The sequence below is a fragment of the Paenibacillus sp. J22R3 genome, assembly GCF_056269305.1.
In genome coordinates this window covers 346,029-403,699 of record NZ_JBWDNS010000001.1, presented here as the reverse complement: position 1 = coordinate 403,699, position 57,671 = coordinate 346,029, and the positions used below count along the sequence as shown (strand labels likewise).

53 protein-coding genes (2 of these 53 cut by a window edge) are annotated in these 57,671 nt (G+C 46.6%); 10 read left to right on the top strand and 43 right to left on the bottom strand.

Annotated elements, in window-relative coordinates:
• The 4 genes from AC0YN4_RS01850 to AC0YN4_RS01835 all read right to left on the bottom strand — a co-directional run.
• Positions 1–1,640, bottom strand: the 5' portion of a protein-coding gene (locus AC0YN4_RS01850; protein WP_475835561.1) for a Na+/H+ antiporter. It extends 394 nt beyond the left edge of the window; only the first 1,640 of its 2,034 coding nucleotides appear in the window; the start codon lies at positions 1,638–1,640; its stop codon lies off the left edge, out of view.
• Positions 1,641–1,789: 149 nt separating this feature from the next.
• Positions 1,790–2,113 carry an antibiotic biosynthesis monooxygenase family protein gene (locus tag AC0YN4_RS01845; protein WP_475780756.1) on the bottom strand — a complete coding sequence of 108 codons (324 nt, stop codon included), beginning with the start codon at positions 2,111–2,113 and terminating at the stop codon, positions 1,790–1,792.
• A gap of 38 nt (positions 2,114–2,151) precedes the next feature.
• Entirely contained in the window at positions 2,152–3,030 is an 879-nt protein-coding gene (locus AC0YN4_RS01840; RefSeq protein WP_475834967.1) for an oxidoreductase, read from the bottom strand.
• A gap of 192 nt (positions 3,031–3,222) precedes the next feature.
• Positions 3,223–3,786 carry a TetR/AcrR family transcriptional regulator gene (locus AC0YN4_RS01835; protein ID WP_475780755.1) on the bottom strand — a complete coding sequence of 188 codons (564 nt, stop codon included), beginning with the start codon at positions 3,784–3,786 and terminating at the stop codon, positions 3,223–3,225.
• 213 nt (positions 3,787–3,999) lie between these two features.
• Here AC0YN4_RS01835 and AC0YN4_RS01830 point away from each other — a divergent pair, with 213 nt between their 5' ends.
• Positions 4,000–5,223, top strand: coding sequence for an epoxide hydrolase family protein (locus AC0YN4_RS01830; protein WP_475834966.1), 1,224 nt, complete (start codon positions 4,000–4,002; stop codon positions 5,221–5,223).
• Between the two features lie 58 nt (positions 5,224–5,281).
• Here the strand turns inward: AC0YN4_RS01830 and AC0YN4_RS01825 are convergent, their stop codons facing one another.
• The 11 genes from AC0YN4_RS01825 to AC0YN4_RS01775 all read right to left on the bottom strand — a co-directional run bounded on the left by AC0YN4_RS01825 (position 5,282) and on the right by AC0YN4_RS01775 (position 23,282).
• Positions 5,282–6,628, bottom strand: coding sequence for a serine hydrolase domain-containing protein (locus tag AC0YN4_RS01825; RefSeq protein ID WP_475834965.1), 1,347 nt, complete (start codon positions 6,626–6,628; stop codon positions 5,282–5,284).
• A gap of 111 nt (positions 6,629–6,739) precedes the next feature.
• Complete coding sequence (locus tag AC0YN4_RS01820) at positions 6,740–8,878, bottom strand: GMC family oxidoreductase (RefSeq protein ID WP_475834964.1); 2,139 nt, start codon at positions 8,876–8,878, stop codon at positions 6,740–6,742.
• 125 nt (positions 8,879–9,003) lie between these two features.
• Complete coding sequence (locus AC0YN4_RS01815) at positions 9,004–10,086, bottom strand: Ger(x)C family spore germination protein (protein ID WP_475835560.1); 1,083 nt, start codon at positions 10,084–10,086, stop codon at positions 9,004–9,006.
• A 1-nt stretch (position 10,087) separates the two neighbouring features.
• A complete protein-coding gene (locus tag AC0YN4_RS01810) occupies positions 10,088–11,221 on the bottom strand; it encodes a GerAB/ArcD/ProY family transporter (protein ID WP_475834963.1) in 1,134 nt (377 codons plus the stop codon).
• Between the two features lie 23 nt (positions 11,222–11,244).
• A complete protein-coding gene (locus tag AC0YN4_RS01805; protein ID WP_475780749.1) occupies positions 11,245–12,597 on the bottom strand; it encodes a spore germination protein in 1,353 nt (450 codons plus the stop codon).
• Positions 12,598–12,741: 144 nt separating this feature from the next.
• The gene (locus tag AC0YN4_RS01800; protein ID WP_475780748.1) at positions 12,742–14,139 is read right to left on the bottom strand and encodes a sialate O-acetylesterase; all 1,398 of its coding nucleotides are present in this window, start codon (positions 14,137–14,139) and stop codon (positions 12,742–12,744) included.
• Between the two features lie 171 nt (positions 14,140–14,310).
• Positions 14,311–14,865, bottom strand: a complete 555-nt coding sequence (locus AC0YN4_RS01795) for an NADPH-dependent FMN reductase (RefSeq protein ID WP_475780747.1) — start codon at positions 14,863–14,865, stop codon at positions 14,311–14,313.
• Between the two features lie 20 nt (positions 14,866–14,885).
• Complete coding sequence (locus AC0YN4_RS01790) at positions 14,886–15,362, bottom strand: MarR family winged helix-turn-helix transcriptional regulator (RefSeq protein ID WP_475780746.1); 477 nt, start codon at positions 15,360–15,362, stop codon at positions 14,886–14,888.
• 12 nt (positions 15,363–15,374) lie between these two features.
• Positions 15,375–16,148, bottom strand: coding sequence for a pirin family protein (locus AC0YN4_RS01785; RefSeq protein ID WP_475780745.1), 774 nt, complete (start codon positions 16,146–16,148; stop codon positions 15,375–15,377).
• A 237-nt stretch (positions 16,149–16,385) separates the two neighbouring features.
• On the bottom strand, positions 16,386–16,655 hold the full coding sequence (locus AC0YN4_RS01780; protein WP_475780744.1) for a CPCC family cysteine-rich protein: 270 nt from the start codon (positions 16,653–16,655) through the stop codon (positions 16,386–16,388).
• A 168-nt stretch (positions 16,656–16,823) separates the two neighbouring features.
• Positions 16,824–23,282, bottom strand: a complete 6,459-nt coding sequence (locus tag AC0YN4_RS01775; RefSeq protein ID WP_475834962.1) for an S-layer homology domain-containing protein — start codon at positions 23,280–23,282, stop codon at positions 16,824–16,826.
• Positions 23,283–23,933: 651 nt separating this feature from the next.
• Between AC0YN4_RS01775 and AC0YN4_RS01770 the strand changes: the two genes are divergently transcribed.
• The gene (locus AC0YN4_RS01770) at positions 23,934–24,197 is read left to right on the top strand and encodes a hypothetical protein (RefSeq protein ID WP_475834961.1); all 264 of its coding nucleotides are present in this window, start codon (positions 23,934–23,936) and stop codon (positions 24,195–24,197) included.
• Between the two features lie 54 nt (positions 24,198–24,251).
• Here AC0YN4_RS01770 and AC0YN4_RS01765 read toward each other — a convergent pair whose 3' ends face one another.
• The 7 genes from AC0YN4_RS01765 to AC0YN4_RS01735 form a co-directional block, all read right to left on the bottom strand.
• Positions 24,252–24,731 carry a WGxxGxxG family protein gene (locus tag AC0YN4_RS01765; protein WP_475780741.1) on the bottom strand — a complete coding sequence of 160 codons (480 nt, stop codon included), beginning with the start codon at positions 24,729–24,731 and terminating at the stop codon, positions 24,252–24,254.
• Between the two features lie 194 nt (positions 24,732–24,925).
• A complete protein-coding gene (locus AC0YN4_RS01760) occupies positions 24,926–25,162 on the bottom strand; it encodes a tautomerase family protein (RefSeq protein WP_475780740.1) in 237 nt (78 codons plus the stop codon).
• A gap of 14 nt (positions 25,163–25,176) precedes the next feature.
• The gene (locus AC0YN4_RS01755) at positions 25,177–25,815 is read right to left on the bottom strand and encodes a DsbA family oxidoreductase (RefSeq protein ID WP_475834960.1); all 639 of its coding nucleotides are present in this window, start codon (positions 25,813–25,815) and stop codon (positions 25,177–25,179) included.
• Entirely contained in the window at positions 25,812–26,363 is a 552-nt protein-coding gene (locus AC0YN4_RS01750) for an NAD(P)H-dependent oxidoreductase (RefSeq protein ID WP_475780738.1), read from the bottom strand. Before AC0YN4_RS01750 ends, AC0YN4_RS01755 begins: the two co-directional genes overlap by 4 nt.
• A 94-nt stretch (positions 26,364–26,457) precedes the next feature.
• Entirely contained in the window at positions 26,458–27,195 is a 738-nt protein-coding gene (locus tag AC0YN4_RS01745) for an SDR family NAD(P)-dependent oxidoreductase (RefSeq protein WP_475780737.1), read from the bottom strand.
• A 164-nt stretch (positions 27,196–27,359) separates the two neighbouring features.
• On the bottom strand, positions 27,360–27,683 hold the full coding sequence (locus AC0YN4_RS01740; RefSeq protein ID WP_475834959.1) for an NIPSNAP family protein: 324 nt from the start codon (positions 27,681–27,683) through the stop codon (positions 27,360–27,362).
• Between the two features lie 105 nt (positions 27,684–27,788).
• Complete coding sequence (locus tag AC0YN4_RS01735) at positions 27,789–28,361, bottom strand: TetR/AcrR family transcriptional regulator (RefSeq protein ID WP_475780735.1); 573 nt, start codon at positions 28,359–28,361, stop codon at positions 27,789–27,791.
• A gap of 158 nt (positions 28,362–28,519) precedes the next feature.
• Here AC0YN4_RS01735 and AC0YN4_RS01730 point away from each other — a divergent pair, with 158 nt between their 5' ends.
• Positions 28,520–29,626, top strand: coding sequence for a GerAB/ArcD/ProY family transporter (locus tag AC0YN4_RS01730; RefSeq protein ID WP_475780734.1), 1,107 nt, complete (start codon positions 28,520–28,522; stop codon positions 29,624–29,626).
• Here the strand turns inward: AC0YN4_RS01730 and AC0YN4_RS01725 are convergent.
• From AC0YN4_RS01725 to AC0YN4_RS01685, 9 genes are all read right to left on the bottom strand, one after another.
• Complete coding sequence (locus AC0YN4_RS01725; RefSeq protein WP_475780733.1) at positions 29,615–29,845, bottom strand: hypothetical protein; 231 nt, start codon at positions 29,843–29,845, stop codon at positions 29,615–29,617. The two genes, AC0YN4_RS01730 and AC0YN4_RS01725, sit on opposite strands and share 12 nt — an antisense overlap.
• Positions 29,842–31,020 (bottom strand): Ger(x)C family spore germination protein, encoded by a 1,179-nt coding sequence (locus AC0YN4_RS01720; protein ID WP_475834958.1) that lies wholly within the window; start codon positions 31,018–31,020, stop codon positions 29,842–29,844. Before AC0YN4_RS01720 ends, AC0YN4_RS01725 begins: the two co-directional genes overlap by 4 nt.
• A gap of 18 nt (positions 31,021–31,038) precedes the next feature.
• On the bottom strand, positions 31,039–32,637 hold the full coding sequence (locus AC0YN4_RS01715) for a spore germination protein (RefSeq protein WP_475834957.1): 1,599 nt from the start codon (positions 32,635–32,637) through the stop codon (positions 31,039–31,041).
• Positions 32,638–32,797: 160 nt separating this feature from the next.
• Complete coding sequence (locus AC0YN4_RS01710) at positions 32,798–34,210, bottom strand: MFS transporter (RefSeq protein ID WP_475780730.1); 1,413 nt, start codon at positions 34,208–34,210, stop codon at positions 32,798–32,800.
• Between the two features lie 204 nt (positions 34,211–34,414).
• Complete coding sequence (locus AC0YN4_RS01705; protein ID WP_475780729.1) at positions 34,415–34,681, bottom strand: CD3324 family protein; 267 nt, start codon at positions 34,679–34,681, stop codon at positions 34,415–34,417.
• Between the two features lie 260 nt (positions 34,682–34,941).
• Positions 34,942–35,103 carry a hypothetical protein gene (locus AC0YN4_RS01700; protein ID WP_475834956.1) on the bottom strand — a complete coding sequence of 54 codons (162 nt, stop codon included), beginning with the start codon at positions 35,101–35,103 and terminating at the stop codon, positions 34,942–34,944.
• A 72-nt stretch (positions 35,104–35,175) separates the two neighbouring features.
• Entirely contained in the window at positions 35,176–35,442 is a 267-nt protein-coding gene (locus tag AC0YN4_RS01695; RefSeq protein WP_475834955.1) for an LURP-one-related/scramblase family protein, read from the bottom strand.
• 233 nt (positions 35,443–35,675) lie between these two features.
• Positions 35,676–36,341 carry a DUF4367 domain-containing protein gene (locus tag AC0YN4_RS01690; RefSeq protein ID WP_475834954.1) on the bottom strand — a complete coding sequence of 222 codons (666 nt, stop codon included), beginning with the start codon at positions 36,339–36,341 and terminating at the stop codon, positions 35,676–35,678.
• A complete protein-coding gene (locus AC0YN4_RS01685; RefSeq protein ID WP_475834953.1) occupies positions 36,325–36,885 on the bottom strand; it encodes an RNA polymerase sigma factor in 561 nt (186 codons plus the stop codon). The genes AC0YN4_RS01690 and AC0YN4_RS01685 overlap by 17 nt, the downstream gene beginning before the upstream one ends.
• 172 nt (positions 36,886–37,057) lie before the next feature.
• Between AC0YN4_RS01685 and AC0YN4_RS01680 the strand changes: the two genes are divergently transcribed.
• Positions 37,058–37,336: a hypothetical protein gene (locus AC0YN4_RS01680; RefSeq protein ID WP_475834952.1), complete on the top strand. Its 279-nt coding sequence runs from the start codon at positions 37,058–37,060 to the stop codon at positions 37,334–37,336.
• A gap of 200 nt (positions 37,337–37,536) precedes the next feature.
• Positions 37,537–39,132, top strand: coding sequence for a phytoene desaturase family protein (locus tag AC0YN4_RS01675; protein WP_475834951.1), 1,596 nt, complete (start codon positions 37,537–37,539; stop codon positions 39,130–39,132).
• Between the two features lie 423 nt (positions 39,133–39,555).
• Here AC0YN4_RS01675 and AC0YN4_RS01670 read toward each other — a convergent pair whose 3' ends face one another.
• Complete coding sequence (locus tag AC0YN4_RS01670) at positions 39,556–41,556, bottom strand: transglycosylase domain-containing protein (protein WP_475834950.1); 2,001 nt, start codon at positions 41,554–41,556, stop codon at positions 39,556–39,558.
• Between the two features lie 254 nt (positions 41,557–41,810).
• Complete coding sequence (locus AC0YN4_RS01665) at positions 41,811–42,302, bottom strand: GyrI-like domain-containing protein (protein ID WP_475834949.1); 492 nt, start codon at positions 42,300–42,302, stop codon at positions 41,811–41,813.
• A gap of 162 nt (positions 42,303–42,464) precedes the next feature.
• On the opposite strand from AC0YN4_RS01665, the gene AC0YN4_RS01660 reads away from it, so the two are divergent.
• Positions 42,465–42,851, top strand: a complete 387-nt coding sequence (locus tag AC0YN4_RS01660) for a LysM peptidoglycan-binding domain-containing protein (protein ID WP_475780721.1) — start codon at positions 42,465–42,467, stop codon at positions 42,849–42,851.
• Between the two features lie 118 nt (positions 42,852–42,969).
• Here AC0YN4_RS01660 and AC0YN4_RS01655 read toward each other — a convergent pair whose 3' ends face one another.
• The 5 genes from AC0YN4_RS01655 to AC0YN4_RS01635 form a co-directional block, all read right to left on the bottom strand.
• Entirely contained in the window at positions 42,970–43,908 is a 939-nt protein-coding gene (locus AC0YN4_RS01655; RefSeq protein WP_475834948.1) for a phosphotransferase family protein, read from the bottom strand.
• Positions 43,909–44,048: 140 nt separating this feature from the next.
• Positions 44,049–45,092, bottom strand: coding sequence for an S-layer homology domain-containing protein (locus AC0YN4_RS01650; RefSeq protein WP_475834947.1), 1,044 nt, complete (start codon positions 45,090–45,092; stop codon positions 44,049–44,051).
• Positions 45,093–45,245: 153 nt separating this feature from the next.
• Positions 45,246–46,610 (bottom strand): polysaccharide deacetylase family protein, encoded by a 1,365-nt coding sequence (locus AC0YN4_RS01645; protein ID WP_475834946.1) that lies wholly within the window; start codon positions 46,608–46,610, stop codon positions 45,246–45,248.
• Between the two features lie 28 nt (positions 46,611–46,638).
• Positions 46,639–46,974 (bottom strand): MmcQ/YjbR family DNA-binding protein, encoded by a 336-nt coding sequence (locus AC0YN4_RS01640; protein WP_475780717.1) that lies wholly within the window; start codon positions 46,972–46,974, stop codon positions 46,639–46,641.
• 109 nt (positions 46,975–47,083) lie between these two features.
• Positions 47,084–48,730: a PAS domain-containing sensor histidine kinase gene (locus AC0YN4_RS01635; protein ID WP_475780716.1), complete on the bottom strand. Its 1,647-nt coding sequence runs from the start codon at positions 48,728–48,730 to the stop codon at positions 47,084–47,086.
• 204 nt (positions 48,731–48,934) lie between these two features.
• On the opposite strand from AC0YN4_RS01635, the gene AC0YN4_RS01630 reads away from it, so the two are divergent.
• Genes AC0YN4_RS01630 through AC0YN4_RS01620 form a run of 3 tightly spaced genes read left to right on the top strand, consistent with a single transcriptional unit; the run spans position 48,935 to position 52,654 of the window.
• The gene (locus AC0YN4_RS01630) at positions 48,935–50,380 is read left to right on the top strand and encodes a spore germination protein (RefSeq protein WP_475834945.1); all 1,446 of its coding nucleotides are present in this window, start codon (positions 48,935–48,937) and stop codon (positions 50,378–50,380) included.
• Positions 50,377–51,540, top strand: coding sequence for a Ger(x)C family spore germination protein (locus AC0YN4_RS01625; protein WP_475834944.1), 1,164 nt, complete (start codon positions 50,377–50,379; stop codon positions 51,538–51,540). The genes AC0YN4_RS01630 and AC0YN4_RS01625 overlap by 4 nt, the downstream gene beginning before the upstream one ends.
• Before the next feature lie 25 nt (positions 51,541–51,565).
• Positions 51,566–52,654, top strand: a complete 1,089-nt coding sequence (locus AC0YN4_RS01620) for a GerAB/ArcD/ProY family transporter (protein ID WP_475834943.1) — start codon at positions 51,566–51,568, stop codon at positions 52,652–52,654.
• A 49-nt stretch (positions 52,655–52,703) separates the two neighbouring features.
• On the opposite strand, the gene sigJ is transcribed toward AC0YN4_RS01620, so the two are convergent.
• Positions 52,704–53,558 (bottom strand): RNA polymerase sigma factor SigJ, encoded by an 855-nt coding sequence (gene sigJ, locus AC0YN4_RS01615; RefSeq protein WP_475834942.1) that lies wholly within the window; start codon positions 53,556–53,558, stop codon positions 52,704–52,706.
• A 284-nt stretch (positions 53,559–53,842) separates the two neighbouring features.
• Here sigJ and AC0YN4_RS01610 point away from each other — a divergent pair, with 284 nt between their 5' ends.
• A complete protein-coding gene (locus tag AC0YN4_RS01610; RefSeq protein WP_475780712.1) occupies positions 53,843–54,322 on the top strand; it encodes a carboxymuconolactone decarboxylase family protein in 480 nt (159 codons plus the stop codon).
• Between the two features lie 95 nt (positions 54,323–54,417).
• On the opposite strand, the gene AC0YN4_RS01605 is transcribed toward AC0YN4_RS01610, so the two are convergent.
• The 4 genes in view from AC0YN4_RS01605 to ggt are tightly spaced (at most 29 nt apart) and all read right to left on the bottom strand, a layout consistent with a single transcriptional unit that may run on beyond the window.
• The gene (locus AC0YN4_RS01605; RefSeq protein ID WP_475834941.1) at positions 54,418–54,795 is read right to left on the bottom strand and encodes a nucleoside deaminase; all 378 of its coding nucleotides are present in this window, start codon (positions 54,793–54,795) and stop codon (positions 54,418–54,420) included.
• 29 nt (positions 54,796–54,824) lie between these two features.
• Entirely contained in the window at positions 54,825–56,054 is a 1,230-nt protein-coding gene (locus AC0YN4_RS01600; protein WP_475834940.1) for an amidohydrolase family protein, read from the bottom strand.
• A gap of 27 nt (positions 56,055–56,081) precedes the next feature.
• Complete coding sequence (locus AC0YN4_RS01595) at positions 56,082–56,633, bottom strand: chromate transporter (RefSeq protein ID WP_475834939.1); 552 nt, start codon at positions 56,631–56,633, stop codon at positions 56,082–56,084.
• Positions 56,634–56,651: 18 nt separating this feature from the next.
• Positions 56,652–57,671, bottom strand: the 3' portion of a protein-coding gene (gene ggt, locus AC0YN4_RS01590; RefSeq protein WP_475835559.1) for a gamma-glutamyltransferase. The gene runs 576 nt beyond the window's last position; 1,020 of the gene's 1,596 nt are visible here — the last part of the coding sequence; its start codon lies off the right edge, out of view; the stop codon is at positions 56,652–56,654.

The following is a 57,671-nucleotide window of genomic DNA, read 5'->3' as shown; positions in this document are numbered from 1 at the left end:
AGCTCTTTCAATCGGCCGAGCAGCCTTTTGAACACCAACAACCACAAGTGCAGCCGATTCGCCAAAATAATTTCTACTTGATCAAGCATTTTGTTATAGAATTCCGCATGGCTTTTCGTTATTGTGCCCTTCTCGAGGCGCTCCTGGATATAGTCCCGTTCGATCTCCAATGCTTCGATCCGCAGTGCAATTTCGTCTTGATTTAAACGAGATATCCGTTTATATTGGCTGTCTTTCGATCCAAGCTGCCCAATCATTTGGTTGTACTCCTCAATGACGGCATCCACCGCTTCCTCGTTCCCTTCATTACTCTCCTGCTGCAGTTGGCGCACAGCGGCTTGCAGGATGTGAACATGCCATTCGTTCTCCTCTAAGGCCAACGCTGTTTCGTCCGACAAGACACGTTTCTTCGCAATTAGTGGCAGCAAGATACTGGCTGTTAGGAGGGACAACAGAATGACACAGGCGGCGAGAAAAATCATGAGGTTTCGTTCCGGAAACAGCTCCCCGCTGCTCAGAAACAGCGGAATGGAGAAGGCGCCGGCTAGCGTAACGGCACCGCGCACGCCAGAGATGGTTGTCATGATGAGTGCTTTGAAGCTCGATGCTTCTTTACTGTAGGAGCCGAATATCCGCCAGCCCTGCGTAAAGAGCAGCGTCCACACAAATCGGAGCGCGAGCAGCAGCACAAAGATAGCCACGGCATAACCGATAACGACAATGTTATTAAAGCCCGGATCTTTGAAGATGACTGAGGTCACGTCAGGAATTTGCGTCCCCAGAATGACAAATACGAGGCCGTTCAGGATAAACAAATAAACGGACCATGTACTGGTGGAAACGGATTTCAGTTTCCCGATGTCGCACTCCACTTTATCTTTCTCAATGGCATGCACAATCCCGCCGGCGACCGCTGCTAAGATGCCCGAAACACCGACTTCCTCGGCACATAAATAAAGGACAAAAGGCGTCAGCAGCTGCAGCAGCATGTGCATCGTTTCATCATCCAGCCCATTGCGTCGCAGTAATTGCCGTATACCTGCAATAATTACAGCGAGCATGGCCCCCACTAGAAGTCCGCCGATCGAGATAAGAAGAAAGCTGAAAGCGGCTTTCTGCAGCGAGAAAATGCCGGTTACCGCTGCCGCGATCGCAAATTTGAACGCAACTAAGCCGGAAGCGTCGTTCATTAACGCTTCGCCTTCGAGGAGTCGCATAAGACTCTTCGGCAGGTGGATTCGCCCAGCGAGTGCGCTCACCGCAATCGCATCCGTCGGTGACAGAATGGCTGCCAGAGCAAAGGCTGCGACCAGCGGAATTGTCGGTATCATCCAGTGAATCGTATAGCCGACTACGAATACGGTAGCGAATACCAGCCCTACGGAAAGCAGCAGTATCGGAGCACGCAGTCGCCAGAGCTCTTCTCGCGGTGTATGTCTGCCATCATTGTACAGCAGCGGGGCGATGAACAAGATAAAGAACAGCTCCGGCTCCAGCTGTAGATGAATGCCGATCGGGAGCACAGTAATGAAGCCGCCGAGCACGATCTGGATGAGCGGTACCGGCACGAATGGCACGAACCGGTAAATCACATTCGACACACCAATAAGGACGAGTAACACAAGTACGACGATAAACACTTCCAAGCTGGCTTCCCCCCTATCCGAGCATATATTTCGTTATATTTTCCATGATTGCAAACCGATATTCTCCCAATCCCGCTGACTTAATAAAGAGAGCCCTTCGGACTCTAGGTCGCAAAGGGCTCAGATTAACTTGTCGGTTATTCTCAGGCTGGCTCGAATGTTCGAACCACTTCATACATCCCGGGCTCAAACTTAGCTATCGTTAATGCTTCTTGCAGATACGGAAGTGGTTTAGGATCACTTCGCATCGCGTTATATTCCTCTTCGCTTCTCCACTGCGCATACATCGTCACTTTAGTCCCATCCAAGCTGCGATGAAGACTCGAAGAGATGAACCCTTTCGCGTAACGAACGGAGACATCTGTTGCGCTTGTAAGCAGCTCAACCAGACGATCCTGATTCGCGGGGTCCACTGTGAATACATTGATGAAAGTAAGAATCGGATTATTCATCGTAATTTGAGTCATACTGCTGCCTCCTTGAGTGTAATGAATGAATTAATGTATTAATCACCAATTTCCTCGTACATGCGAGTAACTTCTCGGCTCAATTCCCTGGCTTCAAAATCTGTCGAGCGACTTAGCTTCTCCCAGCGTTTTGTTTCGGCTAATTTCCCTTCATCCACTGCATTTGCGATCTCGACTGCATCGCTGCCAAGCAGCAAACGAAGAGGCGGATTCTCTTCATTGACGATTGTGATGATGGCTTGCGCAGCTTTATCCGGATCGCCATTCTCTTGGCCGGTTGTGTTGCGCAGGTGCTTGAGCAGACCACCGACGGTGTCCCGGTACTCAACACGCGGTTCGATGTGCTGCATGGATGAACCGGCCCAGTCGGTACGGAAACCGCCGGGTTCGATTAAAGTGACCTTCAAGCCTAGCGATTCCGTTTCTTTGGCAAGGACCTCAGAGAAACCTTCAACTGCCCATTTGGCCAATTGGTACGGTGCAAGACCGGGTGCACCTGTGCGACCGCCGATGGACGAGAACTGAACAATGTGACCGTGACCTTGCTCGCGCAGCAGTGGCAGCGCAGCTTTCGTTACATTAATTGTGCCCCAAAGGTTCGTTTCTACTTGAGCGCGGAAGTCATCCATCGAAGTTTCTTCAATGGAGGAGACATTGCCGTATCCTGCATTATTGACAAGTACGTCTAACCGTCCGAATGTATCGAAAGCGGCCTTCACCGCGGCTTCTGCCTGATCAAACCGAGTGACATCCAGTTGAACCGTACGAATCTGACTGCCATAACGTTCAGCAAGATCAGTGAGCTGTTCGGGATTTCGAGCCGTTGCAATGAGTTGATCTCCACTAGCCAAAACCGCTTCTGCGAGACTGCGGCCGAAACCTCTTGAGCTTCCTGTAATAAGCCAAACTTTAGACATATGATTGTGCCTCCCCAATGATGTGAGTGATTTGGAATGTTCGTTCCAATGCGATCAGTATAGTCTCATCTCTAACTCAAGTCAACACGTTTTGGAATGTATATTCCAACCAATATTTTCTTGTTATCGGAATGATTATTCCATGACCACAAATAAAAAAGCCCCTTGAGACCATAATGGCCCAAAAGACTTTTACACAAGGATGGCTTTCCATGACGCCTCAAGAATTTGCTGCACCTGTTGTTCATTCAGCGGATATTTCTGTACATAGTACCCTTTCAAGATGGACGAAATGATCCCGTGGATGAGCTGATGGCACAGGTGTGAATCCATCTCTCTGATAATCCCCTGCTTCTGCCCTTCCACAATTAAGGAATGAACGACTTCTCGGGAATGATGAGCATCGTCCATATTACGCAGCTCCGGTGAGATATACGGTGAGTAAGAGAAGCTGTCGATAAACAAAAATTCCTTGGGGAAATCAACGCCGAATTGGAGTCGATTAAACTGAAGGCATTTAAACCGTTCATACAGGCTTGCTCCAGGATTATAGCCATGGAGCAAATATTCCCCCATATGCATGCGTGCCTCTTTATACACGGCGTTCACGAGCTCTTCTTTATTCGCAAAATAGTTATAGATCGTGCCGGAACCGACGTTTGCACGCTTGAAAATCTTGGAGAAGGTGAATGATTGCAGTCCCTCTTCATGAATTAATTCGAGCGTAGCCGTCATGATATCCTGTTTCTTACTCATTCATTCCACCTCTGACAACACTGACAATTTAGTCACATTATTGCCTCTTCCGGACATAAAGTCAATGATAATCAAAAAGGAACCCCATAAGAGATGTTGTTGATTCGGTTGGTCCGAATGGGCAGATGCTTGAATAAAGTATAAGGATTCATTTTCATCCACGTAGACTTACCCCCTGCGTTCATTTAAGCCTTTTCTAAAGGAGAACATACCATGGCACAAGGAAACGTAAGCCAACAACATGCAGCACAAATGGCAGATAAGAAAGCCATCCGAGGGCCGTTTCAGATTCATTTTCCGGAATCAGAGCTTACTGAATTGCGTAATCGCATTATCGCTACAAGATGGCCGGAGAAGGAAACGGTATCGAACCAATCGCAAGGTGTTCCGCTTGCAACCATGCAGAAAGTCGCGGAATATTGGGCAACCGAATATGATTGGCGCAAGTGCGAGGCTACGCTCAACAATATCCCTCAGTTCTTGACAGAGATCGATGGGCTGGACATCCATTTCATGCATATTCGATCTAAGCACGAAGATGCTTTGCCGATGATTATCACGCATGGTTGGTCGGGCTCCATCATCGAGCTGCTCAAAGTAATCGATCCGTTAACCAATCCTACCGCGTATGGAGCGAAAGCTTCGGATGCCTTCCATTTGGTCGTTCCATCTATGCCCGGCTATGGCTTCTCAGATAAACCGACTACTACCGGTTGGGGTCCTGAACGCATTGCAAGTGCATGGACCGAACTCATGAATCGACTCGGGTATTCGAAGTATGTGGCGCAAGGCGGCGATTGGGGAGCGATCATTACAGATTTCATGGCCGTTATGAAACCGCCGGGACTAATCGGTATTCATTCCAATATGCCGGGCACGGTTCCACCTCACATTGATACCGCACTCATGAAAGGCAATCCGCTTCCCCCCAATCTAACGCCGGAAGAGATGCGTGCCTGCGAGCAGTTGGCTTTCGTTTACAGACATCTCGGCTACGCTTCAATGATGGGTACACGCCCGCAGACGCTGACCGGACTGGTGGATTCGCCCATAGGCTTGGCAGCTTTCTTAATGGACCACGATGCTTGCAGCCTGGAGCTGATGATTAAGGCATTCGATGGACATCCGGAAGGTCTTACCAGAGATAATATTCTCGATAACGCTACGCTCTATTGGTTGACGAAAACAGCCATTTCAGCAGCCCGGCTCTATTGGGAGAACACGTTCTCCTTCTTTGTCGTAAAGGGAGTCCAAATCCCCGCAGCCGTGACAGTCTTTCCGTTTGAGCTGTATGAAGCGCCTAAGAGCTGGACCCGGCAGGCTTACCCTGAACTTATCTACTATAACAGAGTTGACCGCGGCGGACATTTCGCTGCTTGGGAAGTGCCGCTGCTGTTCTCCGAAGAGGTTCGCGCGGGGCTTAGGTCTCTTCGTTAACCCAAACAAAGAGGCCGCCTCAAAAGTCGTCTTGCACACTTTTGAGAGCGGCCTCTTCTTATTGAGATATCGTGTTTGCTCGAAGTTCCTGCAACCGGCTTGATATGGCGCTGCTTTCAGGAGCTATGGCTGTGCCGCAGGATAAGATACGAATCATAGCATCTTGTTCTTGATTATTGCGAGCTAACGCTTCGGTAATGCCTACAAATTCATAATCGGCTAAATAGTAGCTTTCCGATTCCGCAATCATGATACGATGATACTCTTCCATTGCTGCCTCCACACCATCAGATACAGCCAGAGAGGCAACTTTATGAGCAAGAGATCGATTAATATGGGGCATGTCTCTTAACCCCAGCAATTGATCCAGTATGGAGAAGGACACGTTGTCCAGCCAGACATAATCGCTGTTGGCCATAACGGCTATAGCGATATGATCATCCGGAAGAATGAACAAATGGGTTAGGAACCCCGTATCCCAACCGGAATGGGAGAGAATACGTGAGCCCTTGTAATCTCCCATAAACCAGCCCAGACCGATATGCGATTTCTTAGGATCATAGCCCGTTTCAGCATGAGGCTTCCACATTTCAGCATGGCTTCCGGACTGCAACGCGGAATATCCATTGCCTGCAGCTCCTTGGTTTAAGTGCATCTGCAGATAGCGGCACATATCTTCTGCGCTGGTATACAACGTGGAGCTTGGTGCATGTGCCCTGTTGTATGGAAACACATGGCTGACATAACCACCGTAACCAGGGGAAGATCCGAGCACATGCGGCGCGGCCAGCTGCGTTTCTACTTCCTGCTTCAGAAAGGAACTGGAACGCATTCCGATCGGTTCCAGAATGGCTGCATTCATATAGTGCTCGAAGCTCAACCCGCTGACTTTTGCGATAAGGTCGCCCAGTATCTCATAGCCAATATTACTGTAAGCGAACTTATCGCCTGGATCGCTTTGCAGCTTAAGATGACTACTACTTCTTACATATCTTTCGAGGCTTTGCTCATCGTATTCCGGCCGGTCCCACGCGTAATCAAACTCATCCGGCATCCCGGAGGTGTGGTTCATCAGCTGCCTGACTGTAACCGTCCTGTATCGCTCGTCATCCAGTTTAAAGTAGGGTAGATACGCCAAGATCGGCGAATCCAAATCTATTTTCCCTTGTTCAACAAGCTGCATGATGCCTGTAGCTACGAAGGTTTTGGATACAGAAGCTTGATGAAATAAGGTATCATGAAGCACGGGGGCACCCGTCCCTTTATTAGCCGTTCCATATTCACCGGCAAAGCTTAGGTTGTGGTCATACACGATTCCGACAGATAGACCCGGGAACTGTTCATGTTCAACATATTCGGTCAGCATTTCATGCAGCCGGCTAATTTTAACTGAATTTGTATTCATAGCTACCTCCTATTTATCCAGCTTATTTCCTATTACTAGCCATAACTATATCGATAGGAAATGGATATGCATAGATAAGAAACGAATAGAAAGTATTCATTGCACACCTAATCAGGCTTGATTCACCAGATTATCCGCAGTGCGGAAGGCAAGCGCAAGTATGGTCAGCACCGGATTGACGCCGCCGTTAGTCACATGCACGGAACCGTCGCTCACCCACAGATTATCATACCCATGTACTCTGCCCATCGGATCGGTGACGGATGTTGCAGGGTCATTCCCCATACGCAGCGTTCCGGACTGATGCTGTCCGCCGCTTAGCCCGTTTCCGGCACGTGTTCGCCACACTTGGCGCGCACCCGCAGCCCAAAGCCACTTCTCTGCTTGCTCGGCCAGCATAGCCGATGCGCGAAGAGACTCCGGATGAACACCTCCGGATAGCTGAACAACGGGAAGACCGAAGCGATCTTTCACCGTAGGCGATAAGCGAACTCTTGAATCAGCTGTCGGAATTTCTTGGATCGGGCCTTGAATTTGACTGGTGCGCAGAAACGTCTCGCGCATCGTTTCCTTGCCCGCACTCCCCCAACGAGCTGCATCCGGAGCAAGCGCGCGATTCCAGTGAATGAGGGGCAGACGTATGAACTCGTTGGCTAGCAGCCCTCCTCCGATGACACCTGCTTCATCGCTATGTTCGAATCGGAAGGTCGCGATGCTCACGCCCGGACCATTGCCGTCCTGAATTTGCTCATCAAATATACCGTAAGCTCCGGCATAAACATGCCCCTGCAGGTGTCTGCCTACTTGACCGAACCGATTGCCAATCCCATTCGGTTCGGCCTCATTTGCGGATTGAAGCAGAAGTCTAGCGCTCTCGATTGCTCCGGCAGCGACCACTACATGCCCGGCGCGAATAGATCGGCGCAGAATCGAACCATCCGCACGCTCGTGGATGAGATGAACGCCAGTCGCTCGTTTTCCACCTTCTGTTTCAATTCGCTCCACAATCGTATCGCAGATGAGGTCGCACTTATTCCCAGGTAAAGTGGCTCTCACCATCATCGTATTATGCCCGCCGTTCTTGCTGTTCGTTGGACATGCGAAACCTACACACTGACCACATTGCCCGCAAGCCGGTCGTCCATCGCGTTCAACCGAATTGATAAGCAGCGGCACGGGACCTGCATCCCATCCCAGCTTCACGGCCGCTTGGGCTAAACGGTCGCCTTCTATCGTTCTAGGCATCGCCGACATCGGGTAGGAACGCTCTCGTTTCCCTCGACCCGGGAAGGCATTGCCATCACCGGAGACACCCACTTCCCATTCGGCGCGTTCATAATACGGTTCGAGGTCTTGATAGGTGATCGGCCAGTCGCTTAACGAGCTTCCGTCCGGAATGCCATAACGTGTCGCCATGCGGAAGTCTTCCGGATGAAACCGCCACGCTTGTGCGCCATAGACCCTAGTTCCGCCGCCTACAGTCATCGCGTTATTGTGGTATTCCCCTTCGTGCGGAACCGTAATTCGCTGCTGTCCGTTAGGCAACAGAATCGTCCGCGGGTTGCCAACAAGCGCCGGACCGGTATTATGTCCGTATTTGCTCAAACGGTGATTTCGCAAGTGATCGCGCCCCACCTGATCATAACGCAGCCAGCTTCCACGCTCGATGACGAGTACGTGAAGTCCGGATTCGGCCAGCACGCCTGCAGCTACGGATCCGCCGGCTCCGGCTCCTATCACGATGACATCATATTGATCTCGCAGCTCGTCAATGGAACGTTGTGGCAAATCAGTTTCCTGGGCTGGTACTTGAGCGCCTGAAACAGGACCCGGACGAAATCCAATCATGTCCCATGACTTGCCGGCGCGATTCCCGCCTGCTTCGGGACTTCCATAATACCCCTCAATGACTAACGTTAATAACGTATCGAATAATCGCTTCGATGAAACCGGCCAATCCTGAACTAGTCCCAGCTGGACTGCAGTCAACAGAAGGTCACTTTCTGCTGCCGACAGCTCAGCAAACGAACGACTAAAGCGGGCTAATGCTTCTGCTTGCAGTGCCAGAATGCCCGGCTCCACCAGTTTCAGCCATGTATCAGGATCCTCGTTATAATGTCGCTCTAAGGATGTAAGTACACCTGCTTGGGTTGCTGATGGCCATGCATCTTCCGGAACCATGCGGTCCGCAACCGCTTTCAACACTATTTCTAATTCCGCAGACAAAGACTTCTGTTCGACGGGATTCATATTCAAGCGCCACCTCATGCTCTTCATTTAGTAGGTACACCTCTTTTTTCCACCTCTATTGTAACATCAATTAGCTGCTTATAAACCCATATGAGGATACAAAAAAATCCGCTTTCGCGGATTAATTATTTCGATTTTCCGGAATTAACCAGTTCCACTTTTACTTTTACTTTAATCGGCATCTTGGAGTAAATCATTTTCCAGTTCATCGCGTGCCATCTTTCATAGGATAAATGATTACGTACCACCTTTCCTATTCCTATGGGGTCTGTTTGATATTTTTGTAATTTGGCGATCAACTTTTCCGAATTGGTTACTAAGTATTGTTCAATTTGTGTTTCCAATTGTTTATGGTACTTTTCTTTGCTTATATCCATCGTACCTGTGTATTCGAGGACGCTTCCTTTTAAATTCAACATGACTTCGGCCTGCATATTTTTTGTGTTTATTTTTTTATCATTCTCAGCATTAATGTTACTTATTGAAAGCTGAACATTGTCTCCTGGCGATGCATTAGTCAAATTGATCATCAATCTGCCATTATGGATGTCTCCGATTAAATAATTAAGGAGTTGTGTTTCAGTTGAAGTAAGGAGTGCAACATATCGATCTTCTTTAAAAGCACCCAATCCTTTTAATCCAATGGTCTCGCCTTCATAGGTAAACACGGGAAGCACCGGATCTATCCCATCGTCGTAATAATCCCTTAAGAAGTGATATTGATTCGTTACAAGAACTTTGTCTTGTTTGCTTGCTCTCTCCAAGAACATATAAATAAATTCTGCATTATCCTCGATGGAGGGGAAATCAGTTTCAAGAAGTTTTCCTGCTTTTCCCTCTACAAGGGCGAATTTAACGCGAGTTCCGATTTCCGGATCCCTTTTCAATGATTTGACAACATGTATTAGTCCTTTTTTAGCTAGTTCCTCCCCAAATAGAATCGTCCCTTGCCCTCCAACGATCTTGAGATTGGTTAGATTTTGAACTTTTACGAAGGTGTCATGAATGGATTTACCATTAGCGGTAAGAGTCAGGGTATCAAACTTTCCTTCTCTCGTAACGGTGGGGAACAGAACGGTTGTTGCAATGGGGTTCTCCTTGCTTTCCGTCAAATCGTAAGCACCGGCTTCGAGCACTGCTAACTTTTCAATCACATTGCTTTCTTCACAACCCGTTAAGAAACAACATATTACGAAGAATAGTATCATTTTATTGGGCATATTCGGTCTCTCTTTTCATCTGGTTTTTAAGCATTTGTATGAAAAGGATGCCTAACACGAATAGTGGGATTACCCACGCAATAATAATCGCGCAATTGCTCAACCAATTTAACCACTTGTCTACATGGCCGATCGAATCCGGAATTAGCGCGAGAATGAATCCCGTTGTCAATATGCCGATTATCCACAAATTAGGTTTTACCTTTTTAGCTATATTTCTAAGGGTTTGCTGCGCCCCCCAGTAATAAATAACCGATGTTGCCAGTACCTTGAAAGCAAAAACACAAAAGCAAAGATTCTCGGCCCGTGAAAGGAAAGAAACTTCTGTATATTCAAACAATGTCATAATGGGATAGAGATCGTTTAAGATTTGATCGAAGCTAAAGAAGCCAAAGCTCATAAAGGTGACAATCAAATAAACGAACATCGAAAGGAAATTCCCAATAAAAAGCGACTTCGTCCATTTTTTATCTACCATAGGGAAGAAGAGCATGGAAACTTCAACACCTAGATAAATGGAATAAACATGAAGTGCCCCCTTGAAAAAGTCTGTTCCTCCTTTAAAGTAAAAAGGGGTGAAACGGGCAAATTCAAATTCCGGGATCAAGTAAAGAAGTAAAAAAATCATCGGAATGACGAAGCAAGTGAGAACAACTAATGCCTTCGTAATATGGTGAATTCCACCTGTTAACAATTGAAAACTCAGCAGCGTAAAGAAAATGACAAAATAAACGGCTGGTAGTGCCGGATAAAAAAATATCTTGATAATGAAGATATATTCCCTCATAATCATGCTCGCCAATCCGACCCAAACACAAATCATAACCAAATAAATGGGCATCATTACCCATTTGGGTACTGTCGCCTCAATGATTTGGAAAATGGATTGTCCTTTTCCCAGCTTATAAATGATAGCGATCATTAACAGATTCACATTCACGAGAAAGAATATGAATATGATACTTAACCATCCGTTTGTTCCAAAATATTGGGCCGCTATTTGAGGCAAGGTATACAAGGCAAGTCCATTTTGTACCGTATAGATTAAGATAGACAGTTGAAATGGCTGGAGTCGTTCTTTCACAGTTATCACCATTTTCCTCGTATTTTCCCCTGCTTGCATCCAAGAATGTAGGTTGTTACCCCTCATTTGTTTCTATAAAACGGCCTTATGATGACATCTTCCATCCATTGTTTGAAATAGGTAGGAGAAATCGCCTTAATATAAGGTGAGGAGAAGTTTGATAATCCAATTAAGTGGATCGTTATTATCCCTAACGCAAAGAAGATTCCAATATTGCCCAGCAACCCTGCCATGATGATAAAGAAAAATCGAACGAGTCGAATGGAGGCACTCATCCCATAACTTGGTACGATAAAAGAAGCAATTGCCGATACGGCTACAACAATAATTAAGATATTGCTGGTAATCCCCGCTTCAACAGCTGCTTGGCCGATTACGATACCACCGACGATTCCAATGGTTTGACCAATCTTTGTAGGCAGTCTCGCACCCGCCTCCCTTAGCAGTTCAATGACTACTTCTAAGAAGAGAGCTTCAATAAAAGGCGGAAATGGCACCCTGCTTCTAGACTGCATAAGGCTTTGTAGTAGGGATTGAGGAATCATTTCGTAATGATACGTACATATCGAGACATAAAAAGCTGTAAGTATGATTGTAATAAATAAAGCTAAGTATCGCAGCAGCTTAACTGCTGTCCCTATCGTCCAATGCTGATAATTGTCATCCGGTGAATCAAAAAAATCAAAAAAACTGGAAGGCATACAAATAATATTGGGACTGTCATCGACAAGTCCAATAATCTTACCGCCATATAGTTTGGTCACAGCGATATCTGGCCTCTCCGTCGTATAAAATTGAGGAAATGGCGAGTTTTGATGATGATCTAACTTCTGAATCAAACAATTGGAATCCGTTATGGAGTCCACTTTTATGGCTTGAATCCTTTCTTTCAGATGATCCACCATGTCCATTTTGGCAATACCCTCAAGATAAATGATAAGAACTTTCGTTTTTGAAATTTCCCCGACAGATAATGTAATCATTTTTAAACGAGGACTTCTGATTCTTCTTCTAATTAAGGATACATTCGTTTTTAATACTTCATTAAAGGAGTCATGCGGCCCATTTATTACGGCTTCTCTTTCAGATTGTGAGATAGCACGCTCCTCGTATCCAGGCACATTGATTAAATAAGTTTGCCCCTCGGCGAACAAAGTCACATTACCGTCTAATAATCCTTGTATGACTGCCTCTTGATCAACTACTCGTTGAAACAGTGACTGCTTTGTCGACTGTTCATAAATATTGAACGACACTTCTCTTAAGGGAGACAGGATTTCCCACTCTAACGACTGGGAATCAACTAATGAATTTAAATAAATAATACGAATTCGATCCTGATGAAAAGAACGATGAACAAGGTCAAAACTATCCCCGAATTCCGCAAGTGTCTTTTCATAATTAGCTTCTGTCATTGTCTTCTTCCTTTTGATAAAACTGATTTCTTTCGTTCGAGAGCGTCTCATTCTAGAACTTTCCGGTAGTATGAGCTTCGTTCTTCCATTTTATGAACGATCATGAAAAAACGCTGCCAAGTTGGCAGCGTCCTTCATTTCATCCTATTCATTTACCTTCCGGCTATAAAAAGCAAGAAGCGGCATATAGGTACCGGAATCCAAAGGCAGGAAGCTCGACGGATTCATTTCATGAGCGGCATGTACGACGGTTTCACCCTCTGCTGCTCTGTCTAGATTCAGTGTAATCTCATTACGAGCCGTTATTTCCCAACTGCTCACATGAATCTGGCCATTCACATCCTCCACCGTGAAAACCTGTGAAACCGGCCCAATCGCAAGCAAGTAACCGGCTACGTTGGCGAATTGCAACCGAATACGAGGCTTGTCCTGCTTATCGATAAAGGTTGCAGAAGTAAGACACGGTGCTTTCGCATTTAACGATGTAGTCTCGTAAACATGAGCCAAGGCCTGCTTGCCCATTCGTTCCCCAATGATCATATTCCCTGCAGGGCTGTTATGAATGCCGTCGGATAACGGACAATCCAGCGCAGGAATGACATACACTTGAGGGATATCCAGTGCAGCTTGACGCTGTGCTTCACGAACGCGCCCCCAGGAACGATCGCCTTCTTCCGTTGCAGCATCCGTACAACGATTAAGCTGAACCGTCAGAACCGGTAGGCTGGCATTATTTAATTCACGGCGCCACTGCTGAACGGTATGTTCAAACCGCTCCAGATAGGTAACCGAATCCGCAGGCGAGCAATCGGAGCACCCTTGATACCAGAGTATACCGCGTACTTTGCCGCCGACCGATTGAATGATGTTCATCATATTGCGATGAAGAACGCCATCCTCGTCCGGGTTCCAGGCTTTGAGCGGAGAGCCGCCCAGAGCGGTTTGGACCAATCCTATAGGAATGCGCAGCTCCTTCTGCAGCAGCTTGCCAAATGCCAGAAACGGAGAATGACCGGGATTAGCCCCTTCTCGATTCTCCATATGTATCGATGCTGTCGATTCATTAAACGGATGCGAGGCCAAATCCCAATGTCCATTATTGCGGAGCAAATGGATGCCAAGCTGCGGTGGATCTTGGAACGGCCCTTTGCCGTAACCGGCTGCGTTACTCTGTCCTGCTATAACCCAGAGATCGCCGACGCCGATATGATGGATCATATCGCCACGAGTTGCCCATTCTAAAGCAGGATTATCATCAAGCTGTAAGCTGGTTTCGATACGATAAAGCCCTCCCTGAGCAATGGAGTGTAACGTGATTTCCCATCCTTGCTCCGCGGAAAACATCGTAGCCGGCTGCCATGCAATAACTTCTCTTGCATCCTCCTCGCTAACTACCCGAGCAAGCACTTGCGCAGTCTTGAATGGTACACCTTCGGGAGCAGCCCACACCCCGGTTAATGTAATGCTGCCTACCCCATTCTCCTGTTGAATGATCGCCCAAGGCTGAGGACCTTGCTGAATGATTGTACCAACTTGATGCATGCGGATATCACAATCCTTTACATGTGAATTTGTATGATTATCCGGTACTACTTCTCTATTGTCGCGCATACTCCTGCCGCAATGTCCGGAAACAGTAAAAAGCCGCATCAGAATAGATCTGACGCGGCTTGATTCATCGAATTTGACTTCGAAATCGACTTTGAAATCGACTTAACGCAATGTTTTCAACGCGCCGCTCCAAGCGATTACTTGGTCAAGCATCGTGTTAACCGCAGGCTCTTGATGAGCACCTGGTTTGAATACACTATAGTTCTCAAAATCAGTAATGAGGGAAAGTCCAACCTGAGCACGTACGTCAGCTATGTGAAGCTCGCCAACGATCAAGCGGAGATTCTCGATTGCACGGGCGCCGCCGCTGCCGCCGTAACCTACGAAGCCTGCTGCTTTATCTTTCCACTCGTGGAAGAGAAAATCAATGGCATTCTTGAGAGCGCCGGAAGTAGCGTGATTATACTCAGGTGTAACGAATACATAGCCGTCAAAGGAAGAAATTTTCTCTGACCAAGCAATTGTATGCGGCTTGCTGTATTGTCCCATGGATGCAGGAATCGGTTCATCCAATAGCGGCAAATTGAAATCCGCAAGATCGACAAGCTCGAATGATGCATCCGTGCGTTTGTTTGCGATGTCTGTTACCCATCGTGCTACTGCTTCACCATTGCGGCCGGGACGTGTGCTTCCAAGAATAATCGCGATTTTCAACATAATAAGTACCTCCGTATTGTTTATGATTTAGGGTTCGTTTCGTTGTCTTGCCTATCTTTAATGCCAAAGCCAATTTTCTTAAACAGTTCGATCAGCTGCTGCTTCTCCTCATCCGTTACAAAGGACAAATTGTCAGTAATCGTCTGCACATGCTTAGGGAAAATCGTATCAAAATAACTGCGTCCTTCATTCGTCAATGCAGCATTCGTTTTACGTCGATCACCGGGAATCGGAAGCCGCTCCACGTATCCCTTCTTCTCCAATTTATCAACCACATAAGTGATACTTCCGCTTGGAATGGAGAAGGTATCGCTTATCTTCTGAATCGGATGTGGACCCTTATTGTATAGAAACTCGAGAATTTGGAAGGTTTCTATATTGAGACCATAGCTGGTGATGTCGCGCTCTAAACTCCCAAACAGCGTGTTCACCATGTTTCTCATGACGCGTATCAGCCTTAAATCCAGAGTCGTTCCATCAGCATTAGGTTCAACCATTGCGTAACCACCTTATCTTGCTTTCTTATACAAAGGATATTCGACTTCGGTCGGAACTTCAATCAGAAATATGCGAAGTTTCTCTCCATCCGTGCGAATGCTGACTTCTCCCTCTTGTTCACTTTGGACAATAACAAAGTCTTTGTTCTCAAATGTCGCGGTATCTTGCCCAGCTGACAAGATTGAACCACCTGCACCTCGAATCGCCAATGCTCCAAGCGTCCTATTCGGTACGATAGGGTGAATATAGTTCGCTCCAGGCTCAATCTCAACGTCAAACATCCGCGCATCTGCCACCAGCTGGTGGATCGGCGAACCATTTCCCAGTATCGTCTTTATATTTACGCCATCTTGATTCGACTGCGGAAACCGTTCGTGTTTAAACAGCTCGTACGTAGGCTTGCGTTTTACTGCATCATTCAGATAAGGCTCAAGCCAAATTTGAAAGCTCTCGAATCCGGCATCAACGCTTTCGGCATGCTGAAGACCTGAACCGGCTTGCATGAGCTGAATATCTCCGGCTTCCAAGTAGCTTTCAGTACCGAGTGTATCTCTGTGTAGACCTTTGCCTCGAATTCCATAAGAAAGGATCTCAAAGCCCTGGTGAGGATGGAACCCGATGCCTCCGGCTTTCTCCGCATGTCCCCAAGCCCAGTAGAATAGAGGACCCAATCTGACGGTAACAGCACCTTGACCTGAGAAACCAAGCGGCTTCTGAGCATGAATTGCACCGCCGTCAAACTCCTCTTTCCCTTGAAATTGAGGACCTAATACTTGGATGTTCACATGAATTGCTCCTTTCTTATAGTGTGTTCTTGTTCTGCAGCCTAAACTAGTTGTCCTATACTTAATTATCCTAACACAATTTATTATAATATTAGGATATCTAACTGTCAACATGCCACTGACTGGATATTGCACGCAAATAACCTGCCGTCTCTAGTCCGGGCAGGTCTCTGATCCAACTATGCAATGCCAATCTAGCATCAACTGTTAACGCGCGATTTCAATAATTAGACATAGCTAATAAGGTCTCCAGTTAGGATCACAGATATCGGCTTGTGTGGGCTTACTGACAAATTGTTTGTACCGTTCTTCGCATGCGCCGAATTCCAAGTAATTCTTCTGCGCTTGCTTTAATGAAACCTCATTTGCGCCGCCTTCATAATCGGGGTCGTAATACTGAACGCTGTCATCTTCCCAGAAACAAATGTGACAAATTTCAAATGTACCTGTCGGCGGTTCGTCCAAAGTTTGATACCCGCAGCAAGGACATGTATATTTTGGGGTCATTTGCATCGCTCCATCACAGGTACTAGCAGCTTTAGTATTACCTTTGATTCGAAAATAATAAACAAAAAAAGCCGTCCAAGATCACACCTGCGGTGACCTCGAACGGCTCCTTCCATCTTTATAGGCGAAACGACGATGCATGAACAGAGCGTCTCGCTGATTACAAAATTAGTGGCTTCCTTGCTCCTGCATCAACAGGTAAACGCGGTAGATCATCTGCGCGGTTTCAGCCCTTGTCGCTTTGCCCGTTGGGTTTAGCGCGTCATCGTTACCTTTAACAATGCCTGCATTAACCATGGCCGCCGCAGCGTCCTTCGCGTACTTAGCCAGCTTCGACGTATCCTTGAAACCTTCAAGATCCGCATCAGAGCCGCTCAACTTTAGCTTACCGGTCACTTGCAGCGCACGCTGCAGAAGCAACATCATTTCTTGTCTCGAGATGTTCGCCTTCGGATTAAACTTATTGTCGCCTACGCCAGTGGCAATGCCAAGCTTTTTCATAATGGCGAGCGATTCATAATAGTAATCCGTCGCTTTAACATCGGTGAAATTGTTGCTGTTGCTGCCTGTTGATTTGAGATCCAGCAGTTTGACCAGCATGACCATAAAGTCGGCTCTCGTCATGTTCTTGGCTGGCTCAAATGTCGTCGCGGAGGTACCGTTTATGATCCCTTCGCCAACCAATGTACCGATTGCATCCTTAGCCCAGTCGTAATGCTTGTCCACGTCCTTGAACGGTATTGTAGCAGGAGGAGCTGGCTTGCCTGGCTCTGTCGGTTTCCCTGGAGGCGTTCCTGTGTCGCCATTACCGCCATTACCGCCATTGCCGCCATTACCGCCGTTGCCACCATCGCCGCCGTTACCGCTGTTTCCGCTACTAGTTGTCGTGAATCCCCAAATATCGGAACGCGTAAATCCGCTATTCGCATCCTCGGCTACTACATACCATTGATAGTAGTTGCCAACCTGAAGACCGCTCCATTTGACAGCCGTTGTTGTATCGCTGACAACGTCGTTGTTCTTTCCGATCAATTTATCCGTATACACCTTTACGCCGAAATAGTCTGTCGCAACCTGTTTGTGCATCGGCTGCAAGTCGACATCCAGATCGAACTCATCTTTGCCTGGATAAGTCCCCGGATCGTAATAGTTGTAATCATCCAAATATGGCGAGTACGTCTTCACATGAATCTTGTTGCTCTTCACGTCGAACTGGAGCAGGCGGATGTAACCAAGGCCGCCTTTCTCCGCACCTTGATAATCGGCTAGCAATTGGTAAACGGTGCGATCTGTAATGCCATCGCCGTCATCGTCAATTTCCGTATTCAGTTGCTGAGCATCATGATAATGCCCGCAAAGTACGGCAATAACGTTCTTGTTCGGCACGACCACGCGCTCATGGATTTTCTCCGCAATCGGCGCACGTGTGTCGGACACGAGCAGATACTCATGGAAATCCAGAATCGCCTTACGGTCCGGGTACGCTTTAACGACATCGTCCATCCACTGAATGTCTTCGTCGCGGATATCCCAGCCCATATAAATAATGATGAAGTCGTTACCGCCTGCCGAAATCAAGTCATAGTGACCACGGTTGTTCTGATGCGAACCGCCATAAGTCGGCTGCTTCTTGAAGCGCTCCTCGCCGAAATACTTGTAGAACGTCGAATAGTCGGCATATTGGTGCGACACGTCATGATTCCCTGCAAGTACGCCGTAAGGTACGTTACCATCCTCAAGGACCTTCATATCCTTGCTCGCTTCATCCCACTGGTATTTCTTATCCGCTTCATCGACGATATCGCCGGTGTGGATGACGTACTTAATCTTCATCTTATCCTTGTTATCGACGATCCACTTCACGTTGCCTTCATAAATTTCCGGATAGCTCTCGGAGTAGTACTGCGTATCCGACATCCAGACAAAGCTGAAGTCATAATCGTCCACTTTGGCCGGCAGCTCATCCTGCACGATCACGTGAATGGTTTTATTGACAGAGAAGTCTCCTGCCAGTACTTCAGCCTTCAAGCTGAAATCTTCATTACCTGCAAGCTTCTCGTCAAGCTTCTTCCAGTTCGCTTCAATTGGGCTCCACGCATACATGCTAACTTTGCGGCCTTCAAGCGACTTGCCCTGCCAATCGATTTCCACTTTATCCGTATCTTTCACAGTCGGATCCAGCTTCACTTCGAATCGATGGTACGGGAATTTCTCGTCGGAATCATTGCTTAAATATTGTCCGTCCGCTTTGCCGATCAAGTCATATTCACCTTGATTAAGCGCCGTTTCCCCTTCAGGTTTAAGCATCTTAGGCGGTTCAACTTCGGATGCGTTCTTGTACGCAGAGAACCCGCTTTTGTGCAGGCTGTCGAACAGATAGCCCTGATAGAAGCTTACGTTCATCTTATCTTCCGTCGGATCTTGAACCTTAACGGACAGGTTTGGTGCGCCTGTTTGGTCCATGCCAGGCGTTACAAGCTGTGGCTTGGCCGGGTTCTCGTTGGGCACTTCAAAAGACAAATTCTCTTCGGTAATGTTGCCGACGTTGTCTTCTGCTTTAATCGAAAATACATGCTTGCCCGGGCTAAGCTTCGAGGACGAAGTAGCTAATGGCAGCGTGATTGTTGTGCCATCAAGTTTAGCCTCAGTCGTTTTCACCCCTGCAATGGCATCCGTAATTTCGGCACCAAGCGTAAATGCACCGCGGTATGTCTTCCCGTTCTCGACCGTCGGCACGATAACAGGCGCTGTGTTGTCGACCTTGATGTCCGCTTTCACTTGGCCGAATTCCGCGCTGCTGACCTCTACACGATGGGGGCCATCGGATAGCTCTGACGTATTGAACTCATACGCTTTTGATCTTAAATCCGAAGCGTTAAGCGTAAAGGTGAAATCGTACACAGGCTTCTTATCTGCACTGTCGCCCACTTTAAGTTCTGTCGATGGATTGGTGTAGTTTGGATCTTTGACGAGTGTTCCATCTGTAAATACCAATCTGACATTCTTCACCGTGAAGTCATCCTTGTTTTCCGTCGGACGATCGTCATACGGGGAAGACTTCGTTCCTGCACGAATGGAGATCACATTCTTGCCTAGTTTCAGGCGCTCCGTTGGAATCGGAACACTCAAGGTTTGATAGGAGTTGATGGGATCCATGAAGATGCTCAGGATGTCGTTCCCCATCGTAACGCCATTCTTGAAGTAATAGTTGACCGAATTAGCATCGAACGCAAAGTAAGCGTCTTTCTCCAGTGCACTGTAAGTGCCCGCAGTCAGTTCCTTGTCATCGATACTCAGCTTCAGCGTATCCGGCCCTGCCTGCTCCGCCGTACCTTTCACGACCTTCGTTCCGCCGATGATATCGCCGTCCTTCAGGTTCAAACGTAACGGCGTATGTTCTTCGCCGCCAGTGATAGCTACCGTATACGTATCCGAGGTCACTTCATGCTGACCATCAGAGACGACATAGTAATATTGAATCGAAGTTTTGCCAATTAGATCAGGTGAGTAGAGTGTAAAATGATACATGAAATCGTTATAATCTCGATACAAATAACGGCTTGCGAATTTCGAATCTGTGTTTGATTTGTAATAGAGCTTAACCGACTTGATGCCCTGATCGTCCAGAGCATCGCCTTTGATAGCCAAGTTCTTGGATTGATCGATTGTCGTAATGCCATTGATGTCTGTAATGGTTGGAGGGACCGTGTCATCTTTAGTGATTACAGGCACATCCGGCAGAAGATCTGCAGGCACGCTGCCCGGCGTAGGCGCAGCAATTCCGGAACTTACCTTAATCATCGTTGTGCTTCCGTTAACCGGATATTTATACACGATGGCCTTGCCCTCTTTAGTTTCATCATTTGGCGGATTGCCTGCAGGTGCTGCTGTACCGTCATAATACGCAGCGGATAAGTCAACATGCGTGTTGGTCCCGATGACAGCGCCTCGTTTACCCGAGTTGGACATGCCGTCAGAATACATTTTGAATATGGTTTCATTCTCAATCAGGTTCGTCTTATAGGTGTTATTAAAGTCGGATACTGTCAAATTCTTAGCGGCGCTGTTAATAATCCAGAAAACAATCGTCTTGCCGGCTCCAATTGTCATGTTCTCATTATCCGTCGGCCAAACGAGATCGGCATCCGGACCGGAATCGGTGTAGCGGTAATATAGCTTGTAATCTTTTAAGTTCATATCTTTATCCGTGTTGTTATATAGCTCGATATATTCGTATTGGTCGCCGCCGGTGCCAACACTGTTCGGCATCAGCTCCGTTACGAGCAGTGGCGGTACCTTGGATGGTTCAAATGCCGGTACATTGACCTTCACTGTGTTCGTATCCGTCGTCACCGTGTTCACGGTGTCTTTCACTACAATATAGTATTGCAGCGACGCTTCGATCAGATCTTGGCGCGGAATGTCAGCCAAATATGTATGTCCTGTCGTTACGGACATCTTAGCTGCCGTGAATTTAGCTTGTGAGGAGGTTTTGTAATATACCGTTGCCGTCACAGGATCGACCTTGCCGTCATCGCTTTCCTTATTCGTGATTTGAGCGATAATTTTCAGGTTCACATTCGTCTCGGCGGAAGTGACCGGCGTATGGGTAATCACCGGTTTCTCGTTCTCGCCTTCTTCCGGAACCGAAGCCGGCATCTTAGGCACTTGATTCGCAGCGACTGCGCCGGGTGTTGCGGCCTGCGTACCTGCGGAATCCAGTAGCATCGCAAGCGTGCCATCATCGGGATATTTGTAGAAGAGCGGCTTGTCCTCGATCGCGCTTACTTGCCCTTCATAATGTGCGGACACAATGTCCTTGTTTAAGGCATTGCGGAAAACAAGACTGCGAGCGCCGTCGTTTTCCATGCCTGCGCTGTCGATTTTGAACAAATCCTTGTTCAGCGTCAGGTTCGAGCCAAAATGCGCGTTAAACTCGGCAGCAGACAAATTGTCGTTGGAGCCGTTGGCAATCCATAAAACCACGGATTTCTGGGACGGGATTGAGATATCGCCTGTCGGCCACTGCGTTTCCTTGGTTTGATTCGTGTACACATACATAAGCTTATAATTTTTTAAATTAATCGTACGATCGGCGTTGTTGTACACTTCGATGAACTCGTATCCATCGAACGCTGATCCACTCACTGTTACATTGGTTGAATTAGGGTTCAATTCTGTGATAAGAATCGAAGGAACGTAGTTGTAGTTCAGACTCGAACGAACATCCACTGTATAGACGTCCGTGTCTTTCTTCGTCGTACCGTCCGTTGCTTCAATATAGTATTGGAGCTTCTTCTGCGTCAGTCTAGCCTTCGGAATTGCGCCTTCGAATGCAGAATGATCCGTTGTAGATCTGCCCGGGTTCAGCGTCATCGGAACTGCCGTGTAGGTCGTCTCCGAATCCAGCTTGTAGTAGATGCTTGCCGCAGCCTTGGCCAGGTCTGCGCCGTTCGCCGCGGACACCGAAGCGATCATCTCCATATCGCTGTCGTCGATGCCGTCCTTCACAGGCGTATGTTCGATGACAATGGCAGGCTGCGGCACGTTGAGGTGAACGTTCACCGTATACGGCACCGTGTCTTTGGTCGTCGTGCCGTCGGTTGCCTCAATATAATATTCCAGCTTGCTCTTCAGCAGCTGCTCCTTCGGAATGGAACCTTCGAAAACGGAAAGCTCCGATGTGGAGTTACCCGCATTCAGCGTCATAGGAACGGAAGTAAACGTACTCTCCGAATCCAATTTATAGAAGAGCTTCGCCGTAGCCTTGGTTAGTTCTGCACCGTTCGTCGCGGTTACCGATGCGCTTAGGGCTATATCAGTGCCTTCGTAGGCATCAGTAACCGGTGTGTGACCGATCCCAATCGCAGGCTGCGGGGCAGTTGGCTGTTCATCCGAAGCCTGCGTCGGCATGAACATGCTTTCGACTGTGCCCGGCGTAGCCGCATGGACGCCAGCAGCATAGGATCCGTCTTTAACCATAGACATGATTGAACTACCATCCGTAGGATAAGAGTAGAAAATCCCTTTGTCCCTCACGGTTTGATCATCATTTTGGTAGGAAGCCGTAACAATGGAGTTCCCACTATTATTTCTAATGATTAGATCTCGCGGTGCAGTGTTGATCATCCCCCCATCCGTAGTCAAACGAAACAAACTTGTTCCTTCTACGAGATCGGTTTTATAAATCCCATTGAATTGTGCAGCTGTTAGATTCTGATTGTCTTTAGTCGTAACCCAGAAAACGATTGATCCTTTTGCTGGGATAACAGGCTTGTCCGCTGCGTTGAGTAGCCCCCAGTTCGTATCTACAATCTCGTTTTTACTATTTAAGTAATGATAATTAATGGTGTAGTTGTCGAAAAAAGTGACAGGTAAATTGGAATTGTTATAGATCTCAATAAATTCATAGCCATCCACGGAATCTCCAGACACGGTTCCAGTTACGTTCGAGCTATCTGGCACAAGCTCCGTAATCAACAGTTTCGGCACCTTCGTAAAATCAAATCCGGCTCCGGCCCCTTCAGCACGAACAATTCCTGACCCATACGGTGTCATGAGCCCCAACAATAAACTTGCCGTCGTCAGTGCGCCGATGATCGGCTTGACGAGCTTCTTCTTACCCACTTTGAATTACACTCCCCGTTCCATGATTAGTCAATTTGATGTTAGGTTATCGAACAGTGAGCTGTAGACTGTCGCTAGTAACATGTGTGACTTATCTTAGACCCGTTATGTAAAAATAAAGTTATCGGGATATGTAGTAATCGTAAAATGGCTCTTTTTTCAAAAATAGATATTGACAAAATAAGGAACGTTTGCTAATAAGAATAATATTTTTAGTAATAAGGATTATCAATAATCATTCATAATGAATTAAATTATGATTCTTTCGGATCGGGTCATATGGACTAATTTCTTAGAACCTGATTGGCAAGTTGTCCGGTCTTTCAATTTTGAACAAGTTACTTCTCATGACAAGGTTATATCGAACTATAGATCAGACTTCATCACATGGGGTTCTCTTGTCTGAATAGTTTACTTATTCTTAATGTGAAAATAAGCTGCCAATTAAAGCTTCAATTTCATTATTTTCCAGTATTTGTAACCAATAATGTCGATTTTCATAGAATAGAGCATGTCTTATTAAAAAAGGAGTGAACTATTATGCCTTCATATTCTACGGGAATAGTAACGAATACAAGAGATTTTGGTACAGCCGCTTCTAATATCGTCGTAAGTACAAGAAATTTAAATCTACAAAGCCCCGTTACAGTGATGATTGAAATTTACGCTTCCGTCGATTCCAGCGTATTCTATACCGGTTATCTTACTTCGTATGTCGTACCTGCAGATTCTTTTGATGTCCGCGAGTTTTTTATTGCAGGTAATGTTGCTTATGAAGTTCAGGTCAGTCTATCCTTGACCGATGCCTTGCTGACAGTTACCGGAATTAATGAATTCGGCAACTTAGTTGAAGATCAGAGCTTTAGTCTCCCGGAACTTAACATTATTTCAGGTCTTAGTCCTACGGTTATCTAAAATCGCAAAAAAAAGGCTACCGCTAGGTAGCCTTTTTATACAAGCCATCACATATTAAGTTCGGTCACGCTCTCCTGAACGACTGCGTAAGCCGGCTAGACCGAGCAGCCCAAGCAACCCAAGCCATCCCCAATCGAAATCATTATCATTCGTGTTTGCTGCGGTGGCCCGAAAGTTATTAGCGTTAGTCAGCCCAGCGCCACCGGAGATGGTTTTGTTCGTCATTGTTCGGTATGGAGTCGTAATGCCATTGTTGTTGCCATAGCTGCTGCCATAGTTACCGCTATAGCTCCTCGATCTGTTCGTATTGTTCATATTCATGTCCATAGATGATCTTGGCGTACCCGGAATACCATATACATCCGGAGTGCCGGTAGCACCTGGTGTCCCGTTAAAATTACCGTTTCCATACATACTTGAATGGCTTCGGTTCGTATCCACAGTGCTCATTGATGAAGTATTGGCCATGGCAGGAAAAGCAAGCATGGCAGACAAAGTGACACACACGGCTGTACTTGCGATTGCTTTTTTCACGGATTCACAACCTCCAGAAGTTTATTGAACTTCAAGAAAAGAAGCTACATCTATGGTTTCTCCTTGATCAAGACACTCCATCCTTGCTTTCTGCTGGTAACCCGTTTATTGGATGAGGAATCGTCCGTATGTAAACGCAGCAAACCCAGTGCTTGCTCGGCACCGGGTTTGCAATTCGGAACGTTTATGATGAATTACTTCTTCTTGTCAGCCAGCTGCTGACGGTACTCTAGAGCAGGTAGTCCACCCCAGCCCCAATTGTCGGTGTCAACCTCTTCAATGACAACGAAGGTCGCTTCGAAAGGCTTATGAAGCACGTTCAGCATTAGCTCACTTGCCCCTTTTATCAGAGCTGCTTTCTCCTCAGCCGTAATGGACTGCCGATCTGGCGTTGTACCTTCTTTAGTTACTTGGATCGTTACGATTGGCATGATCATGCACCCCCTTAAGAGATTGTTTGTTTAATGACATCAATAAATTCATCAGGAGACTTCAGTCCGGAGAGACTAATCTTCTCGTTAATGATAAAGTAAGGAACTCCTCTAACGCCTAGTTTCTGAGCATTACGTTGTCCGGCTTCAACCTTCTCGATGCCTTCGCCGCTCACCAGTCGTTTCTTTAACTCGTCGGCATCATCTGTTACCTTCGAGGCGAGTGCGATGCGAACAAGCTCATCCACATTCCCAATGTCTATGCCTTCTTCGAAATAAGCCGTATACAGCGCTTCAATCAGTTGCACTTGCAGATGCTCAGGCGTAATCGCAACTAACTGATGGGATTTAACAGTGTTCGGTGTATATTTCACAAGATCCATATTATAGTTAAGGCCAAACAGCGCACCTGTTGTGTTGTAATGCTTCATTCTTGCTTCGAATTGTGCAGTTCCGCCTAATCGCCCCATCATCACTTTGCGATAATCTTCACCTTCAGGTCGGATATCCGGGTTAAGCTGAAACGCATGCCAGCGAACAGTTGCTTTCGTGTCTTCAGGCAATTGCTCTATTGCTGTCAGCAGACTCGTTGTTCCCATGCGGCACCATGGGCATATCGTATCGAAATATACATCTATGATTACATTGTTCACTTTGCTGCCACCGCTTGTTTAACGGGTTGAACCGTTTTGATATGTTGAATGTAATCGACCGTGCTTTGCGCTAATCGTTCATCGGATAGATTGGACACATCACTTAGTGCAAAGTGTGGCAAATACGTCGCGCCGATAAAGCCTGCAAGTGCATCGACTGGGCGTAAGATTTCTTCAAGTGTGTAGCGATTGGAGCCGTCATGTTGATACGATGCTTCAGAACCATAGGTTGAGATGGCAACGCCAATTTCTTTCCCTGCTGTTTTGGTGCCATCCGGTCCAAATGCCCAGCCATATTGCAAGACAGTATCAAACCATCTTTTCAATAGCGTAGGTGTGCTGTACCAGAACAACGGATATTGGAAAATAATGCGGTCATGTGCTTCGATCAGCGCTTGTTCCTTCGCAACATCGATATTCTCGTCTGGGTAAGCCTTATACAATTCATGAATTGTGATTTCGCTGTGCTTTTGCAATTCTTCACGCCATGTACGGTTCACTCGGGATTGTTCCATAGTTGGATGTGTAATAATAACTAGTGTTTTCATGTTTATAATCTCCATTCGTATTGGTTTTTGTTTTTGTTTTGGTTTTGTTTAATAAAGCCACATCATAATTCCTGATTACTTGACTTCCATTCAATCAACGGCCTGCATTCTGCCCGCCATCCACGTGTAGGATTTCCCCGGTTACGAATTGTGCGGAATCCAAGTAAAGGATCGCATCCACGATGTCGCTTGATTCCCCCATATGGCCCATTGGATGCAGCTTATTCAAGAAATCATGCGTTTCTTCTGGATGCATTGGCGTTTTGATAATGCCTGGTGCTACTGCATTCACACGAATTCCCTTATCCGCGTATTCAATTGCGAGTGACTTCGTAGCAGAGTTTAAGCCGCCTTTGGTAAGTGAAGCTAAGATCGAAGGTACGCCGGCGATCGGTTGATCTACAAGGCTCGTCGTAATGCTCACGATATGGCCACTACGTGTCTTCAACATTTCAGCTGCTACACGCCGTGTAATTTGGAAGAATCCGCCCATATTGATCGACACCACATTTGCAAAATCCTCATCCGTGTATTCCGTAAATGGTTTTGCAAGGAAGATCCCTGCGTTGTTGACCAATGTATCCACACGTCCGAATTTATTCAGTGCCGCTGCGACCAAACGATCAGCGACTAGAGGATCAGAGATATCGCCGGCTACTGCCGCAACCTGTGTGCCCGTAGGATCAATTTCTTGCGCAGCCGTAACTAGTGTGTCCTCTCGGCGTCCGTTAATGACTACATTCGCCCCACGTTTCACATATTCCATCGCTACTGCCTTACCAATCCCGCTGCTTCCACCTGTGATGATGACTGTTTTACCTTGCATGTTCATTTGTTAATCTCCTTTGACCTATTAAAAGGTAGTTTTTTTGATTGCTTGAACCTTCTTCATTACGTTGTACTAACTCTTCAGCAATGCGTGTTGTTTTTCTTCATGTGCTCATTCTACCTTTTAGTAGATAGAAAATCAATGGAAATATCAAGCATTTCGTTGCTTTATTTATTCTCGAAATAAGCGACATTCTTCATATATATACTTTCTTGCTTCTCTACCAACGCACCGTCCGCCTCTGTAACACGTCTCAGTTCAAGCCAATCGGGGTCATTACGAAACTGCTCATAATTAATATTCCGCTGCTCCATATTCTCATGCTCCACAATATAATACAGCTGGTTGTTATCTGCATCGGCATCTTCCCAGAAATGCGTAATTTTCATGCCATGTTTACTGAATAGCTCAATCACGTGATCTCTGAAACGAGCTTGAATCGCTTGCATTTTGCCCGGCATGATGTGATAAACACGCAATTCGTACAACATATTGGTGATTCCTCCTCTTGAAATTTATATTGCCCTATCGAGGTCTATATTATCTACGACCTATTAATAGGTAGATCATACTCTAAAGAAAATCCGCTCTAATTTTTACTTCAAAGCGGATATTATTCCTTCAGCAACCGTATCGTATCTCTGCATATCCTTGAAGCTTCTAGCCAATAATTGTGCTCCTTGTAATGCGGCGAAAAGTTTATGAGCTTCCATTACAGCGCCGGTTTCGAATCGAAGACTTCCGTCTTGGCGTCCATTCTCCAATACCTGCGATAACCAATCCAAGTTGATTGCAAAAAATTCCGCAACCCCATCTCGTGCTCGATCAGATAACGAGGTTAGATCAGTTGATAACATCACGCCTAGACAGGTACGAAAATTGTCAGCCGGACCACTGCGATACAGTTCAATGAACTTGACCAGCTTGTCATAACTGTTCAGCGATTCTACATCGACCTTTGCGATGAAAGCATTGAAGTTTTCTCGATATCGCTTAATTAGCGCTTCTCCCAGGTCCTCCTTACTTGGATAATGGTAATGAATACTTGCGGTACGTATTCCAACTTTCTCGGCGATGTGTGCGTAACTGAATCCGTTAAAGCCGGATTCCATCACCATGGATTCAGCGGCATCCAAAATGGCTTCTGCTGTGTTTGTGTTTTTGCTCATGCGCTTATTCTACCTTCTAGTAGATAATAAATCAAGTCGGAAATTTCAGGTGCTATTACTTATCGTTCTCCATTCGCATTGTTACTATGACTTGTATATCTCATTCTTTCCTTGTAAATACTTGGAACAACTATCGTCAGTAAGGAGAAGATGAGCATATGACCGTGCAAACAAGAGAACAAATCACAGCAACCCAGCTCGGCTTTTTACTGATCACATTTGTCATTTCTACGATCATCTTGACGGTCCCCGGAATCATGGACATGTTCGGCAAACAAAATTCATGGATGTCCTTCTTCCCTGCCAGCTTAACCGGATTACTTTCTGTTTGGGTAATGATCACGCTTGGAAAACGTTATCCAGGATTAACGATTACCCAGTATAGTTCCAAAATCGTTGGCAAATGGTTTGGCGCTTTGCTCGGAATCAATTACATCTACTATTGGTTTATATCGATAACAACGATTACAATGCAGCACGTAGGTTTTGTAAGTACGCTGTTATTACCGCAAAGCCCGCATATCGTCGGAAGTCTGACCTTCTTGATCCTATGTGCGATAGCTGTCATTACCGGTATTGAAGTGATCGCCAGATGCAATGAGCTCATCAGTATTATCATCTTGGCTTCTTTGCTGCCTCTATTGATCTTGGCTGCGAGCATAGGCGATTTCAACCAATTAAAGCCAATATTAGGCGACGGCATCATCCCTGTATTGCAAGGAGCTGTTAGTCCGGCTGGCGGGTTTATGAATCAGCTATTCATATTAGGTTGGCTCTATCCTTATTTGAATCAACCTCATAAAGCACGCAAAGTTTCTTTAATCGCGTTTAGCACCATTTTTCTTATTATAGTAGCCATCGTATTACTTACAATTACGGTACTGGGACCCCTGACAGGCAAACTTACCTATTCCTTCTTGAGTGTCATTCAATATATCGGCATCACGGGATCTCTTGAACGTCTGGAGGCAGTTGCTGTATCCATTTGGGTGATGGGATGTTTCGTTAAAGTAGCCATTTGTTTATTTATCTTGTGCCTTTGTGTGTGTCATCTTTTCGGAATTCGAAATTATCGCGAAATCGTCTTACCGGTATCCTTGATGGCTCTAGTTGGCTCTGTGTGGATCTTCAAGAACGGGTCAGAGCTGATGAACTATCTCGCCTTCACGTTCCCGCTGTTGGCCTTCTTCAACCACAGCTTCTTGCCATTGTTATTACTAACAATTGACTCCATCCGAAGAAGTAATCGGCAATCACTGCTGTAGCAGTATTTTCGTGATCGGTTCGAAGATCATTCTGGCCGGTTCCGTGAAGCTCGGCAGATTAATCCGTGCCAGTAAGAGGGAACCCACTATAGCGGAAATGCCGAGTATACTGCCGTATATCACGGCTTCTTTGACTTTATGTTGACTTCGCAGAACTTTCACCTTCACAATAGCCCATACTGACACTAGAAGAACATATCCCGCTATTTGCACGATCATTTAATGACCTCCTTTTCTTTCAATTGCAGAGGAGCGCCTGCCATCCCGGCTCCGTTAATGCTCAGGCTAGCACCAATAGAAACTTCTACCTCGGGGTATTTGCGATCCCATTGATTCTTCAGCTGTTTCCATGCCTTTGGATCGTTTCGGTAGATGTCTTGTCCGATGCCAATACTGTCAACCTTATACTTCGTTTGGACTTTATCCAGTACTTTACGGATTTCCAATTCAATCGATTTCTCCATGGCTTTCTGAATTAGCATAAGGTTGTTCGGTCTGCTTACATCCAAGTGAGTATTATTCTCGACTAAACTCGCTTGTCCATGGACCTGAATCTTGACTTTAATTGTATCCCCGTTGACTTGCGAAGTGATTTTCCGCTTCGAATGGTCAATAATAACCCCTACCGACCCTCCATATTGAGGAAGATAAGCAGTGACTCTTCCTTTCTTCATTCGATCGGTAGCCCACAATAATCCGTTGGTTTCTTCTTGGTCCAGAAAACCGACTACTTTTAAATCCTTAAATACGGCTGAGCCCATCAGGCTGAATAGTTTGTTTGTGCTTCCTTTGAGAGAGGTGGAATGCACATCTTCCTCTATCACCCCCGTAACAGGGTTGATTCCTTCACTTGTGGCTTCTATGAAGAAATCTCGAAGCGTTGCCGATAAATTCCCTCCCAAAGCTTCCATTTCCTTGACTGCTTCTGTCGGCACTTGTTCAAAGGGGTATTTCGTACGCAGAACTTCTTGTCCTTCTCCCCCTCGTACTACCATGATGTAAGTTTTCAATCGTTGGCGTGGATCGTGCGTGAAAACATCGAGCACATCGTTAATTCCCTGTTTGCCGAATGCTTCGCTTATAAAGATAACGCTGCGATGAGATGTGAATAATCTGCGAGAGCTCTGATTTTGAAGCTTCTGGAATGCTTCATTCGCGTTCTTCCCTGTCGCAGACAGAACAAAAAACTTTTCTTGCTGACCGCTTCCCCCCATACCGGAAGAGGGGATTGCGATCTGTAAGGAAAGTAACGTCTCGCCATCCTCAGTTACGTCAAACGCCGTACCCAAGATGAATGCAAGGTCATTGATTTCCGTCCGGTCCCAACAGCCGCTTGTGGTTAATACGATGATTAACAGACCGATGCATAGGATAGGTTTCATTGTCAAGTTCATGTCCCTTTCTCCGTTACTTCAAGTCGGTTCATTACTTTCGGGTGGCTGTGTCCCTCGGGACGGGCTTGGTTGCTGATCCTCGGGCTGACGAACCGGATTGCTCTTTCCTGTTGCAAGTGGACGCTGGGTCCTCGCCCAGATTGGCGCCCGGATAAGAACATCCTTCAGATTACTGAAGGTAAGCGGTGCAATCGGTGCAAAATACGGAACGCCAAACGATCGAAGTGATGTAACATGCAATAAGATACCGAGAAATCCCAGTACTATTCCGTAAAGCCCAAGAGTACCCGCCAAGAACAAAATTGGAAATCGGAGCAATCGGATTCCGTTTGCAAAGCTGTATCGTGGAATCGTAAAAGCCGCAATGCCGGTTATCGATACGATAATAACGACCGGGGCCGAAATAATACCCGCCTGTACGGCAGATTGACCGATGACGAGTGCACCTACAATGCTTACGGCTTGTCCGATCTGTTTCGGCAAACGAATTCCTGCCTCGCGCAATGCCTCGAATATGACTTCCATCAAGAACGCTTCGATCAGAGCCGGGAATGGAACAGATTCTCTTGAGGCAGCTATGCTCAGGACGAGATTCGTCGGAATCATTTCTTGATGGAAGGTTGTTACCGCGACATAAAGCGGAGGCGCAAATATGGCGATGAAGATAAAAATTAATCGTATCCAACGCACAAAGGTCGCAATCGGCCAACGAACATAATAATCCTCGCTCGCTTGCATCCCGGTCCAGAATGTCATGGGAACGATTAATACAAACGGACTCGTGTCCACAAGGATGGCAATTTTCCCTTCCAGCAACTCAGCCGCAACCACATCCGGACGTTCTGTACTATGTACGAGAGGGAACAGAGAATAGGGTGAATCCTCGATATACTCTTCAATGTACGCAGAATCGAGGACCCCGTCGATCTTGATTCGCGATATCCGATTTCGAACTTCCTCTACAACAGATTTATCCGCAATACCATCGATATAACTCATAACTACTGTAGTTTGCGTTAGCTCTCCGATCGAAAGAGACTCCATTTTGAGCCGTGAAGTTTTCAACCTGCTTCGCAGTAATCCGATGTTCGTGGATATACTCTCGATGAATCCATCTCTCGGCCCTCGAATAACCGGCTCAGAAGAAGGCTCCTCCAGACTGCGCTGTTTGGCGCCTTTCACCTTAATCATCACTGCATGATTATCCGCTCTGGTAAGTACGATCGCATGGCTGTCCAATAAGTGATTTACAATTTCAGTAACGCTGGAGGTTACATACGTTTTCGCTGCAGTTATAAAGAGATCATCCAAAGCTTCTGCTTGGACATGACTCTGTCCGTGTTGATTATTTCTGGCGATCAATGGCTGCAGAATATGCTTATCGATCATTTCTTCCTCTACTGAACAGGCGAAGAAAATGACAATCCATTGTTTCTGGCCTGCTGAATGGACAGTACGAAATACGATATCGGAATCTCTGTCGAAGATACGTTTGAAGATCAATTCATTTTGCTCTAAATCCGAAGTTAGACTGGCGCACTCTTCAGCTACTGAGTAATCCTCCGGAATAGTAGGATACGCGGGCTGACTTGGTACCCCCTTCCTAAACCTCTTCACTGAATAAGCCTCCTCAATGAATAATTAGATATATCTATCTTCCCATTATTCGGCAAAAATATGCTGTTTCTGCGGAGGATACGGCCATAAACAGGTAATAAAAAAGCAACTGAACCTGAGAATTACAGGTCAGCTGCTTTGGACATGATCCAATCCATATTTATTCATTTCCGGTGTTCATTTCGGTTATCGTAGTTCTCTTCTTGTACCAACGGTATACCATTGCACTGGCAATGGAAAGCATCGCAACAACAACCATACCCCAGATCAGATTATCGAACGCTCTTACTTGAGGTATATCATGCTGCCAAGCAAGCGCACTTGCCGAAAGTGCGACACTGAATCCACCGCTTATAAATTGCATTAATTGAAATAGTCCCATGCCGGAGCCGACTAGCTCTTTAGGCAGCAATCGTGACATCTCGTTAGAAACAGAACTGGAAATCGCTGTGAAGCTTATGCTTGTTAATAAGAAGATCGCACCTAGGGCGTAATAAGAATGGGTAGCAAATAACGCAAGTAATACAACAGAAAGGAGAAGCATCCAAGGAATGTAGCGTATTAACGCCGCATTGCCATAGCGGTCAATGATGCGACCTACTCGGTTCGAAACAAGCATAGCCAGCAGCGCACCAGGGAACAATACTAATCCGGATGCTCCGGGTGTCAAACCGTACAGGTGAGACAGCATTTGCGGCGCAAGGAACAGGAAGCTGAAGCTGACCATATAAGCTGCTATAGCAACAGACGCTAATGCCAAATAAGATTTATTACTGAACAATACCGGCAGAACGAATGGATTCTTGGCCGTGCGAATTCGCAATACAAACAACAAGATTGCAAGTATGCCGACGCCGAGTGCTAACAAGCTCTTCGATGTTAGGAATAACAACAGTGATGTCGTGCCAATCCCGATGAGTAATGCACCGAGCACGTCAAATGTTCCACCTGCAGCTTTCTCAGTAGGCAGCATACGCAGAAAAATCGGAATAAGCAGCAGCGTAATGCCTGTAATGACGAAAAGGAAATGCCAGCCCAAATATTGCACGACAGACCCGCCGATTACAGGACCAAGTCCCAGACCAAGAGAAGTAGCAGCCAGCATGATCGACATCGCTCTGCCGCGGCGGGACAATGGAATGTATCTGGTTAAAAGCACGATGCCGAGCGAAGGTATTGCACCGGCTCCCGATGCTTGAATGAGTCTGGCCACAAGCAACATACCGAATCCATCGCTAAACAGACCTAATAGGGAACCACCCCCAATGGAAAGCAATGCCACAATAAACAAAGCGCGGATCGGTAAAATGTCGGACAGCCTGCTGTAGGTAATCGAAGATATGGCAAATACGATCGAATAGCCCGTAACGATCCATGACGCAGTTGAAGTCGCGAGTGAAAATTGTTCAGCGACCTTAGGAAGTGCCAGGTTGAACATCATCGTGTTCATGATGACCAATACGACTGTAAAACCAAGCATGAACGTAACGAAATGCTCGTTGGTCAGTGTTTTCTTCTCGGTTGTTGCCGACAGCTGTTCGAGCGGTGCATAGCTTGTAATTGATTTACTCATTTATATAACCTCCCGATTAGCTGTTTTTTTTGGGAACGGTCATTCCCGAATCATCAGAATGAAATTTGATCATCTCGCCTTTGCTCCATGTGATCTTATCATTTCGAGAACGATCAGTAAAGAATAAGTTTTTCCAGGCAGCCGATTATCCGGACAACACAAAAGCCGCATCAGATGAAATATCCAATGCAGCCCGTTCGCAACCTATTTTTTTGAATAAATGATTTTCTTAATGCTATCAAAGGAAAGACAATAGAGATCGGATAATTGCTCAATCGACAGACCATTGGTGAACTTATGACGGATCTCATCGTTCCGATGGCTGAGCTGCCTTCTAATCCCTGAATTCTCGCCCCATTTCTTACGAAATCCGTCTGGGGTCGGGACATAGACCATGCCTCCATGGACATACTTTTGTATTTCTTTGAGTAATGCTTCAGGAAAAACAATATCCGCGTTTACATATTTCATGATCGCTCTGCTCCTTAAATGTAGTGAAAGTTTAAGGGAGCAAAGTCTAAACTATAAACGTTTCTTATTCTAGAAATCATGGCGGAAATCTATTGCTGGCTCCATACAAACAACCGCCGTTGTTTATAGTTCAAACTTTGCAGGGAGCTAATCGTACATTTCATCATGCTGAGGTTCCTCCTTTGAAAAGGGTCAGGCTTTTCCACCTAAAAATTACCTTACCATATTTTTCAATTCATGTGCAATTTTATGTTCGTTTCTTACGTGTTCGCACTGCTTGCCGCCCGTTGTTTCTTCTGAATCGCATGCATGCCCATAATTACGGCTACAAGTTCATAGGAGTCCAGATATTCGCTTTGGTTGGTCAGTTGGAAAGCACCTGAAGAGAACCATCCGTTAACTTGCTCAAAACGGGCGATCAAAGCGCCGGATTCATCGTTAATATCATATTCCTTGGAGAATGCCGGAGAAATGATCTCGTAGCTGCCTCGCCCTTATGTTTCGTAGGTGAATTTCTTAGAAAAGAAAGTAAATCGGCTTCTGAGTACACCTAACTGCTCCCCGTTTGCTTCACTAACCTCCCATTTGCCGGAGAAGAAAGGAAAGCTTCCGGCACACAGCAGCTGATCATTCTGCCCGTACACTTCGATCGCAGAGCCAAAAGCGCTCTTCAAATCCAGATGACCTACGTTCTCTTCCTGTTCATTCAGAATTTCCGTTACACCGGAATTGAAGAAATTATCCCTGAAATATAAATGCAATGAACTCGCCTCCTCCTGTTAGTTAAAGCGAACTTCGATAACAATACCTGATATCTGATACGGACAGATCGACATGCAGTTCCTATATTTTAGTATATAATTTGAAATCCGCCCAGTTATTTGAAAATGTTTATCAAAAAAGGCCACCGTAAGTCGGCAGCCTTACTCGTCAATTCGGACAAATGAACTGAAGATAAAACAGGGCTGCCTCCGTGTTGAGGCAGCCCATGTTATTATTTTACCGATTCAGCGATCTTCATCGCTTCTTCGCCTGACAACGGACCGGTAATGGAGTACTGAATATCGTCGACAAGCCAATACAGCTCAACGAGCTCTGGTTGTTCAAATACAAACCCGTCACTTCCGCTTACTTGCGTCGCTTTGAACAGATCTACAGGAAATACGGCTTTCATGCGGCTCACAGCGTACGTAATGCTCTTCTTGCCTGACGAATACGTGAAGATCACATCTCTCACCGGTTCATCCTTCATCCCTACCGTTATGATCTCTGTAAGTGAATAACCATCCGGTACGTCATTCGGCACTCGCAGATTTGGTCCGAAGGATGCTATAGCTTCTTCTACTGTGCTTACTGGTGTTGTGATCAATTGAGACAGCTGCGAGCCACTGGCTCCTTGGTTGGTTGACGGCGTATCCTCGGCCGTATTCGTGCCCGGATTCTGCTGTTGAAGGATCAAGAACACAGCGATGATCATAATTGCCGCTGTGAATCCCAACGTCCATGCTTTCGGGAGCAAGAACCTACGCTTCGTCTTCTGAGCAGCTGCTTCCTGCCGGATCTTCTGTTTCATTCGATTGCTCAATTCCATGTCATTGAAGAGTATTTCATCTGCTTCTTCCCGTAAGTGTTGGCGTAATCGATTATCTGTTTCTGTCATCTGTCAGTTCCTCCTTATCGATCAAGCTAGCTAACGCTTCACGTGCCCGGTGAAGTCTGTTTCGTATCGTTCCTTCCGGCGAAGAAGTCGCATCCGCGATCTCCTTCGTACTGAGGTCCAGATAATAGTACAAATACAGAGCCTCCTGATAAGGGATTGGCAAACGAAGCAAATATTGGAGTACTTCGCTTTTCTTTAGTCGTTCAAGAGCCTCATCCTGGGCACTGATTGTATGACCTCGCTCCATCTGGCTCGGGTCGGTGGGCTGCTCTGTAAACATTCGAACCCCCATTTTGTCTCTACAAACATTAATGGTAATTGTCGTCAACCAGGTCTTCATGCTGCTGTCACCACGAAACGATGTCCATTTGCGAAAGCTGCGCAGAAACACTTCTTGACTGATATCCTCTGCAAGATGGCGATCACCTGTATAGAAATACGCGGTGCGCATTACGATTGCACCGTAACGATCCATTAGCTGCTCAAGCGCTTCTGCAGGGTCTTTCGAGAATTGTTCTTTGTTCTGTTTGCCGGCCGGCTTCACTGAATAACCACCTCCACCCTATTAGACGGTCTTCGTTTGCGATTCGCTGCATGGTTTTCGATTTTTTTTAGTCGTCCTTAGTCTAGTAAATGGGCATACAACTATAACAATTGATAGATTCAATACATATATTATTAACATCCCATGATGAAGGAGTTGATAGATATGGCATGTGGTTGTAACGGTTCTCGTAATGGTAACCAAGGTTCGCGTAACTGCAACTGCAATCGCGGTAACCAAGGTACGCAAGGCGCTCAAGATTCGCGTCGTAACCAAGGTTCTAGTGGCTGCAACTGTAAACGCGGCAGCCAAGGTACGCAAGGTACGCAAGGTACCCAAGGTTCTCGTGGCTGCAATGGATCTCGCGGCAATAACGGTTGGCAGAATAACAGTAACGGCTGGTGGGTTTGGCGCGGTCAATAATAACCTCTCTCGTCGGCTAGATGAATGAAGTAATCGCCAAAAGGCCTGTTTTAAATAGGTCTTTTGGATTTTATATAACCGCCTCTAAGAGATATGATCGCCTAAATTATAAGTACATATAAATTTTAGGTAAAATTTGGATTTATCGACACTAACCGCCACTTCTCGCTACGCCTCATGCGTTAAACTGGAACTGGCACTTAGTCTTGTCTTGGAGGGGAATCGTCATTGAACAAGTATGATGTCATCATGATTGGCAGTGGCCATAACGCACTGATTGCGGCCGCATATTTGACGCGCGCGGGAAGAAGCGTCCTATTATTGGAGAAGAACGATCGCCCGGGCGGATTTTTGCGTACGGAAGAACTGACATTGCCGGGGTTTAAGCATGATGTATATTCCGCTGCTCACCCACTTTTCTTGACCGGCCCTGCTTATGCGGATTTCAGAAAAGAACTCGAAGCGCGGGGCTTGCATTACGTGAATACGGATCTGCCCACCGGTGTTTCTATGGAGAGCGGGGAAACGGCAGTCTTCGCACGGTCAGCCGAAGAGCTTGTGCTCGAAGCCGATCGTCTGGCTCCCGGCGATGGGGCCGTGCTTGGCCGTATGTTCGAAGCGTTTACACCTTATGCCGGAGATGTATTCGAGTTATTCAACTTAGACTTATCCAGCCAGCAGGCTACCGAGATTATACATAAGCTGCTTTATGACAAACGAGTCGGGGGCAAAAGCTTAACTACATTCGCTCCTTCCCTCTTCTCGACAGCCCGGAATGTCGTTAGCGAATTCAAGTCGCCGGTCATGCGTTCCATGTTGGCTTCTTGGGTCACACATTTAGGACGAACACCTGACGAAATCGGCAGCGGAATCTGGGTGCCACTCACCTCGATGGCGCTAATGGGCGGCGGAATGCCAATACCTGCAGGAGGAAGCGAGCAGCTTGCACGGGCATTATCTCGTTTAGTGCAGGATCAAGGCGGCAAGATCATGACAGGAACGATGGTCAAGAAGATTATCGTTAAGCATGGTAAAGCTGTCGGCGTTCGCACAGCCAATGGCGAAGAGTTTCACGCGAAGCATGCGGTTGTCGCCTCTACCGGACCGGACCAGCTGTTCATGTCGCTATTGTCGGATACTGAAGTCAACCCTGAGATCCGCGCTGAAGCACAGCGATTCCGCTATGGAAGAGGCTGCGTTCAGATCCATCTCGCCCTCAGCGAAGCGCCGAAGTGGCCGGATGGGCGATTTGATCGCGTAGGCCAGCCTCACTTAACTGATGGACTCGACGGCTTCACCCAAGCCATTGCACAAGGGATGGCTGATCTGCTCCCGGCCAAACCGACTTTCACGGTAGATTGCTCAACGAACCTTGATCCTTCCCGCGCTCCGGCCGGCAAAGCCATTATGCGGCTTCAAGTTCTGGAAGTTCCTTGTCGACCCCGCGGCGATGCTGCCGGACTGATAGACATTGGTGACGGATCGTGGACGAATGAGCTTACCGAACGATTCACGGAACGCGTAATAGGCGTCGTCGGCAAGCATATTCCGAACATTCCGGACGCCATTATCGGCAAATCCGTCGTAACGCCGGATACGATCGCTCGCTTTAATCCGAATTCCGGACCCGGCGACCCTTACGGCGGTTCCCATGATTTCGCACAAAGCTACTTGTTCCGCCCGCTCCCATCCCAACCCAGCCATCAAACAGCGATTCCGAATCTGTACATGCTTGGCGCAGCCACATGGCCGGGACATGGCATAAACGGCGGATCGGGCTATATTGTGGCGCAGCAATTATTAGCTCATGATGTGCATGTATAGGAGTTTAACGAAAGTGCGCTTATGACTTAGCTCCTAAATTTGGCCGAGTACATTGCTGCAGAGAATGCAACATTTTCCGTTCCAATTGATCGATTCTGTCTTAATGTTGCGCAAAAGTCGAATAACCCTACTCTTAAACATTAAATCACTGACCCGCGCGTGAGGGAGAGAGGGAGAATACGATAGTCGAACTCTCACCGCCGAAAGCGCGCAGAAATGAAGCTGAGAATTCAGTAAACGAACTCTCAGAGGCTGAACTAACCAATCTACTCGCGCGACGAGAAGGGGCTATCCCATGCGTCATCGATGATGACGCAGGATAGCCCCTTTCTCTATGCTTCTGACTTCCCTTTCAAGCTCAACGAACGCAGTGCTCTTCCCTATTGGGACGGTTTCTTTGTTTGGAAATGAACATGAACCTACTCAATCTCTATCTCTCGGACCACCATGTTTGTCGTGTCCCTTCGGGGGGCGCTCCTCGTCTTTCTTACCGTGGTCTTTCTTTGGACCTTTATCTGGACCTTTATGTCCCGGACCCTTATCTCCCTTATCACCTGGCTTATTTCCCTTGTCTCCCTTGTCAGCTTTCGGGGGTTTACCGGGCTTCTTCACTGCGCCACCCGGCGCTTTCGGAAAGGCAAGGACCGGTTCGCCTTTCAGTGCCTCGCTCATCAGCTCCCGGAATACAGCCGCGGCGGCCTTTGAAGTGGTTGTTAGATAATGCTGCGCATCCGTATGATCGTATCCAAGCCATACGGCACCGACCAGCTGCGGGGTATAGCCGACAAACCAGTTGTCTTTGATCCCTTCGCCCCCGGTTCCCGGCATTTCCGTTGTGCCTGATTTACCGGCGATGGGGCGACCAGCAAGTGCCGCTGCCTCCCCCGTTCCTTCCTGTACGACACCTTCAAGCATTGCCGTCATCGTACGTGCAACGGAAGAATCCGTTGTCTGTACACCGGAATCCTCAGCTGCTTCCGCCAGCACTTCTCCGTCTGCGGATTCAATGCTAATAATCGAGTGCGCAGGCATGCGAACTCCGTCGTTGGCGAATACTCCGAAAGCTTCAGCCATCGTTAGCGGCGAAACGCCTTCTTGTAATCCACCTAGTGCGAGGCCAAGAGTTCTGTCCTCTTCCTTAAGCTCGATCCCGAAGCGCTCCGCTGCTTCCATCCCGGCGTCAATTCCCATCTCATTCAATAACCGCACAGCTGGAATATTGTAGGAATTTACGATCGCTTCGTAAATTGATACTTCTCCGTGGTAGCCTCCTCCGGCATTCTTCGGTTCATATCCACCGAAAGCGACCGGCTCGTCAAGCAGCGTATCTTCAGGACGATAGCCTTGTTCGAAAGCCGGCGTATAAACGGAAATCGGCTTCATCGTGGAACCGGGCTGTCGCTTCAGCTGCACGGCACGGTTAAATCCACGGAAGGGCTGCTGCCCTCTTCCGCCAACGAGTGCCCTAATTCCGCCATCACGCGGATCGACCAATACCGTACCACTTTGAATAAGCTGGTCAGCAACGCTATTCGGAAACACTGAGTTCTTGGAATAAACCTGTTCTGCAGCCTGCTGCATTTTCGTATCTAACGCCGTATGTATCCGTAGACCTCCGTGCAGGATTTCATTCTCGGTTAACCCGTACAAGGCGGACGCTTCTCGAATGATTTGATCCACATAATACGGGTACTTGATACCTTCACCTCGGTTTGGCTTGGAGCTTCCGAGTTTGATTGGCTCACGGACAGTCTTATCAAACGTAGTTTGACTAATCTTCCCTTGATCCTTCATGAGCTGAAGTGCAGTGTTACGGCGTTCTATAGCCTTATCGAGATGCTTGAACGGCGAAAGCGCCGAAGGCGCTCTGATGATGCCCGCAAGAAGCGCCGACTCTGAAAGCGTCAGGTTCTCAACCTTCTTGCTGAAGTAAGTCTCTGCCGCGCGTTTAATTCCCCAAGCCCCTTCGCCAAAATAGATTTGGTTGAGGTACATCTCTATAATGTGCTGCTTATCGTATTGTCCTTCGATTTTCTTGGATAAGAGTACTTCGTTCCATTTCCTTCCCCACGTTCGATCATGAGTCAGAAAGACATTCTTAGCCAGCTGCTGTGTGATCGTACTCGCTCCCTGTACCGTCTGTCCACTCGTTAGGTTGGTCATCAGAGCACGACCTATCCCCCACAGGTCAGTCCCGTCATGCTCGAAGAAGCGCTTATCTTCAACCGCAACTACCGCGTCAACGAGATGTTTCGGCAATTGCTCGAATTTGACCGGTTCAATGGTATTGAGCGATATTCGGCTCGCTTCTTTGTCATCCTGATCATAAATAATCGTCGCTGCCGGAAGCGGCTTTGCCAGCAAAGTAATATCTTGTTTGTTAACCAACACGCCGAAGGTGGCCCAGCCTAAAGCAACAACCACGATAGCTGTCAGTATTATTGCGAATCCTATCTTTCTCCACGACAGTTGTACTGTCGATCTCTCTTTGCTTCTCGGTTTCATATCCTTCTCCCAACCTCTTCCTATCCTGCCCTGCCTCAGATAGTAGTTCGCAGAGAGAATCGAATTTCAGGTGGTTCAACCGATATTCATTCGTTTGTAATTACTGGAGATTGTGCAAGCAACAAAAAATCCGCGATTTCGCGCGGATTTCTAAGCCTATTTACAAGCTATTCCTATTCCATTGCTTTCTTCTTGATCGGGCAATAAATCGCGATTTCATTTCGTTCATCATCTGTTTCACGCATTGTCTTCTCATCGTATCGCTCCAAATAATACGATACATCGTCATACTCATATCCATTCTCGGCAAGCCATTGCGATGTGAAATCGTAGGCAGTAACGAGCTTGCTGGCAGCCCCTCGATAGTAGGTAACCGAATACAACCGTGGTAAGAGGTGAAGATGAACCATGCCGTGAGGTACATTAGCCAGAGGTTCCACTTCATAACAACAGTAGACATCAAGAAGACCGTCGTTCCCTTTATAATTCGGAGGCGTGATTCCATAAGTCACTTCACGATTTCTGATATTCGAAATTTCGTTGCTTCTCTCTACGACCTCTTGCAGCGCCCGACTAACAGCATCCCCTAAATTCGTCATGAGACTGCTTGCCCTTACTCCAACATAAGATGCAATTGCATTTGTTTGAGCGATTTCTATCTTCATCTAAACACCTCTATTTGCGTTATATTACAACATTTCTAGAGCCCGTAAACGATTCCTGCCCTAATGAAAACAATATTTTTCCATATTCCCTGTAACGATTCCAAGCCTTAACGGATATTCTATATAGTCAAATGACTATTCCAACATCACGGAGGTTACCTAATGAATCGTGGATTTTTCCCTGGAGGCGGATTTGGTGGTGGATTCGGCCGTCGCCCGTTCTTCCGCCCGTTTCCCCATCCGTTCTTCCCAGGACGTTTCTTGTTTCCATTTTTCTCCTTCTCGCCATTTTTCTTCCCGTTCTTTCGAGACGGTCAATCGGATGACATGGTTTTCGCACAGCACCAAGTTCAAGCGGGGGACACATTCGCCTCTATCGGCCACAAATATAACATCCCGATGCCAATCTTAGAGGAAGCGAACCCTCAGCATACGAATCCGAACCAATTGAAAGTAGGCGAAACGATCGTCATCCCACGTATATCCAATATGGTTTGTCATAAAACCTATTCCGAGATGGCGCATCAACCGTCTGAAGTTCAGAAATAAAGACATTTCATTACGCCGATGAAAAACAATAAGCCCTCGGATACGCAACGACTGCGTGTCGGAAGGCTTTTTCTGTGTCTGAAAGTATACCAAGTGACCCTAATAATTCGCGCATGAATCATGATTCCAGGTTCAATTCCACCACTTTCCTCGCATAGGCGGCAAAGGATTCGATATGCTCCGGACTTCGATCTATTGCCCACCTGAGCTTATCGAATGCTCTAAGCAGCATCAACTGCTTCAGATTAGCGAGGTCTTCTACCCTTTGCCCATACCCTTCAAGAAAAGCATCAAATTCTTCGGCATTCGGACCGTCGCCTATCATTATCCCTTGCATAACTTGAATAATGTCTCCATCAGGTACGACATGAACCTCTGCGCCGCCCCAATCCAGCAATCGAACTTGTCCTTCTGAATTGATTATCATATTCTTCAACGAAAGATCACCGTGGTTTAAGCCGAATCGATATGCGGTTCGCTTCACTAACTCGAATATCTCTCTTACTCTCACCGATTCTGCCTGCGAGATGACGCCAAGATCAATTAACCGGTCATTCTCTGTCAAACTGTTAATATTATATTGCACATACCCCTGCCAGCTGCCATCAGACCCTGGGTGAGGAGGTGATTTGAATTCACCGGCAATGGGGTCAAACAGCTCTTCTCCGAAGCCCTTCACATCAATTGCATGGATACGTTTGACATATGTTCCTAGCTGCCGCCAAACTTCCGGTTTATGAGCCAAGCTGTCTAACCCATTGTCGCCTTCGACGAAAGATAGAATCATATATGCGTATTCTCCGGCAATTCCGATGGCCAACACGTCCGGACCGGGAACGCCAACCGAAGCAGCTTGCTCCATGCACCATTGTTCTTTGAGGTAGATGGGATAAAGGGACGACTCATTCATGCGGACTACGACTTTATGAGTTGCTGTCTCGACTACACAGACTTGGTTTATGAACCCTTTGCCTAAGATCTGGTAAGAAGATATCACTTGTTCTTGCAAATATTCGACTGCTAATCGTTCCGCTTGTTGTACGATAATGTTCTCCATGGCAGCTTACAGCGAATCCTCCTTTGATCTTCCTCTGTCCCCCATCTCGGTGGATGTTTATTTAACGCATTGAAGTGGAAAAAGTTGCAATAAAAAAAAGACCACCGGGCAATCGTCCGGCAGTCAGTGTAGATTGAATTTTATTTCGCAGAAGTATCCGGACGAGCTTTCAAGTAAGCAACGGCATTATTGATCGCTTCAGTTGCTTCTCCGTATGTAATTTCGCTCTTCGGATTAAAGCTGCCATCGCTGCTCAGTTTCACAATGCCATAGCTGAGTGAGCGCTGAATTGCACCGGAATTGATAACGTCGATTTGATCCGCATCCTTAATATCAGTAACCACAACATTAATCATGGGCAGCTTGCCTGCTTCTTCTACCGCTTTGACGAGCTGCGTAATAAATGCTTCTCGCGTAAATGCTGCGCTGGAGTCGGCATCCTCACTCAGGGATGGTGTTACTCCGATTGCATCACCGATCATTTCGTTACCTTGCTTGATGGATACTTTGCTGTTTGCATCGATCGGCGCTGCGTGAGCCTTCATGTAAGCCAGTGCATTGTAGATTTCGACGGCTGCTTCCGAACGCGTAATGATAACCTTCGGATTCACCTTGCCGTCTTCGCCAAGTTTAATGACGCCGTAGTTAAGTGCCCGCGTGATTGATCCGGAGAAGTCGATGTTAATTTGATCTTGGTCAGCGATATCTACGACAACCGGTTTGATCATTGGCAATTTGCCTGTTACTTCAATCGCGTGGATCAGCTCATGAGTGAATTCCTCACGCGTTAAATGTTTGTTCGGATTCAGATCCTTCGGCAGATCAAGGCCGTTGACTGCAGCAATGATCAGCGCGTCTGCGTACCAAGCTTTATCGTTTGCATTCACGAAATAATCAGTCGCTTTCGGTTCTTTAAAGAATCGAACCAGATCCAGGTTCAAATTCAGTGCATTCACGATGAGCTGAACGCCTTGAGCCGCTGTCATTGTACCATGCGGTGCAAATTGATCGGCCGAAATCCCTTTGATCAGGCCGCGCTGCTGCAAGGAAATAATCTCATTCTTCGCTGTGCTATTGCCTAAATCCGTGAAACCGGAAGTTGCTGCGAAGCTTTGGCTTGCAAAAGTAAATACCATAGTCGCTGCTGCAGCAGTTAATGTGATCATTTTGAATGTTTTTTTCATTTTCGTTCACCTCATGGAGTATATTGGCTTTCAGATAAGGTAGACGAGCATGAATTGAAAAAGGTTACAGGAAGTAACCTTGAAAATTGTTAAGGTATTGTAAATTCGTCAATCACCGCAATCTCTACCTCCCTATACAATGGCCCGTTTGCATTAGAATAATGCCGGTTTCAATGTCCACGTCTGAAGCTGAGCTAAGCGAATGAGATTTGGCACTTTCAGATCAGGAGGAAACGGACTCCACTGCGGCCCCCAATTCTCATCTGTTCCGGCATGCTCCTTCGACTTCAACACTCCGGAAACGATCGCAATGCGATCTTCATCCCGATAACCATTAGCGATAACGCTTGCCAACGTACAGGTAAGGTCAACGGGATTAATGCGGTACCCGGCTACTGTGAAATAATCCGGCATCTGCTTGTATTCCAATAGTTTGGGATATTCCTCGGCGATCACTTTCTTAATGTCCGCAACGGGAACAGCTTCGGATAGATCACTCTGAGCTTCATTTTCCGGGCCGTAGATAAGCTCAGGGATTAATTCTTGTCCAAGCAGATACCGACAAAATAAAGCGTGTAATTCAGAAGCAGACAAAGAGTAATCCCGATAAACGGTATAGTTCAACTCATTCGAGAGTCCCGCCGCAATGGCCCGGACATCATAAGGATGCATAGGATTCCGATTGGACTTCTCCATATCGAGCGCTTCTGTCGAAGTGATATAGTTCACATTGGATTTTGTACGCGTATAATCGATAAATTCACCCAACATCTCGATATAGCGCTCCATCTCTCCTGCAAGTCTGAGTGGAGCCGGCTGCCACTGATCAGGCGGCGTGTTGTGGCCTTTATTGAAATTTACGCCATCCCAGAAACCCGTACACGCAAATTCACATGGATGATAATAAATGCTAATGAAGGTTTCTTGATCTTTTATAGAGAGCTCATCATACAGCCGGTCGAATAATGCCTTGCCCTCCTCCAGACCATCCGCCTTTAAGTCCATTCGCATAATGCCCTTCATATCGGTGAGATTGAGCAATCCGCCGTACCAAAACGGGTTATGATCCAGCGTAATTTGATCATGTACGTCCAAATAAATCGGAATTCCCCACTTTCGTAGTACGGGGAACGTTTGTGGTGCCCATGAATAACCCGCTTGGCCATAACACTTGCTTGTTTGTCCCGTAATTCGCGTCACATCCTCTAGCCCCGACCGTTCTCGCAAGTCAAATTCCTCTGCACCATCTGCAAATCCGAAACTCTCCAAATATTCGCTGACCGTAGGATGAACGCTATGCCAATCTGTATGATAGCCGATTTCATGTTGTGCGAGCTGCTCAATAATATCAAGCCGGTTGTTTCGCTCCAATTTACGTGCTTTCTCACCGACAATCTTGAATATTCCCTTCGTGCTGCGCTTATTTAACATGTGCACTACCGCTAATAATGCATCTTCGGACTCTTTGGTAATATAGTCTTCCGTATCAAACCAAAGCATGACATGAACCTTAGCCATCCCATATCCCTCCCTATCCAATCACTGCCTAAGTAACAAATGACTTTACGACACGTTTCGGAGCAACCAGGCTCCACGCCTTGAAGATCAAACGCTTCAGTTCATTCGGATCCACGAGTTCCAGTTGAATGATGACATAATTCAGTGTCGCGTATTTCGGAGGAACCTGATAAACGGCAGGATCCATTGTCGTGTAGGCTGCTCGATCGTCTGCCGTTATTTTCACAAGCAATGACACTCCATCAGGCTGAATGACGGCAAATATTTTATTTTTCACGCGAAAAGACGGCTTGCCCCAATGGTCGACTTCGTCCGTTTCAGGTAAGGATAGCGCATAACTTCTAATTTGATTCTCGGTTACCAAGGTGATCCCCTCCTGTTGTCTATTTTCGCCATATGACTAAATTCCCCTCTTGCTCACAACAAAAAAAGACCCGCGAGCTTCGCGGATCTTCCATATTCCTCACAATCTTCTATGCTTCTTGCAGGACTCCACTCTCTTCAATAGGCAGGATCAAATCAACCGTTGTTCCTTCATTAAGCCGGCTTGCAATATGGAGAGTTCCTCCATGTGCTTCAATGATTTTATGACATACCATGAGTCCGAGTCCTGTCCCTTTCTCCTTCGTCGTGTAGAAAGGTTCGCCTAACATCAACAATCGCTCTTCCGAGATACCGCAGCCGTTATCTATGAAGCGGACCATAATTTGATGATCCACGACTTTCATCTGAATGAGGATGCTGCCTCCGCTTGTCATGGACTCAATCGCATTTTTGAGAATGTTGATAAAAACCTGTTTTAATTGATTTTGCTGACAGCTGATCATTGGAATGTCATCGGCGATTTCAGCATGAATTTGTACATTGCTGAGGGTTGCTTGCGTTTCGAGAAGCGAGATCACCTCGTAGTAAATTTGCCGTACATCTCTAACTTCAAAGCTCAGAGCTTGAGGTTTGGCGATGACGAGAAATTCGCTGACGATATCATTGATGCGATCCAATTCCGATAACATAATTTGTAAATACTCTTGATTCATATCTTCTTTAGCTTGGAACAATTGAACAAATCCGCGAAGCGATGTTAATGGATTTCGAATCTCATGCGCTACTCCTGCGGCAAGCTGACCGACTACGGACAGCTTTTCGGATTTGATCAATAATTCTTCCGTCCGTTTCCTTTTGGTAATGTCTTTAGCAATGCCGTACACACCTTCAATTTTATCATGAATGATAATCGGAACCATTTTCAAATTCAAATCGATTGGATGACCGGATTTATGGCGAATCGCGATTTCAATGCTAGTGGATTCACCGCGTAAAGCTTCCTTAAATAAAACACATGTCTTCTCCCGGTCATCTTCTATAATGAACTGCTTGAAATCTTGGTGGAGAAGCTCTTCAAGCGGATAACCTGTAATCTTGATGGTAGCCGGATTTACATTCGACAAACAGCCCTCAAGATTTACGGTAAAGATCGCATCCGGATTATGATCAACAAGCGACTTATAGGCTTGCTCTTTCTCTTCCAGCTTACGTTCGGCTAGCTTGCGCTCGGTAATATCTTTACATAGAAGCTGCACAGCCGATTTGCCTTGGTACTTGATGGGCACTGATCTTACTTCTACATCAATAACTTGTCCATCAAGGCGTATAATTTTCTGCTCAACGGGCTCCGTCGATCTTCCCTCGACCATCACTTGTCGAACACGTTCATGAACCCTATCAATGAAGTCGGGATGGATAAAATTAACGATAGGATGACCAATGACGTCTTCCGGACTTGCAGCGCCTACTACTTTGGCTCCTGCAGGATTAATAAACACGATCTTACCGTCTCGGTGAACGGCAACCGGCTCCGGAGAATGTTCGACGATAGCGCCATAACGTTCTTCGCTCTCGGTTAGTGCCTTCTTCACTCCTTTTACCCAGAAGTAAAGAATCAAGGCAGTGCTTAACACGTAGAAGATACCCTTCGTTAAATTGACCGAGATGGCATCTGACCAATGCAGCATATCTATTATTTTATCGGACAGGATAATCCAGAGACTGCCGATTAACACATAAATAATCGAAATCTTAACAGCCGAATCTGATTTTCGCACCGGTGACCGGGTTTTCATATCCATTCATCCTTAACTATATAAATTAAATTGAAACGATTCTACTGCTCGTTGATTATATCATTTATTTCTTCAAATAATTATAGATCTTTTTTCCAAGAAAAAACCAACGCTGCCTGCGTTGGTTTACCAGAATCTGCATAGCTGCAACCTGCTTTGCTCATAATATTCACCGAGTATACTTTATCTACTGGGGGATCATCTATGGTTGCCATTAGCAGCAGCGTTGAAGCGAATGAAGCTTACCTGAGAGATCAATTCGATCTTTGTTCGGATATTGTTTTTCGTCGATTCACATTGAAAGATGATATTTTGCTTTTACTCGCTTATTTGGATGGCATGGCTAATGTGCAAAGCATCGAAAATAATGTGCTGAAGCCGCTTATCTTCAGCGGTTTGCCGCATGGCATAGAACGAATCCAATCACTGGCAGCTATGCTCGAACGAGAATGGCTTCCTTTGGCGAACATCAAGACGGATGAATCCATGGAAGATCTCGTTCAACATATTTTGCATGGCAGTCTAGCAATTCTGGTAGATGGCGAAGCATCAGCACTCCTTGCTCAGGTTCAAGAATATGAGATGCGAAGCATTCAAGAACCACAGAAGGAGTCCACCTTGCGTGGTTCCAAGGAAGGTTTTGTTGAGAATATCCGTACGAATACTTCATTAATTCGGCGCAGGATCATTCACCCGCAGTTGAAGATGGAATCGTTCACGATCGGGAAGTACACCCAAACCGAAGTCGTCCTCACTTACGTGCAAGGCTTAGCGTCCGAGAAGGTTTTGGCAGAAGTGAGAGCAAAGCTTGCGAAGATCGAGATTAACGGCGTCATCGATTCTGCCTATATCGAAGAATGGATCGAGAATAATTCCTTCTCCCTCTTCCCGCAAGTTCAGAATACTGAACGCCCGGATATCGTAACCGCAAGTTTATTAGATGGGAAGGTCGCGCTTCTCACGAACGGAACTCCCTTCGCTCTTATCCTTCCCATCACGTTCTGGTCAGGTCTCCAATCCGCGGATGACTATTTCGAGCGATTCGTCTTTATCATCCTAACCCGAATGGTTAGATATATCATGACCTTCATCTCATTTGCTTTACCTGCCATCTATGTCTCACTCTCGACTTTCCATCCGGAGATGATTCCAAGCAATCTTATGATCGGAATTGCGACTGCCCGGGAAACCTCTCCTTTTCCAACCGTAATCGAAGTCTTCATTATGATGTTTATTTTCGATGGCTTGCAAGAAGCCGGCGTACATCTTCCCAATCAGCTCGGCCCTGTAGTCAGTATCATCGGAGCACTGGTTGTTGGACAAGCTGCCGTTGAAGCCGGCATCATCTCTACGCCGATCATCATTGTCATTTCCTTAACGGGGATCGCCGCTTATACGATTCCCAGATATAGCGCTACCCTTCCTTTTCGTATCATTCGCTACATGATGCTGTTTATTTCCGGCGCACTTGGCTTCGTAGGTTTCGCTTTCGGCATTATTTTCTTGTTGATCCATATGGTCATGCTAGAATCCTTCGGAACGCCATACTTAAGTCCGGTCGCCCCTTTCGATCGCAAACGAATAAGAGATCTGATCATTCGATACCCATTCTGGATGAAAAATGGACGAAATAAGAAAGGGACTCCATGATGGTTCGGTTTACACTGCTCTTGTGTGTCGCTGCCATCCTGCTGCTGTCGCTTTCCGGCTGTACAGATTTTATCGAACCTAATCAGTTAGCCATTATCTTGGGGACGGCGGTTGATCATGCCGAAGGGGATAATATTGAGATCAGTGATCAGATCGTTATCCCCTCTCAGCTAAACGGATCCAATAAAGGCGGCGGCGGATCTGGCGGAGAGGATAACTATATCGTCGTATCGGCTACAGGCAGAAATGTATTCGACGCCAGTCAGAAGATCCAAGGTAAAATATCTCGCAGATTGATGACAAGTCACCGAATCTTAATTGCTGTAGGTGAAGAGTTCTTCGCGAAACACGAATTAAACAAGCTATTCGATAAGCTGGGCAGAGATCCGGCAAACAATTTAAGGGATACCATTGTTATCGTACGAGGGAGCAGCGCGAAGGAATTTCTAAAGCTCAAGCATCCCATGGAATATAATTCGAGCGTTGCTGCCGGGAAGGAAATGCAGATCAACGGGTTAGACGAGTTTACGTCGAGACAGATCGTAATCGAGAGTCTGGCAGAGGGTACTCGTCCGATTATCCCCTACCTCCAGATCCAAGAAGTAGAATTAAACAGCAAGAAGAAGACGCCAATAGCTGCCGTTGCGGGCTTCGCCGTTATGGACAAGAAGCTGAAGATTAAAGGATTTCTGAACGCGGGTGAAGGCACTCTGGCAATCTGGATGATTGGGAAAGGCAGTAACGGCGGTATTACAATTCCGTCGAAGAATGGTAAAGGCGTCTTATCCTTTCGATTAACCCATCAGAAACGACGAATTCACTCCGGTAATGATCCCACGCACGTTGTGCTAACGGTCAAGGCGCAAGCGTATCTACTCGAAAATTCAACGTCTCTCGATATGTCGAGGTCAGAGAATATGGTCGCCCTTCAGCGCTATCTGAATGAGCAAATACAGATGGAACTGCAGCAAACGATGGGGAAAATCCAACACTTTGGACCTGATGTAATCGGAATTGGAGAGTATCTGCATCGCAAACACCCCTACTGGTGGAAAACACAGAGAGCGGATTGGGATCATAACTTCAAGAAAATCGACGTTAACATTCAAGCGAATATTCAGCTTCGGTCAACAGGCGTGACTGGTGCACCGCTCGATTAACGGAGGAAAGGTGGGGCAATAAGGAATGAAAGTAAGCAGCTATCAGATGTTCTGGTTGATCAGTATTTCATCCATTATTATGTTCTCCTACCTTCCTATCCGTTTAGCTGCAGAGGAATCACTTCAGGATAGTTGGATATCCATTCTATTAGGCACCATGATCATGATGACCGAAACCTGGGTGATTCTCCGTGTATGTAAACAGCATAAAGACAAATCGGTAGTTCATTTCGTTAAAGATCTGTTTGGTACCGTGTTAGGTAAAATAATCGTCACCGTTTACTTTTCCCTTTGGTTCATGCAGATGTCTTCTGTCGTAGAAGGTACGGTTGAATTTCAAAACTTAGTCATGCTCCATAACACACCGATGATCGTCATATTAATTTGTCTATTGTTTCTCATTGCTTGTGTCGTTTGCAAAGGCGGGCTTACCGCGATTAGCCGTTGTACAGAGATCATTGGTCCGATCTTTGTCTTTATTTATTTCGCCATCCTGTTTCTGAATCCTCAGGAAATGAATATAAAACGTATTCTCCCCATCTATGCCGACTCCGGGTGGCATCACATTCTGAATGGCGCACTGCTATCGTGCAATTACATGGTCGATCCCTCTATTATCCTGATGCTGTTCTACTTCGCAGAGAACAAACGAACCGCACCACGGGCCATTCTCTGGGGCACAGCTGTCTCCATGTTCTGGGGGTTGCTATCTACACTTGTCGTACTATCCGTAACAGGACCCTTCTTAGCCGCGCAGCTCGTGGTTCCTGTATATTCCCTCACAAAGTTTGTCTACATCCTCAATTTCGTGCAAAATATCGACGCTTTCTTTATTCCTTTATGGTTGTTTGGCGCCTTTATTAAATTATCGATTGCGATGTTCATCCTTAGTTATGGATTATCGGAATGGACCGGTTTCAAGAATTGGAAGCTAATTTCATGTGTGTTGACCTTCATTCTACTGGGAAGTGTTATTTATAGCACGCACCACATTCAATTTGCGAATACAACCAGGAATGCATTTCTGATCCGGTACTTCTACCCCTCTGCCTTCCTAGGCATTCCGTTGATATTCTGGATGATCGGCAGCATAAGACAGAACCATAGAACGTAAAAACAGGACGTAACGATGTGATTCGATACGTCCTGCTTCATTGTTACTTCTACACGGCTAAATGCTGAAGCTTGTCGGGATTCCTCAGTACATATAAATTTCGGATGACATCCCCTTCAATATGGAGCATCACCACGGTATGGATTCCTTCATCTGAACGAAGAATAATCGCTGGCTGACCGTTTAGCCCAGCCACCTCAACAATCGATCCTTCAAACGCTTTATGAAGCGGTTTACTGAGAAACTTAGCCACAATTTCTCTTGATGCAACCGGTTTGACGACCGCAGAAACCTTCCCTCCTCCGTCAGAGACAAGCACAACATTCTGATCGAGCATGGATAGGATTTCATTGAGGTTCCCTTGTTTAAGCGCTGCTATGAAGCCATGTGCCCATTTATCATTAGCTGCCTCGGGTTGAACGAGCTCTTCGGAGGAAATCCCCATCTTCGCCCTTGCGCGGCTAAGAACTTTGCGGCAATTCACTTCGCTCTTCTCCACCAACTCCGCAATTTCGGGAAACTCAAACCCAAGTGCCTCGCGTAATACGAACACAATGCGTTCCGTGGGAGCTAACCGTTCAAGCATAACAATCATGGCATAGGATAAGAGCTCATCTCGGGCAACCGATTCCATTCCATCATCATAAGAACTGACTAACGGCTCCGGCAGCCATTCTCCAAAATATTGTTCTCGCTTCTTGCGAGCGGATTTCTGTAAATCCCTACAGCGATTCGTAACCATTTTGCATAAATAAGCTTTGGGCTGTGTCAGCTTCTCCGGTGGAATTTCATATACCTTCATAAATACATCCTGCACAGCATCCTCAGCATCGGAAACGGAGCCGGTCAGCTGATAGGCGAGTTTAAACAGCAATCCCTTGTACTGCTCATACAATTCCTGCATCCTAACACTTCCATTCATAATCCTTACCTTCTTAAAGCACAGAAAAAGGCCATTACATATAACGAGATACAGATGCAAATTGTGACAAGCGATTTGGGCAGGTTTTCAAATTCTATAGCATTCATTTGGTACTTAGCTTTTCCTTCATGCATGTTAATATGTATGTCGAATTTCAATTCCGATCCTTGTCACAGAAAATAATGCAGCCTCGTTATATGTTCGAAGAGCGGTTGAGACATACTAAACCGAACTTACAAAACCAGTAAAGCGAGGAATTAACGACTATGAGTCAACGTATAAATTACATGCAACAATCGCCGGAATTTTTCAAGCAATTGATGAATCTAAGCAATGCCGAGAAAACAAGCGCCATCGAAGAGTCAATTCTCGATCTCGTTCATATCCGTGCATCCCAAATGAATGGTTGCGGCTTCTGCCTTGACATGCACGCCAAGCAAGCAAAGATCAATGGTGAAAGAGAGCTTCGTCTGTATCACTTGTCCATTTGGAGAGAATCCACGTTGTTCTCGCCGCGTGAACGCGCAGCGCTGGCATGGACTGAAATTCTGACTAAGCTTCCTGAGCATGGTGTTTCTGACGAGGTGTATAATCGCGTTCGCGAGCAATTTTCGGAGAAAGAGCTTTCTGATCTGACCTACTCAGTTATGGCTATCAATGCCTGGAATCGCATCAACATCGCATTTAAATATGTGCCTGGCTCGGCTGATACTGCATTTGGTTTGACTAAAGCCGGCTTGAACTAATTTAGAGCTTATATCGTTCAAATAGTCAGCTGAACCCACAAAGAAGCTCCCGAATGAATGCCATTCAGGAGCTTCTTTTATTGCTGCTAAAAAACTCATTCCACGAGATGCAAACTAGTGATTGCCGCTCTTTCACTCCACTTATCTTGAAAGCTAGTCTCTGACGCACGGGCATAATAAACTCGTTTGATACCGCTCCACCGGATGGCACTCATACACATCGGACAAGGTTCATCACTGGCATACAATTCGCAATCTATCAGCTCAGTGACGTTCATTGCAAGGCAGGCGGTTCGGATGGCTTGTATTTCGGCGTGTGCTGTCGGATCGCATTTCCAGGTAACTTCATTCGTTCCGGTCGCGATAATGTTGCCGTTCTTCACCACAACAGCTCCGTAACGGTCGCCATGGCCGGTATGCCAATTCTCATCGGCTAATTTCACAGCTAACCTAAGCGTATCTTCGATGTACATGAGTATCCGCCCTTCCTCCGATGTCTGGATTAGAACCGCCTAGTCTCTACGAACATCTCGGCTTTCTTCACTCCATTCTTCCAAACGCCTAAGCGTGGAGGGCGATCGATGATGACATCCTCTACCCGCTCGGCCTGCACCATGACAAGATCGGCTTTAGTGCCAACAGCAATCCCATATTGCGTTAAACCCAGTGCACGCGCAGCATGGCTTGTCGCCATCTGCATCATTTTCTCGAGTTCAAGCACCGTCCCGAACTGCGCGGTATTAGCCAATAACAACGCAATATCTAGCGGATCTCCTGTTCCAAATGGTGTAAAAGCATTGCGAATATTGTTCGTACCTATCGTCACGTTAACGCCTGCTTCTTGCAGCAGCTTTACCGGGGTCAACCCGCGGCGTGCGGCTTGATTATCTTGCCTACCTCCGAGATAGAGGTCTGTCGCCGGTAGACACATGATTTGCAAATCCGCCTTAGCCAGCCGCCTAGCATATTCAAGCGCATTCTCGCGTATGACAGAGCCAAGCGATGTAACATGACCTACTGCTACTCGCCCTTGATAACCACGATTAATGGTTTCTGTCGCAACCGTAAGCACGTTCAGTTCACTCGGATTATCGGAGAAATCGATATGCAAATCTACAGGTTTTCCGTATTTCTCCGCAAGATCAAATACGAATGTTATATGATCACTCGCGGAGTAATCGTTATAAGGTATACCACCGACCACATCGGCCCCCATCCGCAGTGATTCCTCCATCAGCTCCGCGGTACCCGGCTGCTGCATGATCCCCTCTTGCGGAAAAACAACAAGCTGCATATCAATCGTATCTCGCCACTTCTCCTTTAGTGCGAGTGTAACCTCCATCGCCTGAAGTCCAATGATTGGGTCCACCTCAACCTGGCAGCGCATTGCTGTCACGCCGAATCTCGCACTTCGTTCGAGAACCCGTGTTGCCCGGTTATATATATCTTCGTACGTATAATTGCTTTTCAACGCTCGAGTTGCAGCAATCGCCTCAGCCAGTCCGCCTGCAGCGACCTGCGACTTTTCGGTTAGAAATGCTTTATCGAGGTGAATATGTGTTTCAACCAAACCAGGCAGCAGGATATTGCCTTCCCCTTCAATTGTTTCTTGTGCATTCGGTAATTCAACGCCTGCAGGCTCGCAGAGGACAATCGACCCGTTCTTAACCCCGACATGATAGCGACCCTTGCCGGTGGAAATCCCAATGTTATGAAATAATAGATCTAACATAGACACCTGCCTTCTCTCCGGTAACGACTATCCTCTCAGAAACAATGCTCCTAATGCCAATGAACCTAAGATGCCCCAGACCGGATTCCAATGTAAATACTGCACCATAATAAAGAACATGCATGCAATCATAAACGGTAGAAAGTTTAAGCCAAGCGTGCTTGTGCCGGGCTGGAAAGCATATTTCGCAAAATCATAAGCAAGAAGTGCCATCATCGTGAAGATAACTGGCTGAACGCCTTTGATCATGCCTTTGATGACCGGAACATGCTCCAGCTTCACCAATATGCCGGAGAGCACGACCATCAATAATGCGGTGGGCAGAACTACCGCACTTAGGGCTACAACAGCGCCGCCCCAGCCGGCGACTTTAAACCCTATATACGCGGCAAGCTTAGTTGCAATCGGCCCCGGCAACGCGTTCCCGAACGCAAGCGCGCTGCCGAACTCCGACGTATCCATCCAACCGTTGCGGTTGACAACTTGATCTTGATAGAGCGGAATGATCGAAGGTCCTCCACCATAACCCAGCATCGTCGCTGAGCCGAAAGCAATGAATAATTTCCATAATAGGCTCATCTGCACAATTCCTTCCCACTACGAGCTGATCGCCATACCGTCTCCACGCGGATCGACAGCACCGCTTCGAAGTCCGTTCGCATCGATGACGATGCCTTGCGCCTGCCCCATAATCCGATCCCAACTTCCATATAATTGTACTTGATGTCCCCATGCCGCCAATTCGCAAGCCGCTTCTTCCGACTCCGGATCACGATTCTCCATTCGAAGTACGTCACTGTCTGTTCCCCATGTTCGGCCGTATACCCATCTCGGCAGCTCAATCGCCTCGGCAATGGTAAGTCCATAATCCAACAACCCTGTTATTAGCGAGAGCTGTGTTTGCGGCTGACCTTCCCCGCCTTGTGTGCCGAGCAACGCGTAGAGCGTGCCATCCTTGCCTATCATTGCAGGCATTAACGTATGGAAGCTTCTTTTCATCGGCTCTAGCGTATTCACATGATTTGCATCAAGGGAGAAGTAAGAACCTCTGTTTTGCAAAATAATGCCTGTATCTCCCGCCATATAACAAGAGCCGAAATCGAAATAGAGGCTTTGAATAAACGAAACTCCATTTCCTTCACCATCGACGATTGCAGCGTAAGCAGTGTCCTGCCCTAATACAGGCGACAGGTGTGGTTTGACATGAATAGGCGTACCTTCAACTCTATATACGTTCTCGAATAATTCCTTCGCATAAGCTTTGGACAACAGCTTCTCCATCGGGATATCCGCTGTGAATCTCGGATCGGTTACATAACGATCTCTCTCCATGAAAACAAGCTTGATGGACTCCACTGCCAAATGGTAGAACTCCGCTGAAAGCCGAGGGATCTTATCCAGGTTCACATTTTCCAGCATGTTCAACATCATGAGTGTGGAAAAGCCTTGCGAGTTAGGCGGCATCTCATAAATATCGTAACCTCGATAATTAATCGACAATGGTTCCACCCATTCCCCATGATGACTGCGAAAATCCTGTTCTCGAAGCAATCCGCCATCCCGCTCAATTGACTCGGTGATCCCCCTCATTAATGAGCCTTCATAGAAGGCAGCCCT

Excerpts from the sequence above, each read along its gene's own strand:
- AC0YN4_RS01730 (WP_475780734.1), top strand. The coding sequence starts at position 28,520 with ATGACCGTGCAAACAAGAGAACAAATCACAGCAACCCAGCTCGGCTTT.
- AC0YN4_RS01655 (WP_475834948.1), bottom strand. The coding sequence starts at position 43,908 with ATGGAGAACATTATCGTACAACAAGCGGAACGATTAGCAGTCGAATAT.
- AC0YN4_RS01810 (WP_475834963.1), bottom strand. The coding sequence starts at position 11,221 with ATGCAAGCAGGGGAAAATACGAGGAAAATGGTGATAACTGTGAAAGAA.
- AC0YN4_RS01820 (WP_475834964.1), bottom strand. The coding sequence starts at position 8,878 with ATGAATCCCGTCGAACAGAAGTCTTTGTCTGCGGAATTAGAAATAGTG.
- AC0YN4_RS01650 (WP_475834947.1), bottom strand. The coding sequence starts at position 45,092 with ATGAAAAAAACATTCAAAATGATCACATTAACTGCTGCAGCAGCGACT.
- AC0YN4_RS01630 (WP_475834945.1), top strand. The coding sequence starts at position 48,935 with ATGGTTGCCATTAGCAGCAGCGTTGAAGCGAATGAAGCTTACCTGAGA.
- AC0YN4_RS01710 (WP_475780730.1), bottom strand. The coding sequence starts at position 34,210 with ATGAGTAAATCAATTACAAGCTATGCACCGCTCGAACAGCTGTCGGCA.
- AC0YN4_RS01795 (WP_475780747.1), bottom strand. The coding sequence starts at position 14,865 with ATGTTGAAAATCGCGATTATTCTTGGAAGCACACGTCCCGGCCGCAAT.
- AC0YN4_RS01725 (WP_475780733.1), bottom strand. The coding sequence starts at position 29,845 with ATGATCGTGCAAATAGCGGGATATGTTCTTCTAGTGTCAGTATGGGCT.
- AC0YN4_RS01605 (WP_475834941.1), bottom strand. The coding sequence starts at position 54,795 with ATGTACATCGAAGATACGCTTAGGTTAGCTGTGAAATTAGCCGATGAG.
- AC0YN4_RS01790 (WP_475780746.1), bottom strand. The coding sequence starts at position 15,362 with ATGGTTGAACCTAATGCTGATGGAACGACTCTGGATTTAAGGCTGATA.
- AC0YN4_RS01635 (WP_475780716.1), bottom strand. The coding sequence starts at position 48,730 with ATGAAAACCCGGTCACCGGTGCGAAAATCAGATTCGGCTGTTAAGATT.
- AC0YN4_RS01845 (WP_475780756.1), bottom strand. The coding sequence starts at position 2,113 with ATGACTCAAATTACGATGAATAATCCGATTCTTACTTTCATCAATGTA.
- AC0YN4_RS01625 (WP_475834944.1), top strand. The coding sequence starts at position 50,377 with ATGATGGTTCGGTTTACACTGCTCTTGTGTGTCGCTGCCATCCTGCTG.
- AC0YN4_RS01595 (WP_475834939.1), bottom strand. The coding sequence starts at position 56,633 with ATGAGCCTATTATGGAAATTATTCATTGCTTTCGGCTCAGCGACGATG.
- AC0YN4_RS01815 (WP_475835560.1), bottom strand. The coding sequence starts at position 10,086 with ATGATACTATTCTTCGTAATATGTTGTTTCTTAACGGGTTGTGAAGAA.
- AC0YN4_RS01620 (WP_475834943.1), top strand. The coding sequence starts at position 51,566 with ATGAAAGTAAGCAGCTATCAGATGTTCTGGTTGATCAGTATTTCATCC.
- AC0YN4_RS01735 (WP_475780735.1), bottom strand. The coding sequence starts at position 28,361 with ATGAGCAAAAACACAAACACAGCAGAAGCCATTTTGGATGCCGCTGAA.
- AC0YN4_RS01740 (WP_475834959.1), bottom strand. The coding sequence starts at position 27,683 with ATGTTGTACGAATTGCGTGTTTATCACATCATGCCGGGCAAAATGCAA.
- AC0YN4_RS01760 (WP_475780740.1), bottom strand. The coding sequence starts at position 25,162 with ATGCCAATCGTAACGATCCAAGTAACTAAAGAAGGTACAACGCCAGAT.
- AC0YN4_RS01645 (WP_475834946.1), bottom strand. The coding sequence starts at position 46,610 with ATGGCTAAGGTTCATGTCATGCTTTGGTTTGATACGGAAGACTATATT.
- AC0YN4_RS01800 (WP_475780748.1), bottom strand. The coding sequence starts at position 14,139 with ATGCATCAAGTTGGTACAATCATTCAGCAAGGTCCTCAGCCTTGGGCG.
- AC0YN4_RS01840 (WP_475834967.1), bottom strand. The coding sequence starts at position 3,030 with ATGTCTAAAGTTTGGCTTATTACAGGAAGCTCAAGAGGTTTCGGCCGC.
- AC0YN4_RS01720 (WP_475834958.1), bottom strand. The coding sequence starts at position 31,020 with ATGAACTTGACAATGAAACCTATCCTATGCATCGGTCTGTTAATCATC.
- AC0YN4_RS01600 (WP_475834940.1), bottom strand. The coding sequence starts at position 56,054 with ATGTTAGATCTATTATTTCATAACATTGGGATTTCCACCGGCAAGGGT.
- AC0YN4_RS01780 (WP_475780744.1), bottom strand. The coding sequence starts at position 16,655 with ATGACCCCAAAATATACATGTCCTTGCTGCGGGTATCAAACTTTGGAC.
- AC0YN4_RS01705 (WP_475780729.1), bottom strand. The coding sequence starts at position 34,681 with ATGAAATATGTAAACGCGGATATTGTTTTTCCTGAAGCATTACTCAAA.
- AC0YN4_RS01665 (WP_475834949.1), bottom strand. The coding sequence starts at position 42,302 with ATGAAGATAGAAATCGCTCAAACAAATGCAATTGCATCTTATGTTGGA.
- AC0YN4_RS01835 (WP_475780755.1), bottom strand. The coding sequence starts at position 3,786 with ATGAGTAAGAAACAGGATATCATGACGGCTACGCTCGAATTAATTCAT.
- AC0YN4_RS01610 (WP_475780712.1), top strand. The coding sequence starts at position 53,843 with ATGAGTCAACGTATAAATTACATGCAACAATCGCCGGAATTTTTCAAG.
- sigJ (WP_475834942.1), bottom strand. The coding sequence starts at position 53,558 with ATGCAGGAATTGTATGAGCAGTACAAGGGATTGCTGTTTAAACTCGCC.
- AC0YN4_RS01750 (WP_475780738.1), bottom strand. The coding sequence starts at position 26,363 with ATGAAAACACTAGTTATTATTACACATCCAACTATGGAACAATCCCGA.
- AC0YN4_RS01770 (WP_475834961.1), top strand. The coding sequence starts at position 23,934 with ATGATTGAAATTTACGCTTCCGTCGATTCCAGCGTATTCTATACCGGT.
- AC0YN4_RS01690 (WP_475834954.1), bottom strand. The coding sequence starts at position 36,341 with ATGACAGAAACAGATAATCGATTACGCCAACACTTACGGGAAGAAGCA.
- AC0YN4_RS01830 (WP_475834966.1), top strand. The coding sequence starts at position 4,000 with ATGGCACAAGGAAACGTAAGCCAACAACATGCAGCACAAATGGCAGAT.
- AC0YN4_RS01745 (WP_475780737.1), bottom strand. The coding sequence starts at position 27,195 with ATGAACATGCAAGGTAAAACAGTCATCATCACAGGTGGAAGCAGCGGG.
- AC0YN4_RS01825 (WP_475834965.1), bottom strand. The coding sequence starts at position 6,628 with ATGAATACAAATTCAGTTAAAATTAGCCGGCTGCATGAAATGCTGACC.
- AC0YN4_RS01660 (WP_475780721.1), top strand. The coding sequence starts at position 42,465 with ATGAATCGTGGATTTTTCCCTGGAGGCGGATTTGGTGGTGGATTCGGC.
- AC0YN4_RS01805 (WP_475780749.1), bottom strand. The coding sequence starts at position 12,597 with ATGACAGAAGCTAATTATGAAAAGACACTTGCGGAATTCGGGGATAGT.